The following is a 57,179-nucleotide window of genomic DNA, read 5'->3' on the forward strand; positions in this document are numbered from 1 at the left end:
GCGATCTTGAGCCAGCCGTTGGTCAGGGTGCCGGTGACCTGCGTGCCGCGGGCCTTGGAGCCGACGATGGAGTAGCCCAGGCCGGGGCCGGAGCGCACGTTGGCGGCGGTGGTCGCGGAGACGTAGCGGGTGACCTCGCCCGGCTCGTCCTGCCCGCCGTCGCCGGGCTGGGCGTTGGGGTCGGCGCCGCCGTTGTCACGGGTGAGGCCGGCCCGGACCGAGCAGACCGGCCAGGCGCCGGGGCCCTGGGTGTGCAGCACCCGGCGGGCGATCGCGATCTGCTCCGCCTTGGAGGCCTGGTGGGCGTACCCGGCATACTCCTGGCCGCCGAAGGACTTCCAGGTCGGGTGCCAGAACTGCAGGCCTCCGTAGAAGCCGTTGCCGGTGTTGATGTCCCAGTCGCCGCCGGACTCGCACTGGGCGACGCGGTCCCACACCTCCGGGGTGTAGGCCGCCTGGGCCGGCACGACAACCAGACCGGCTGCCGCGACGGCAAGCGTGGTGGCGCCGGCGAGCCGCTTGGTGAGGCGGCCGGTCACGGGGCCGCGGGCGTGCTTGGGGTGGTAGGTGGTCATGGCTCTCTCCTTCGCGCAGACGACCCGGCGCGGACACGCCATACTGCCGTCTGGCTCTCACGCCCGGGGCGGGGTGAGGTCGGGTCAGAAGTGTGCGCGGACGCGTCGGTGCGTCGGGGCAAGAGCGCGCAACAGGGGTCAGACTAACCAGTCCCTCCTATATCAGGCCAGTCGGCGACTGCCACACTGGGGTCGTGCGACCGCTGTCACGCTGCTGGACGACGGCTCAAGGTTGAGCGGAATAGACTCAACTTTGGTCAGGTTGACCACTGTGTAGCAGGAGGAAGACGCCGACCCGGCGCGATGAGGGACGTCCAGGAAGGGGACAGCACGACGATGGATCTGCAGTTGACGACCAAGGCCCAGGAGGCCCTGTCCACGGCTGTCCGTGAGGCGGCCACCGCGGGACACCCGCACGTGGAGCCGGCCCACCTGCTGCGCGCGCTCGCGCAGCAGACCGACACCACGACCGGTCCGCTGCTGGACGCGGTCGGCTCCTCGGCGGCCAGCGCCGTCCAGGCCGCCGACACCGTGCTGGTCGGGCTGCCCTCCGCCTCGGGTGCCACGGTCGGGACGCCGCAGGCCTCCCGCCAGCTGCACGGCATACTGACCGCTGCGCAGCAGGAGATGCAGGCGATGGGGGACACCTTCGTCTCCACCGACCACCTGCTCCTCGCGCTCGCCGGCGAGTCGCGGTTCGGGCTGGACGCCGCGGCGCTGCGCGAGCGCATCCCGGCCCTGCGCGGGGGCGCCAAGGTCGACAGCCAGGACCCGGAGGCGACCTACGACGCGCTCGAGAAGTACGGCACCGACCTGACCGGGCTGGCCCGCGACGGCAAGCTCGACCCGGTCATCGGTCGCGACAGCGAGATCCGCCGGGTCGTGCAGGTGCTGTCCCGGCGCACCAAGAACAACCCGGTGCTGATCGGTGAGCCCGGCGTCGGCAAGACCGCCGTCGTCGAGGGTCTCGCGCAGCGGATCGTGGCCGGTGACGTGCCCGAGTCACTGCGTGACAAGCGGCTGATCTCCCTGGACCTGGGGGCGATGGTGGCGGGCGCGAAGTACCGCGGCGAGTTCGAGGAGCGGCTCAAGGCCGTGCTCAACGAGATCACCGCCAGCGACGGCCGGATCGTCACCTTCATCGACGAGCTGCACACCGTCGTCGGCGCCGGTGCCGCCGAGGGCTCGATGGACGCCGGCAACATGCTCAAGCCGCTGCTGGCGCGCGGCGAGCTGCGGCTGGTCGGCGCGACCACGCTGGATGAGTACCGCGAGCACATCGAGAAGGACCCGGCGCTGGAGCGCCGCTTCCAGCAGGTGTATGTCGGGGAGCCCAGTGTCGAGGACACCATCGCCATCCTGCGTGGGCTGAAGGAGCGGTACGAGGCGCACCACAAGGTCGCCATCGCCGACTCGGCGCTGGTGGCTGCGGCGGCCCTGTCGGACCGCTACATCACCGGTCGTCAGCTGCCCGACAAGGCGATCGACCTCGTGGACGAGTCCGCGAGCCGGCTGCGGATGGAGATCGACTCCAGCCCGGTCGAGATCGACGAGCTGCAGCGCGCCGTCGACCGGCTGACGATGGAGGAGCTGCACCTGGACCGTGCCGCCGAGTCCGACGCGGGCGCTGCCGAGCGGCTGGCGCGGCTGCGGGACGACCTGGCCGACAAGAAGGACGAGCTGGCGGCCCTGACCGCCCGGTGGGAGTCGGAGAAGTCCGGTCTCAACCGGGTCGGTGAGCTCAAGGCGCGCCTGGACGACCTGCGCACGCAGGCCGACCGGCTGCAGCGCGAGGGGGACTACGAGGCGGCCTCGCGGCTGCTGTACGGCGAGATCCCCGCGGCGGAGCAGGAGCTCGGTCAGGCCCAGGAGGCCGAGGCCTCCGGCTCGACGGCCGGCGCCACGGGGGAGAACCCCATGGTCAAGGACGAGGTGGGTGCGGACGACATCGCCGACGTCATCTCGATGTGGACCGGCATCCCCGCCGGGCGCCTGCTTGAGGGGGAGACCGAGAAGCTGCTCCGGATGGAGGACGTCCTGGGGCAGCGGCTGATCGGACAGCACACCGCGGTCCGCGCGGTCTCCGACGCGGTGCGACGGTCCCGGGCCGGGGTCGCCGACCCCGACCGTCCGACCGGCTCGTTCCTGTTCCTCGGCCCGACCGGCGTCGGCAAGACCGAGCTGGCCAAGGCCCTGGCGGACTTCCTGTTCGACGACGAGCGCGCCATGGTGCGCATCGACATGAGCGAGTACTCCGAGCGCCACTCGGTGGCCCGCCTGGTCGGGGCGCCCCCGGGGTATGTGGGCTATGAGGAGGGCGGTCAGCTGACCGAGGCGGTGCGCCGCCGGCCCTACTCCGTCGTGCTGCTCGACGAGGTGGAGAAGGCTCACCCGGAGACCTTCGACATCCTGCTGCAGGTGCTGGACGACGGTCGGCTCACCGACGGCCAGGGCCGCACGGTCGACTTCCGCAACGTGCTGCTGGTGATGACCTCCAACCTGGGCAGCCAGTTCCTGGTCGACCCGACGACCGACCAGGACACCAAGCGCGAGCAGGTGATGGCCACCGTGCGCACCGCGTTCAAGCCGGAGTTCCTCAACCGCCTCGACGAGGTCGTGATCTTCGACCCGCTGAGCCGCGAGGAGCTGGCCACGATCGTCGGCCTCCAGGTGGAGCACCTGGCGCGGCGTCTGGCCGACCGTCGGATCACGCTCGAGGTGACCGACGCGGCCAGCGAGTGGCTGGCCGAGCGCGGCTACGACCCGGCCTACGGTGCCCGGCCCCTGCGCCGGCTCGTCCAGACCGAGATCGGCGACCGCCTGGCGCGTGGGCTGCTGGCCGGTGAGGTCGCCGACGGCAGCACCGTTACGGTCGACGTTGCCGAGGACGGCGAGGGCATCACCCTCACCTGACCGGGCGCGCCGGGCTGCCGCCTCCACGGTGACCGAGCGCGCCGGGCTCTGGCCGCCGGCGCTACCCAAGACGTCGGGCGGGCGCTGCTTCCGAACCCCGTGGGCCCGGACGGATCGGTGGGATGCAGCGTCGCGCGCCCGGACGGATCGGTGGGATGCAGCGCCGCGCGCCCGGTCGGTGGCGCAGGCGAGTGGCGGCATACTGTCGAAGACACATCCGCGAGCAGCACGGAGGGGACCGATGAGGATCAACCGGCACACGAGGCGGTCCACTCTGCCGATCGCGCTCGCGGCTGTGGCCGCACTCACGCTCTCCGCGTGCAGCGGCGACGGTGACGAGCCCGACGGGGACGAGGCCACCACGACCGAGGCCACCGCCGCCGACCGGCTCGCACAGGCGCACGCCACCCTCTCCGAGGCGGGCAGCGTGAGCCTCGAGCTCGAGGGCGTCGACCTGCCGGACAGCGCGATCATCATCAAGGCCGTCGGGGCCGGGACGATGGAGCCGCCGGCCTTCGACGGCACCATCACCGCCAAGGTCGCGGGGGTGCAGGCCGACGTGCCGACGATCGCGGTCGACGACCAGCTCTTCGTCAAACTCCCGTTCTCCCCGGGCTTCATCTCCACCACGCCCGAGGACCTCAACGTCCCCGACCCGGCACGGCTGTTCGACATCGACGACGGCCTGGCCGGGCTGCTCCTGCTCACCGACTCGGCGGAGTTCGGCGAGCAGACCCGCGTCGGCGCCGAGGTCACCCAGGAGATCACCGGCACCGTGCCCGGGCAGGCGGTCAAGGACCTGCTGGGCGTCGGCGACGAGACCGTCGACTTCACCGTCGAGTACGGCCTCATCGAGGAGAGCTGGGAGGTCCGCACGGTGCAGATCACCGGGCCGTTCTACCCGCCGGACGACGCGACCTACACCGTGACGCTCGACGAGTACGGCGAGCCGGTCACGGTCACCGCCCCCTGACGTGGGGGCGCAGTCGGGCACCGGCGCCGTGACCGGGGAGACCGGGCAGGCGCGGGGGGCCAGGTCGCTGCTGAGCGTCGCCTCCGTGGCGGTCGCCCTGGCCGCCGCCGACACGTATGTCGTGGTGCTGGCTCTGACCGACATGATGGCCGGGGCGGGGCTCGGGATCGAGTCCCTGCAGAAGGGCACCCCCATCATCTCCGGGTTCCTGCTCGGCTATATCGCGGTGCTGCCGCTGATCGGACGGCTGGCCGACCTCGTCCCGCGCCGCAAGATCCTGCTGGCCTGCCTGGCCGTCTTCGTCGTCGGCTCGCTCATCACCGGGATCGCGGTCGAGCTGCCGGTGATGATCGGCGGTCGCTTCCTGCAGGGCCTCGGGGGCGGCGGGCTCGTGCCCGCGACCCTGGCGATCGTGGCCGACCTGTGGCCGCCCGGCCGCCGCGGGACGCCGCTGGGGGTGGTCGGTGCGGTGCAGGAGCTCGGCTCTGTCCTGGGACCGCTGCTGGGTGCGGCGATCCTGCTGGTCAGCGACTGGCGCGGAATCTTCTGGCTGAACGCCGTGCTGGGTGTGGTGTTCTTCGTCGCCGTGTGGCTGATCCGCCCGGCCGGGCTGGAGGAGGACGCCGACGACCCGGACTACGAATCGCCCGGCACCCGGGGCACCGCCGAGCCCCAGCCGCGGCGCAACCGGCTGGTCACCGGCCTCGCCGTCGTGGTCGCCCTGGTGGCCGTCGCCGCGGGGTCGCTCGCACTCATCGCGCCGACCTCCCTGACCACCTCGGTCGCGTGGGGCGGGCCGTTCGTGCCGATCGGCGAGTCGACCTCCCGTGTGCTGACGCCCATCGGGCTGGTCGCGGTCGTGGCCCTGATGCTGCTCGCGCTGCTCAGCGCTGCTCGTTGGCTGCCCACCCTCGTGCGGGCCGACGTCCTCGGTGCGCTGTTCATCGCGGTCGCGCTGGGAGCGCTCGTGCTGACCTTCTCCTCGGCCGACCCCGCCAAGGAGGTGCTCGGTCCGTGGGGCCTGTGGCTGCTGCCGATCGGGGCTCTGGCTCTGGTGGCCTTCGCGGTCCGGCAGCGGACCGCTGCCAACCCGCTGATCGCCCGGGGGGTCGTGCACGGCCGGGTCATTCCGGCCCTCGTCGTCAGCCTGCTGGTCGGCACCGCGATCGTGGCCATCGTCGTCGACGTCCCGCTGCTGGCGCGGCTCACCGAGGGGACCACCGAGACCGAGGCCGCCTTCGTGCTGGTCCAGTTCCTCGTGGCCGTGCCCGTCGGGGCGGTGCTCGGCGGCCTGCTGCTCAAGGCGCTGGGCCCCGGCCTGGTCGCCGCCCCCGGCCTGGCGATGACGGCCGCGGTGCTGTGGGGGATGTCCGGCTGGACCCGCGGGGCCCTGGACGAGCCGGGTCTAGCCACGATGCTGCTGGTCGTGGCCGGCTTCGGCATCGGCCTGGCGATCGCCCCGGTCAACGACGCCGCCCTGGCCGAATCCAGCCACACCACTCACGGCACGGTGAGCTCCCTGGTCGTGGTGGCCCGGATGGTGGGCATGGTCGTGGGTCTCGCGCTGCTCACTGCCGTCGGCCTCCGCCGGTTCCAGGAGGCGGTCAACGCCCTGCCGGACCCGACGGACTCCGACGCCCTGCTCGACGCGGCGGTCGTCCAGGTGCAGACGGTCTTCGCCGGTGCCGCCCTCGCGACCCTCGCAGCCGCAGGCATCGCCCTGCTCCTCGGGCACCACCGGGTGCGGCACAGCACCGCAGCCGACCTGGACCCCGACGCGGCCGACCTGGACGTCGACATCCCGGACTCGCCGGACCGGGACGTGCCGGACTCGGACGCGCCCGACCCGGAGTCACTCAGCCAGCACAAGCCCTAACCGCAGGCCCCTCGACGCCGCCGGACGTCATACTGCCGCGGGGTGGCGGGCCGCTCCGCTAGCCCTGAGCGCGCACCCCGCCACAGGCCGACCGCGCCCAGGACAAGGCCGAGGGCGACCAACCACAGGGCGACGAGCTCGAGCGCACCGCCCGCGGGCACCTGGTCGAGGACCGCACCGACCAGGAAGACCGCGGGGGCGGCCAGCGAGGCGGTGCGCACTCGGACCAGGGCGATCAGCACGAGGAGCAGCGCGAGCGGGCCGAGGAGGGTGAACAGTCCGATCGGCACACCCCACGGACCGGGACCCTGGAAGCGCTCGACGACGAACTGCTGCATGGCGGCCGGGTCGAGCCCGGGCGCACCGGTCTCCAGGAGGATCAGGTGGAACGCGGCGAAGGCCCCGGCGCACGGGACGGCAACCATCAGGAGCACCCAGCCGATGCGCCCGGTGATGCTCGGCCACACGATGCGCCCGAGTCCCGCAGCGGCGAAGCACAGCAGGACCGCGGCGAGCAGTTGGGTGAGTCCGCCAGCGGCGAGTCGATCGCCACCGGCAGCGATCAGCGCCACGTCATCGGCCTGGTCGAGGTCGCCGATGAGTTGCTCGCCGGCGGCCAGGGCGATCCCCGCTCCGGCCAGCGTCACCGCCGTGACCCGGAGACCGGGCACGTGCGGCCTCGAGGGCGTCGGGGGCGCCAGGGCGGGACTGGTCTGGGTGTCGGTCATCGGAGATCTCCTCGGGTGTGTCGGTGCTGGAGGCCTTAGCGTGGAGGCATCGACCTCCGTGGCGGATCGACCGTGACATATCCGGCGCATCGTGCTGCGGGATGATCAACGGACTCCGCCAGGACGATGCCGCGGCCCGGAGATGAGCAGTAGGTTTCCTGCATGAGAGCCCCGGTGACGCTGCGGCAGCAGGTCGTGGACGCCGTGGTCGCGCTCGTCCTCACCGTGGTCGGGGTGGTGATGCTGGTCGCGCCGACCGAGGACGGCTACCGCGGCGGTCCGCTCTGGCTGAGCCTCGTCATCCAGCTGTTCACCACGCTGCCCCTGGCGGTCCGCCGCCGTTGGCCGACCGCGTCCGCCCTGGTCGCCATCGGCGCCCACACGCTGCCCAACCCGTGGATCGCGCACAGCCTCGGGTTCTGGGGGTCCGCGGTGCCGATCGCGATCCTGCTCTACACGGCCGGACGCCACGGGCACCCACGCCGGTCGTGGTGGGCCCTGCTGCTGGCGATGGTGTGCCTGCTGACCTCTTGCATCCACGTGCCAGAGTTCCGGGGGGCCGACGACGTGATCTTCGGTGTCGTGTGCTTCGGAGCAGCCTGGGGGGCCGGTCGGGTGATCGCCCGGCTGACGCACCAGCGGGAGGCGCTCGACGCGGCGCTGCTCGAGCTGGAGCAGCAGCGCGAGGCACACTCCCGGCAGGTCCTGCTCGAGGAACGCACCCGCATCGCCCGCGAGATGCACGACGTCGTGGCGCACGGCGTCAGCGTGATGGTCGTGCAGACCGGGGCGGCGCGGATGGACCTGGAGGACGACGTGGACTCGGCGCGCGACTCGCTCCTCGCCGTCGAGACCATCGGCCGTGAGGTGCTCACTGAACTGCGCCGCACGGTCTCGCTGCTGCGCAGCCCCAGCCAGCACGCCGACGGGACCGCCCCATCGCCAGGACTGGCACAGCTGCCCGACCTCGTGGAGTCCATGCGGGGCTCGGGCCTGACGGTCGACCTCCGCCTGGAGTCCCCGAGCGGGTCCGATCCCGGACGGGAGCTCGCCGTCTACCGGATCGTGCAGGAGGCACTGACCAACGCGCTGCGCCATGGCGGCGGCACCCGGGTCGAGGTGCACGTCAGCGCCGAGCCCCTGGCCGTCGAGGTGCGCGACCACGGGCCGGTGGCACCCACCGCACCCGGGGCCTCGGTGGGAGGCGGCCACGGCCTCATCGGTCTCCGGGAACGAGTGGCCATGTACGGCGGCAGCTTCCAGGCGGGCCAGGAGGCCACCGGCTTCGTCGTGCGGGCCGCGATCCCGACGGAGCCGGCGCGGTGAGCGTCGACCGGCCGATCCGCGTCCTGCTGGCGGACGACCAGGCGCTCGTCCGGGCCGGCTTCTCCTCGATCCTCTCCAGGCTGCCGGACATCGAGGTCACGGGGGAGGCCGGCGACGGCGCCGAGGCCGTCGACCTAGCGACGCGGCTGCGGCCGGACCTCGTGCTCATGGACATCCGGATGCCACGCATGGACGGACTCGCCGCCACCGAGCGCCTGATGGCATCCGCGCACCCGCCGAAGATCGTGGTACTCACCACCTTCGACGGCGACGAGTTCGTCTACGGCGCGCTCCGGGCCGGTGCCGTGGGCTTCCTGCTCAAGGACATCTCACCCGAGCAGCTCGTCGCGGCGGTCCGCAGCGCCGTGAGCGGGGACGCGATGCTGTCGCCGTCGGTGACCAGGCTCCTCATCGAGGCCTACGTCCAGAGCCCTGCTCCCGTGACCGGGGTGCCCGAGCAGCTCACGGACCTCACCGAGCGTGAGGTGGACGTGCTGCGCGAGGTGGCCCGAGGCCGGTCGAACGCGGAGATCGGCGCCACCCTGTTCCTCGCGGAGACGACGATCAAGACCCATCTCGCCCGCATCTACACCAAGCTGGCGGTCCGGGACCGGGTCCACGCGGTGGTCCTCGCCTACGAGTCCGGGCTGGTGCGCCCCGGCTCCTGACGGCCCGGTGGATAGCGGTCGCCGCACGAAGCCGTGCTTTCATGTGGCCCGTGGGTGAGCGCGTGCGCCGGCTGACCAGCGTCGCCGCGGTCCCCACCGCGCCCGACTCCTCGACCCCCGAGAGCCCATGACCTGGACACCCACGGCCGACTGGCCACGGCTGAGCCGTGCCACCGCCCACCTCGACACACCCCTGGCCGTGCTCGACCTCGGCGCCCTGCGGTCCAACGCCGACGACCTGGCCACCCGCGCCGCCGGCACCCCGATCCGGGTCGCCAGCAAGTCGGTGCGCTGCCGCCGCGTCCTCACCGAGGTGCTGGCCCGGCGGGAGTATGCCGGGGTGCTGGCCTACTCCCTCCCCGAGGCTCTGTGGCTGGTCCGGGAGGCCGTGACCGACGACGTCGTCGTCGCCTACCCGACCGTCGACCGGACCGCGCTGGCCGAGCTGGTGCACGACCCCGCGGCGGCCGCAGCCATCACGCTGATGGTGGACGACCCCGCCCAGCTCGACGTGGTCGACGCGGTCGCCTCCCCCGGTCGTCGGGAGTGCGTCCGGCTCTGCCTGGAGCTCGACGCCTCGCTGGCCCTGCCCGGGCTCTGGGTCGGCGTGCGCCGGTCTCCGCTGCGCACCGCGGACGACGCGCGCCGGGCCGCCGAGGTGATCGCCCGGCGACCCGGGTTCCGCCTCGTCGGGATGATGTCCTACGAGGCGCAGATCGCCGGGCTCGGCAACCAGTCCGTGGCGGGGAGCACGCCCGCCGCCAAGGCCCGGACCGCCGTGGTCCGCCGCCTGCAGGACAGGTCGTGGCGGGAGCTTCCCGAGCGTCGCGGGGCCGCTGTCGCCGCGGTCCGTGAGGTCGCTGCCCTCGAGTTCGTCAACGGAGGCGGGACCGGCTCGCTGGAGCGCACCACGACCGACTCCTCGATCACCGAGGTGGCCGCGGGCAGCGGGCTCTTCGGCCCGGGCCTCTTCGACGCCTACCAGGCCTTCCAGCCGGCGCCCGCAGCATCGTTCGCGCTCGACGTGGTGCGGGTCCCGGCCCCGGGCACGGTCACCGTGGGCGGTGCGGGCTGGGTCGCCTCCGGGCCGCCCGGGCCCGACCGGTTGCCGACGATCGCCTGGCCCGAGGGGCTGCACTACCTCGGGTCCGAGGCCGCCGGGGAGGTCCAGAGTCCACTCACCGGACCCGGCGCCGCCGGTCTCGGCGTGGGTGACCGGGTCTGGTTCCGGCACGCCAAGGCGGGGGAGCTGTGCGAGCGGGTCGACGTCCTGCACGTCGTCGACGGCGACCGCGTCGTGGACCGGTGGCCGACCTACCGCGGCGAGGCGAAGGCGTTCGGATGAGCTGGCGCAACTGGGGCCGCACCGAGTCGGCCCAGCCGGTCCGCGTGCTCCGCCCGGCCACCGAGGCGCACGTGGCCACGGCGATCGAGCAGGCCGCCGCCGACGGACTGCCCGTCAAGGCCGTCGGGTCCGGCCACAGCTTCTCCGGGATCGCGGTCGCCCCCGGCGTGCAGCTCGACCTGTCCGGACTCACCGGTCTCGTGGGTGTCGACCACGCCACCGATCGGGTCACGCTGCGCGCCGGCACCCCGCTCCACGCCGTTCCCGCGCTGCTTGCCCCGCACGGCCTGGCGATGCCCAACCTCGGCGACATCGACCAGCAGACGATCAGCGGTGCGGTCTCGACCGGCACGCACGGCACCGGCCTGACCTTCGGTGGCCTCGCGACACAGGTCGTCGGCGCGCGGTTCGTCGACGGCTGGGGCGAGGTGCATGTCGTGGACGCGAGCCACAAGTGGCTGCCGGCGGTCGCCCTCGGTCTGGGGGCACTCGGGGTCCTGACCGAGCTCACCCTGCAGTGCGTCCCCGCCTTCCAGCTGCAGGCGGTCGAGCGTCCGGAGCCGCTGGAGCAGGTCCTCGACAGCTGGGCGGAGCGGATCCGGGCCCACGACCACGTCGAGTTCTACTGGTTCCCGCACACCGCCACCGCGCTGACCAAGACCAACACCCGCCTGCCCCTCGGGGCGCCCACCCGCCCGCTGCCCGGCTGGCGCCGCAGGCTGGACGACGACCTGCTGGCCAACGGGCTCTTCGAGCTCACCTGCCGCGCCTGCTCCCGCCTCCCCGGGCTGACGCCGACCGTCAACCGGGCCGCGGAGCGGCTCACCGGCAACCGCACCTTCACCGACGTCGCCACCGCGGTCTTCACCACCCGCCGGTCGGTCCGCTTCCGGGAGATGGAGTATGCCGTGCCCGCCGGCATACTGCCCCAGGTCGCCCGGGAAGTGGGTGCCCTGATCGAACGACGCCGCTGGCGGGTCTCCTTCCCGCTGGAGTTCCGGGTGGCGGCCGCCGACGACCGGTGGCTGTCCACCGCCCACGAGCGGGACAGCGGGTATGTCGCGGTGCACCGCTACTGGCGGGACGCCGAGGACGACTACCTCACCGAGGTCGAGGCGCTGCTGCGGGACCACGACGGCCGTCCGCACTGGGGCAAGCTGCACACCCGGACCGCCGCGGACCTGGCCGGGGCGTACCCGCGGTTCGCCGACTTCCTGGTGTTGCGGGACGAGCTGGACCCCGACCGACGGTTCGCCAACCCCTACCTGGAGCGGGTGCTCGGTGCGTGAGGCCGTCCCGTCTCGCCCCTTGCGCCTGCGTGCGAAGATCGGGGCATGAGTCGTGAACTGCACCTGACCGGCGACCCCGAGGCGGACCGCCTGCTGTCCGAGAACCCGTTCGCGCTGCTGACCGGCATGCTGCTGGACCAGCAGATCCCGATGGAGGTGGCCTTCTCCGGGCCGCGCAAGCTCGAGGAGCGCCTCGGCGCGTGCGACCCCGGGCAGATCGCCGCCATGGACCCCGACGAGTTCATCGCCGTGTGCGCCACCCCGCCGGCTGTCCACCGCTTCCCGAAGTCGATGGGCCAGCGGGTCCATGACCTGGCCTCGGCGATCGTCCGTGAGTACCACGGGGACACCGGCTCGATCTGGGCGTTCGGCCACCCGGACGGGGCGACCATCCTGAAGCGGCTGAAGGCGCTGCCGGGCTTCGGCGACCAGAAGGCCAGGATCTTCCTGGCCCTGCTGGGCAAGCAGCGGGGGCTGTCCACCCCGGGCTGGCGCGAGGCTGCCGGTGACTACGGCAGGGAGGGCGTCCACATGTCGATCGCCGACGTGGTCGACGCCGACAGCCTGGCGCAGGTCCGCGCCTACAAGAAGGAGAAGAAGGCGGCCGCCAAGGCCGCCGCTACGCAGTAGGAACGGCTAACGGGTCGCTCGAGTTGGGGCGCAGCAACGGCCCCCACCGGTTGGGTGCCGGTGGGGGCCGTTGTGTTGTGGGGGATGGGTTGCGGGACTAGTCCTGACCGGTGGTTAGTCGGTGGAGGTCTGGTCCAGCAGTGCCTGGAGGGCGGCTTCGACCTCGGCGTTGACGGCGACCTCGCCACCGAAGATGGTGATGCCCTGCGGGGAGAGTCGCAGGATCTCCTCGGCGGTCGCGGCCGGCAGGTGGCCCTGCTTGGTCAGCAGCAGCGGTGCCTGCTGCGAACCGGTCAGGGAGGACCCGGCCAACGCGTCGGGGAAGTTGACGCCGGAGGCGATGTAGAGCACGTCGCCGTCGGTGCCGTACCCGGCCGTGAGCGCGGCCGCGGTCTGGTACCGGTCGGCCCCGTAGACCCGCTCGGTCGGGGCGATCGCGTTCAGCTCGGACAGCACGTCGTCGCTGACCGCGCCGGTGCCGCCGACGACCACGATGTTGCTCGCGCCCAGGTCGGTGATCACCGCGGCCGTGNCAGGATCTCTTCGGCGGTCGCGGCCGGCAGATGGCCCTGCTTGGTCAGCAGCAGCGGTGCCTGCTGCGAACCGGTCAGGGAGGACCCGGCCAACGCGTCGGGGAAGTTGACGCCGGAGGCGATGTAGAGCACGTCGCCGTCGGTGCCGTACCCGGCCGTCAACGCGGCCGCGGTCTGGTACCGGTCGGCCCCGTAGACCCGCTCGGTCGGGGCGATCGCGTTCAGCTCGGACAGCACGTCGTCGCTGACCGCGCCGGTGCCGCCGACGACCACGATGTTGCTCGCGCCCAGGTCGGTGATCACCGCGGCCGTGGCCTCCGGCAGGCTGCCCTGGCGGGTCAGGACCACCGGCACACCCTGGCTGCCGGCGGCCGAGGCCGCCGTCAGCGCGTCGGCCAGCGCCAGGCCGGTGCCCATGTCGCCCTGACCGGTGGCCACGAAGACCGTGTCGACCGCGGTGTACTCGGCCGCGATCAGCGCGGCGGTCTCATACCGGTTCTCACCGGCGATGCGGCGCACGTCGGCGCCGGTGGCGGCCAGGTCGGCCTCCACCTGCTCATCCACCGAGCCGGTGCCACCGACGATGATGATCTCGGCCGGGGCCAGGGCCGCCAACGCGTCCCAGGTGGCGTTGGGGATGCGGTCGGCCTTGACCAGCAGGATCGGCGCCGGGTCACCCTCGGGCGTGGTGTCGGGGATGAACTCCAACGCCCCGACCGCACCGGCCGCACCCGCAGCCAACGCATCGGCCCCGTCCGCAGACTCGGTCCCGTTAGCGATGTACACCGTGCCCACACCGTCAGGGAACTGCGCCGCGATCTCACCCGCGGTGGCGTACCGGTCGGTGCCGTAGACCCGCTGCACCGTCGCCGGCTCCACCGGGGCATCGGCCACGGTCAACGTCACCGGCACGTCCACCACCGGGTTCGCCGGGTCGTTGGACTCCACGCACAGGTTGGCGGTGTAGTCACCCTCGGCCAGGCCCGTGGAGTCCAGCCCCACGGTGACCGCCTGCGTCCCGTCCGGGGCGACGGTGCCGCTGGCCGGGTCCACGGTCAGCCACGGCACGTCCGTCGCCTCGCACGCCGACGGTGGCGGCGGGACGTCAGCCTCGTAGGAGAGGGTGTCGATGCCGATGTAGTTGGAGTTGTTCCCGAAGGGACCACCCTCGGGCACCCAGTAGTGGAACGCGATGCGGCCGGTGGTCTGGGCCTCCAGGCCCTCGATCGTCGCGGTGTACTCCGTCCACGCACCCGGATAACCCGTCGTGGTCAGGTCCGGGTTGACCGACACCAGCAGCGTGTCGAAGTCGCCCACACCCTCATAGCCGGTGCCCACGTCCGTGGAGTCACCGTTGGTGGACAAGCGCACCTCCAGCCGGTCCACGAAGTCGGCCGGGTTCGCGACGGTTCGTGTGTAGAACGACAGCTCCGCGCCGTTGACCAGGTCCAGCTCCGGGGTCATCAGCCAGTTGCTGATGTTGCCCGGACTTTCACCCGCGTTGTTGTAGTTCGCACCGACATATGCCTCCGGCGCCCCCTCGTGCGAGGGGAACACCTCGGCGGCGCTGCCCTGGAACCAGCTGGTCCCACCGACCGGCTCGCTGTTGTTCTGGATCGCCCAGCCGTCACCCGGGAGGTTGTTGATGTTGTCGAAGCCCTCGGTCAGCGTGGCCACCGTGGGCACCACGGCGGGCGCCACGACCGCAGGTGCGCTCGGTCCGCTCGCGCTCTCGCCGGAGGCGTGCGAACGGTCCGCGCCCTGGGGGAGCACCAGTCCTGCCGCGGCGCCAGCCTCCTCGGCGATCGTGAACTCCAGGTCCTCCGTGCCGGTGTTGCCGACGGTCAGGGTGTGCTCGGTCGTCGTGTCCGGCTCCTGGCTGCCCTCGATCGAGGTCGGGTCCACCGTGATGGCCGGGCCCGGCACCGGCGGGTCCTCGCCGAAGATTAGTTGGTAGGCGTCGAGACGACCCTCGCCCCAGACGTTGTTGTCCGCGGCGGTCCCGCCGCACTGCAGGTCCTCGGTGTCGATGGCCGTGCCGTCGAGCAGGGCCCTGGTGGCGTCCACGTCACCGAGCGCCGTCGCGTCCTCCGACCAGAGCAGGGCGACCGCCCCGGACACGTGCGGCGCGGCCATCGAGGTGCCGCTGATGGTGCCGTAGGTGTCACCCGGGAAGGAGGAGCGGACGTTGCCACCCGGGGCGGCGATGTTGGGCTTGATCTCGCCGTCCTGGCCGGGACCGCGCGAGGAGAAGCCGCTGATGGCGTGGAAGGCGTCATAGCTGCCGACGGAGTAGGTCAGGGTCCGGCTGCCCGGCGACCCGGAGGTCGCGCAACCCGGGCCCGAGTTGCCGTTGGAGAAGACACTGAAGATCCCGGCCGCGTGCCAGGCCTCGATGATGTCCTCCATGAACGGGTCGTTCGACGGGAACTCGGAGCCCCACGAGTTGTTGACCACGTTCGGCCGCATCGTCGGGTCGGGGTTGGCGCCGCCGACCTCGGTCGGGGCAAGCATCCACTCGCCCGCCGCGAACATCATCGCGTCGCTCAGGTCCGTGGAGGCGGCGATCCACTGAGCGCCGGGGGCGACTCCGATCTGGTTGCCGCCGCCGTCGTCGCCGACCATGGTGCCCATCGTGTGGGTGCCGTGGCCATCCCAGTCCCACGGGGCCGGCTCGTTGTCGGGGGTGCCGTCGAACCAGTTGTAGTCGTGGTCGGCGGTCGCGCCGTCCCATCCGCGGTACTGGTTGATCAGAGCCGGGTGGTCCCACTGCACGCCGCTGTCGATGTTGGCGACGACCATGCCCTCACCGGTGACACCCTGCCCCCAGGCGTCGTCGGCGTTGATGTCCCGCACTCCCCACTCGACGGCGTTGAGGCTGTTGCCCGGCTCGGCCGGTTGGGTCACCGGTGCGTCGTAGTCGAAGGACGCGTAGATGCCCTCGACGCCAGGAGCTCGGGCGAGGTCGTTGACGACGCTCTCGCCAGCGCCCTCCACGAGGATGGCGTTGGTCGCCCAGTAGCTCTCGAAGCTCAGACCGTCGGCGTCAAGCTCAGCCCGCACGTCGGCCTGCGCGGCGTCTGCGGTGCTGGTCAGGGCGTCATAGACCGCGACGCCCCGGGCGTCCCAGTCGGTGATGGTGGTGAACTGGCTCATGTCCGGCCGTGCGTCAAAACGCACCCAGAACGTGGCCGTACCGTCGTCGGCCAGCTCGGTCAGCACCTGGTGCTCGATGTGTGCCGGCTCGGCAGTCCGATCATCCGAATCCTGCGCGGTGGCCGTCGCGGCGGTCAAGCCGGAGACGACGAGCGCCGCGCTGGCGATGCCGGCCAGTGCTGGCCGCCCGCCGTATGCAGAACGCCTCATTGCGTAAACCCCTCAATCCCAACGTGGTTGAATGAATCATCGGCGCCCGCCGTCAGTGGGTGTGTCGGCCTGCAGCCAATGCACTTGACAACCTAGGCAACCTTGGCGAGCCGTGGTGAGAACCTGGACAAATCGTTACCTTTGCCTGCAGGGGGTGCGGTCCATGACGGACTCAGACCTGACCAGCTCGGCGGCTGTCGCCCGCCTGACCGCAGAGCATCCGGAGTGGTTCGACGACGGCCGTGGAGTGCCGGTCGAGCCCTCGCCGGACGCGACCCTGATCGGCACCGGCGAGTCGTATGCCGCGTGGCTGGTCGTCTCGCGCGAGGCCCAGGACCTGCGCGATCCGGCCGGTCCCCGTGCCCTCGTCGTCCGGGTGCCACACCGTCCCGAGGAGCTGCCGCGGCCCATGGCCGAGGAGTTCGCGGCCCTGCTCGCCGCGCCCGACGGGATCGGCCCCCGACCCATCCACCTGGCCACGGCTGGCGACCCCCGCGGGACCGGACCTGGCAGCACGCCGGAGGGCACGGCATACATGGTCGTGGAGCATGTGCGCGGCCAGGTGCGGCCGGCGTCGGCCTGGACCGACGACCTGCTGGCGGCCCACGCCCGACAGCTCGCGCGGCTGCACGCGGTGCGGTTCGGCGGCCACGGCGACGTCACCGCCACGGACAGACTCCAACCGACCCTGAGCATGACGGGGTCCGGTGAGGCCAACTGGCAGTGGTGGACCGAGCACCACCCGGAGCTGGCGTCGGCGGCGGACGTCGCCGGGCTGTGGCCGCGCGTGCAGCGGCTGTTCGCCGGGACCGAGCCGCACTTCGCGCGGCTCGAGGAGTTCGCGCTGGTCCACGGTGACCCGGCGGTGCCGAACATCCTGGTGTCGGGCGGGGTGCCGCGCTATGTCGACTGGGAGTGGGCCCACATCGGCGACCCCGCGCGGGACCTGGCGTTCAGCGGCGGGGCGGTGTGGCTGGACCCCTGGTATCTGCGGCTCGGTCCCGACCGGCTGGAGCGGTTCGTCGCGGCCTACTGCGCCGCCGCCGGGCCGGGCGCCGATCCCGCGGCCCTCACCGCACGGTCCCGGGCGTGGCTGGTCAACGAGGTGTTCTTCGTGGCGCTGCACTTCCGCCGCCAGGCCGCGCGTGGCGAGGGGCGGGAGTATGCCGAGCGCGCCGCCACGCTGATCGCCCGCCTGAGCGCGGTGCTGGAGTAGGCGTCCAAAGTTTGCGATCCCAGTGGCCCTTCAAACCATCAAGACCGCACGCAGTCAGCGTCCGGTGGGGTTACTGCGTGGGATTGTGTCCACCCCAGGGACCAAAACCTCCCCGAGAATGGGTCAGGCCAGGTCGATGACGACGGGCGCGTGGTCGGAGGCGCCCTTGCCCTTGCGCTCCTCGCGGTCGATGAACGCGTGCGTGACCCGCTCCGCCAGCGCCGGTGAGCCGAGCGCGAAGTCGATGCGCATCCCGCGCCGTTTGGGGAAGGCCAGCCGGGTGTAGTCCCAGTAGGTGTAGACGCCGGGGCCCGGCGTGTGCTCGCGGGTCAGGTCAGTCAGCCCCGCGTCGAGGACGGCCCGGAACGCGGCCCGCTCAGGCTCCGAGACGTGGGTCTTGTTCTCGTAGTAGGCCATCGACCAGACGTCCTCGTCCAGCGGCGCGATGTTCCAGTCGCCCATCAGGACCAGCGCCTCCTCGGGTGCGGCGGCGAGCCGGCCCGCGGTGTACTCCGCCAGCCGTCCCAGCCAGTCCAGCTTGTAGGCCATGTGCGGGTCCTCCAGCGTCCGCCCGTTGGGGACGTAGAGCGAGACGACCCGGACGCCCTGGCACACGGCGGACAGCGCCCGCGCCTCGGGGTCCACGGGGTCGCCCCACCCCGGCATCCCGTCGAAGCCCGCCTCCACGTCCGCCAGACCGACCCGGGAGGCGATCGCCACACCGTTCCACTGGCTGTGCCCGACGTGCGCCACCTCGTAGCCCGCTGACTCGAGCAGCAGGTAGGGGAACTGGTCGTCCCGGCACTTGGTCTCCTGGATCGCGAGCACGTCGACGTCGTGCCGCTCCAGGAAGGCCATCACCCGGTCGATCCGGGCGCGGATGCTGTTGACGTTCCAGGTCGCGAGGCGCATCCGCCCAGCCTAGGAGGCGCGTTCGCGGGCCGTGCGGCGGCGCTGGGCCAGCAGCCCGGAGACGCGCCGGACCGCGCCGCGCGGGACCACCTTCAGTCCGGTGGTGACCGCCTTGTAGGTGAGTGACGGCACCGAGACGGCTCGTCCCGCATCGAGGTCCCGCAGCGCCCCGGTCACGACCTGGTCGGCAGTGAGCCACAGCGGATCGGGCAGCGCGGACATGTTCATCAGGGCGCGGTCGTGGAACTCGGTGTGCACGAATCCGGGGCACACGGCCGTCGCCGTGACCCCGGTCCCCTGCAGCTCGACGGACAGGGCCTCGGTGAAGACGGTCACCCAGGACTTGATCGCCGAGTAGGTGCCCATCACCGCGAACGACGCCACGGAGGAGACGTTGAGTATGCCGCCACGCCCGCGGGTGCGCATGGCGCCGGCGGCCGCGTGGCTGAGGACGAGGACGGCGCGCACCATCACGTCCACGGCCCGCTCCTCGTCGGCCAGGTCTCCCCGGCTGAAGCTGCGCCTCAGGCCGAAGCCGGCGTTGTTGACCAGCAGGTCCACCGGGCGCTCGGCGTCCCGCAGCCGCTCGGCCACCCGCTCGGTCTGGTCCCGGTCGGCCAGGTCGGCGGGCAGGACCTCGGCCGTGACGGCATACTCCCGCCGCAGTTCCTCCGCGAGCTCCTCGAGGCGACCCTGGTCGCGGGCGACCAGCACCAGGTCGTGCCCCCGGCGGGCCAGCTCGGTGGCGAAGGCGCGGCCGAGGCCGGCCGAGGCGCCTGTGACGAGTGCGGTTCCCATGTGCGCAACCTTAGGTGAGGTGCGCGCCCCGGTAGGCTGCGATCCCGTGACCGACGCGCGCGCCAGACTCCTTGACCTGATCCGCACCCTCGCCATCGTCCACGGGAGGGTGACGCTGAGCTCGGGGCGGGAGGCGGACTACTACGTGGACCTGCGCCGCATCACCCTCCACGGGGAGGCCGCCCCGCTGGTGGGACAGGTGATGAACGACCTGGTCGCGGATCTGGAGTTCGACGCCGTCGGGGGTCTCACCATGGGTGCCGACCCCGTCGCGACCGCGATGCTGCACGCCCGGGCTGCGTCGGGTGGACGGCTCGACGCGTTCGTCGTGCGCAAGGAGGGCAAGGCGCACGGCCTGCAGCAGCGCATCGAGGGTCCCTCGATCGCCGGTCGGCGCGTGCTCGTCGTCGAGGACACCTCGACGACGGGTGGCTCTCCCGTGACGGCCGTCGAGGCCTGCCGGGACGCCGGTGCCGAGGTCGTCGCCGTGGCCGTGATCGCCGACCGGGCCAGCGGCGCCGAGGAGGTCATCCGGGAGCAGGGGCTGGACTACCGGGCGGCCTTCTCGATGGCCGACCTGGGCCTGGCCTGAGCCTCCGGGCACGTGACAAGATGACCAGCCCTGTGTAGAACCGTCGCACTCCTCGCGCGGGGTGCGACGTCGACCTCAACCGCCGATGTGCGCGAGCCAACTAACGACACCAGCCACACCCGCCACTCGGGTCACAGCCACGCGAGCACGTGCCCGAGAACTACCCCGCCGAGCGGCGGAGAGCGAGTATTTTCCGGACACGTGCCAGCCTGGTTGGGGCGCAAGCGGATCACCGGACATGCCGCGGATAGGTGCTCATCCGTAGTGGTAGCGGCAGGCTGCGACTCGGATTTCGGCGCCGGCGATCTTGTACACGAGTCGGTGCTCGTCGGTGATGCGGCGAGACCAGTAGCCTGCAAAGTCGTGTTTCAGTGCCTCAGGCTTGCCGATGCCCTCGTTACCGTTGTGCTTGATGTCCTTCAGGAGCAAGTTGATGCGTTTGAGCACCTTGCGGTCCTGCCCCTGCCACCAAAGGTAGTCCTCCCAGGCGTTCTCGTCCCAGACCAGCAGCACTCGGTCAGTCCGTCTCGACCAGCTCGTGCGATTGCCCCCGGCCAGCCTCTAGCCGCTGCATGGCGTCCAACAGCCGCCGGGCGTTGGCGGGTGAGCGCATGAGGTAGGCCGTCTCACGTAGCGACTCGTAGTCCGCCAGGGAGACGATGACGACTGGCTCGTGGCCGACGCGCGTGATGACGACCTCTTCACGGTCGTTGGTGACGCCGTCCAGCACTTCTGCGTAACGTGCTCGTGACTCGGTGTAGCTCATAGTCTTCATACATACCCTCCTGTACAGAGAACTGTACGCCTGTCAGCGTGGGATGCCAAGAGGGTCCATGTCCGCCGCCGCAGGCAACGCACGCATCTGCCGCAGGTCGTGACTTGCTAACCGCGGGTGCTCTCCCGCCACGTCGTGGCTGTTTCCTCGTCGTAGTAGCGGCTGAACCCACAACCCCAGGCGATCGGTGAGTCCAACGGTGCACCTCCCCAGCGCGGCTCACCGCTCACGAGCAGCCGTGTGCCGACCTGGAAGGGTAGATCTGCCTCGGCCGTCCCTTCGGCGACGCCCTGGAGGTCCACCGTGACCTCATCTGCGTCACCACCCGCGAACCATTCGCGCACCTCGAACGTGATACCGGGCAGGTCGAGGTCACCCGAATCGGCCCGGTCCGAAACTGACGGACCCATCGCGATGACGACCCCATCGAAAGCGAAGTCACGATCCTGCAGCGACTCGGGCGAGTACGACTCAACACAGGAGACCGCGCCGCCATCTGGCAAGGGGCCACCTGCCTCGCCCGAGCCGCCCTCGCTACTGCCAGGAGAAACAGTCGCTTCGTTCGCGGGTTGATCGCCTGCAGAGCTGTCCGAGTTGATGGCGCAGGCCGTCAGGATGAGGCCAAGACCGACAAGCGTCCCCGCCAGTGCGTGAGTGTGCATCATGTGCTCCAGGTTGACGACGGCTCTGGATGAGACGCCGGACACATCACCAGAGTTCCACAGTTCCGCGCATCCGGTTATGCCGCCGAGCGGTCACATTTTTCAAGGCCCTCGCATCGGATGCGCAGGGCCCTTGGCGTCCGGCCCGACTCGAACGCCTCGCACATCGGGTTTCCTTGGCCGCCAACCAAGGCTCGAGCCAGCAGTAGGCTGCCAGCATGTTGCCTGTATCTGGCATCGACCACGTCGTCATCGGCGTCTCCGACTGGACTATCTCTGCACGGTTTTATCAAGAGGTCGTCGGCGCGGAGGTCATCAACGTAGGCGCTGGACGGCTCGCGTTCCGAGTTGGCTCGACGCAACTGAACGTCCATGGTCCAGGAGTTGACCTCCGCTCCAACGTCGCGCGAGTTCCGGTCACGCCAGGAAATAGCGACCTCTGCTTCGCCTGGCTCGGAGGGATTGAGGAGGCGATCACCCATCTCGAAACCCACCGCGTTCCTGTGGAGACAGGACCAGTGACACGGGTAGGTGCTCGAGGTACTGGTACGAGCGTGTACTTCCGTGACCCTGACGGCAGCCTGCTGGAGTTCATCACCTACGACGCGCCTAGCTGATAGGACATGTGGTGGGCCTCGCTTCGGTGAGGACACCGATCATGGCGATGATCTCGGGCCCCCCGACACCGCACTGCGCCCCGCCTCCGAGGGAGACGGGGCGCAGACTCTCGGCCGCGACGTGGGTCAGCGCTGCTTGCGATCCCAGTGCGCGAAGCCGGCGGCCTTGGCGGCCTCCTCGGTCTCGAACCACACCTCGGCCCTGGCCGCCTCGTAGGACGGTGACTCGGGCGTGTGGAAGAGCATCGACCCGGCGTTGCCCTTGATGGACCAGCCGGCGGGGCCGGACCCGTCCTCGGCGGGCTCGGCCGAGCCGGCACCGAACGGTCCCTGGGCGTAGTTCCCGGCGGCGGCACCGGCGTGGGCCTCGTCGTAGCCGTAGTCACCCGCGTCCGCCGCGGGTGCGGCGACCTCGGCCTCGGCGTAGCCCGTCTCCGCAGGTGCGGCCGGCTCGACGTAGGTCGTCTCGGTCGTCTCGGTGTACTCCACCTCGGTGACCGGCTCGGCGAAACCGGACTCCGTGGCGGCGGCGTCCTCCGTGCCGAAGTCGGCGGCCGTCTGGACCGGCTCACCCTGACCCCAGGACGCGTCGTCGGAGGCGGCTCCGGCGGTGGTGGCGGCTCCAGCGGTGGCGTCTCCAGCAGTGTCGGCGGGGGTCTCATCGCGGTCAGCCCAGGCTTCGGCGCCACCCCCGCCGGCCACGGCCCCGGCGACCGCGGCGGCGGCCGTGTCGCTGTCGGACGGCGCTGTGGTGTCGGTGTAGCCGGTGTCGGCCGCGGGCTGCTCGTACGTGTCAGCCGCCGGAGCCTCGTAGACCGTGTCGGCCTCGGCGGTCTCGCCGGTCGCCGTGTCGGTGTAGGTCGCGTCCTGCCCGTAGTCGCTGGCGTCAACCGGAGCTTCGCTCGCCCGTGTGTCGGCGGGAGTCTCCTGGTCCTGGGCGGCCCAGGCCGCGGCACCGCCACCTGCGGCGGCTGCCCCAGCACCGGCCGCGGCATTGTCGGGGAGCACCGCCGTGTCGCCGGATCCGGGCTCGGTGGTCGACTCCTCGTAGACCGCGTCCGTCGTTGAGGTGTCGCCGGTCGCCGTGTCGGTGTAAGTCGCGTCCTGGTCGTAGGTCGCGTCCTGGTCGTAGGTGGTGTCCTGGGGCTGCGCGTCGTGGGTGGTGTCCTGCGGCTGCACGTCGTAGGTGGTGTCCTGCGGCTGCACGTCGTAGGTGGTGTCCTGGGGCTGCGCGTCGTAGGTGGTGTCCTGGGGCTGCGCGTCGTACGTGGTGGCCTGGTCGTAGGCCTCCGCCGGGTAACCACCCTGATCGGTCGCCGCCTCGGTCGGCGCGGGCTCGGCATAGGGATCGGGAGCGGCGTCGGCAGCCTGGTCGTAGGGACCGCTGGCGTAGGACTGTGCGTCGGACTGGTCAGCCACGGGGGTGGCCTCGAATCGGTCACCGGCGGCCTGCCCTGGCGGAGCCGCGCCCGCGCCCGGTTCTGTCAGGCCGGCGTCCCCGGTGTCCGAGCTGTCCACGGCCCCGCCCGGGCGACGCAGCAGCAGCCAGACCGCTGCGGCAATCACCAGCAGCAGGAGTATCAGCCACACCCATTTCCATTCCATGGTCACACCGTCCTCGCCGATCGAGGCCTGCGACGACGGGTGCCGCCGCTGTGGCCCAAGCACCCGGCCGAAGCCGCTCTGGTGCCCTTGCGTGTCAACCGTAGTGTGATTGTGCGTTCGGCTCCACGCGTGAACGCCTGCGACACTTGCGGTCGGACTCTGGGACACACGATCACCGAGACACACGAGCACCGACACACACGATCACCACTGAGGAGACAGATGAGCGACGAGGCGGAGCTCACGGGCGTCGCGGGCTGGGCCGTCGATCTGATGGAGACCCTCGGGGGCCCCGGCGCCGGCCTGGCGATCGCTGCGGAGAACCTCTTCCCGCCGATCCCGAGTGAGGTCATCCTGCCGCTGGCCGGGTTCACCGCGAGCCGGGGCTCGTTCACCATCGCCGAGGCGATCTTCTGGACGACCGCCGGCTCGGTGGTCGGCGCCTTCGTCCTCTACACCCTCGGGGTGCTGCTCGGGCGCGACCGGCTCCGGGTGATCTGGGGCTGGCTGCCCCTGGTCAAGATGAGCGACCTGGACAAGACCGAGGCCTGGTTCGCCCGGCACGGCAAGAAGACCGTCCTGTTCGGGCGGTTCATCCCCATCTTCCGGAGCCTGATCTCGATCCCCGCGGGCATCGAGCGGATGCCGCCGCTCATCTTCGGCGTGCTCACCCTGGCCGGCAGCCTGGTGTGGAACACGATCTTCGTGATGGCCGGCTACCTGCTCGGGGAGAACTGGCACCGCGTCGAGCCGTATGCCGACTGGTTCCAGAAGGTCGTCATCGTCGCGGTCCTCGTGTTCATCTGCTGGTGGGTGGTCACCCGGGTGCGCCAGCTGCGCCGCGAGAAGAACGCGGGTGTCTGAGCCGACCGGGGTGGGCGTCGGCCCGTGGGAGGGGGACTGGCCCGTCAGCGCCGACGGCGATCTCCCCGACCACCTGGACCCGGACCTGCTGCGCGAGGGCGACCGCCGCAACGTCGTGGACGCCTACCGCTACTGGCGGCACGAGGCGATCGTGGCCGAGCTGGACACCCGGCGGCACGGCTTCCACGTGGCGGTGGAGAACTGGGGGCACGACTTCAACATCGGCTCGGTGATCCGCACCGCGAACGCCTTCAACGCCGCAGCCTTCCACATCGTCGGCAGGCGGCGCTGGAACCGCCGCGGGGCCATGGTCACCGACCGCTACCAGCACGAGCACCACCATCCGGACATCCGGCACCTCCTCGAGTGGGCGGCCGCGCAGGACGACGGGCGCGGCATCCCGGTGCTGGGCCTGGACAACGTGCACGGGGCGGTGCCCCTGGAGACCTATGCCCTGCCGGAGCGGTGCGTCCTGCTGTTCGGGCAGGAGGGCCCGGGCCTGAGCTCGGAGGCCGTCGCCGGGTGTGACGCACTGCTGGAGATCCGGCAGTTCGGATCCACCCGCTCCATGAATGCTGGTGCGGCAGCGGCGATCACGATGCACGCCTGGGTCCGCCGGCACGTCTTCGACCAGCACCCCTGAGGCAGGCGTGATGCGCCCTGGTGCACGGCCCACGAGGACCCTGCTCCACGGCATACTCCGTGTGGAACGATGGGCAGCAGGACGCTCACCGCAGCTCATCGAGGAGAACCGCTATGCCCATCGCGACCCCCGAGGTCTACGCCGACATGATCGACCGGGCGCAGGCTGAGAACTTCGCCTACCCGGCCATCAACGTCACCTCCAGCCAGACGCTCAACGCCGCCATCAAGGGTTTCGCCGACGCCGGCAGCGACGGCATCATCCAGGTCTCGACCGGTGGGGCCGAGTACTTCTCCGGCCAGGCCGTCAAGGACATGGTGACCGGGTCGCTCGCGTTCAGCGCCTTCGCGCACGAGGTGGCCAAGAAGTATGACGTGAACATCGCGCTGCACACCGACCACTGCCCCAAGGACAAGCTCGACGGCTTCGTGCGGCCGCTGCTCGAGGCGTCGGTCGAGCGGGTGAAGCAGGGCGGGCTGCCCTACTTCCAGTCGCACATGTGGGACGGCTCCGCGACGCCGCTGGAGGAGAACCTGCAGATCGCGCAGGAGCTGCTCGAGCTGTGCACCCAGGCCCGCATCATCCTCGAGGTCGAGATCGGCGTCGTCGGGGGCGAGGAGGACGGCGTCGCCAACGAGATCAACGACCAGCTCTACACCACCCCGGACGACGCGATCGCCACGATCAAGGCGCTGGGTCCCCGCGAGGAGGGCCGCTACCTGACGGCCCTGACGTTCGGCAACGTGCACGGCGTCTACAAGCCCGGTGGGGTCAAGCTGCGCCCGGAGATCCTCAAGGCCGCGCAGGCGGCTGCCGCCAAGGAGCTCGGCCTGGAGGAGGGGGCGCTGCCCTTCGACCTGGTCTTCCACGGTGGCTCCGGCTCCAGCGCGCAGGAGATCTCCGACGCGGTCGACTACGGCGTGGTGAAGATGAACGTCGACACGGACACGCAGTACGCCTTCACCCGGCCGGTCGCCGGCTTCATGATGCGGAACTACGACGGCGTGCTCAAGGTCGACGGCGAGGTCGGCAACAAGAAGATGTATGACCCGCGCACCTGGGGCAAGGAGGCCGAGGCCAGCATGACGGCCCGGGTCGTCGAGGCCTGCGAGAACCTGCGCTCGGCGGGGACCTCCCGATGACTCTCGGCAGCGGAGCCGTGATGGGCGACGGCAACCTGATGGGCATCCCGGAGACGCTCCTGCCCGAGGACGGTGCCGCGGCCCGCCTCGAGCAGGGCATCGACCCGCGCGAGGTGGCGACCGGCCAGCCGACCTCGAGCCTGGCCTGGGCCGTGCTGGCCGAGGACGCGCTGTCCGAGGGCGACGACATCGAGGCCTACGCGTTCGCGCGCACCGGCTACCACCGTGGGCTCGACGCGCTGCGCCGGTCCGGGTGGAAGGGCCAGGGGCCGATCCCGTGGAGCCACGAGCCCAACCGGGGCTTCCTCCGCGCGCTCGCTGCGCTGTCCCAGGCGGCCGGCCGGATCGGTGAGACCGACGAGGAGCGCCGCTGCGCGGACTTCCTGCGCGACTCGTCCGCAGAAGGCGCCCGGGAGCTCGGCCTCTAACCAATTTTGATAGTGGTTTTGCTGGTCCCCCACGTCTTTTCGTAGTGGTTTTGCAGGCGCCTCACGCATTTTCTAGCGGTTTTGTCGCCTCCACGGGGCGCTGGGTCTCGGGCCGGACGGCACGCGCGAGCTGGCGCGCTTGGTGCTGGCTCCAGTGCGACGTACGAGCGCGGCACTCCAGTGCGCACCCCGGGATATGGAGGCGGCCGGAGGCCCCGTCCGAAGACGGCGGCCCCGGCCGCTTCCCCCCTGTGAGTCAGGTCTCGCGTCCCCGTGCGGTGCGACCCAACGGGATAGATCTTGCCCCACAGAATCCTCGAAACCTGACATTTGCCTGCCACTGGCCTTAACCTGCCATGCATGAACCCTCAACGTTCTGCCCTCGACTTGGACGACGAGGCGCAGGTGCTCTACCGCCATCTCCTGCGTCGTGCTCCTGCCACGATCGAGGAGCACGCGGCCGAGCTGGGGTGGACGAGGACCAAGGCCGCCCGGCGGTTGGCGGAGCTTGAGGCCATGCGGCTCATCCACCTGGCCGAGGGCGCGATCATCCAGCCGGAGGATCCCAGGATGGCCCTCGGGAGGCTCCTCGACTCGGAGGAGGCAGCCCTCACGACCCGGCGTCAGCAGCTCATCGACGTGCGGCACTCCCTCGAGACCTACGAGTCCGACTTCCGCCGGGGACAGCTGCTGTCCGGGCCGAGGGTCCCCCCGTGGGAGCGAGTGCCCGCCTCCGAGGTCCCCGCGGCCATCGAGCGACTCGCGCGCAGCTCGCAGGGGCCGGTGTGCCAGGTCGCCTCCACGCTGGGGCGCGGCCCGGGCCATCTCAAGGCGGTGAAGGAGCTGCGCGCCGAGATCCTGGCCAGCGGACGGGTGCAGCAGTCGGTCTTCCCGCTGTCCGTGCTCGAGGACGCGCACTGGCGAGAGTTCGCCGAGGCCAGGAGTGCGGCCGGGGAGCAGCAGCGCTATCTCGAGGACGTGCCGCTGGACTTCATCATCTTTGGCGACCAGGGCGTCCTCGTGGCCGACGAGGAAGAGCCGCACTTCCAGGCTCCCGACATGCTGCTCGTGCGGTCGGAGAACGTGCGCTCCATGTTCGTCGCGCTCTTCGCCGAGCTCTGGCGCCGGGCGGACCCGGTGCACGACGGGTCGGCCGCCGCGGCGGACGTCCGGGTGCTCGAACTCCTCGGCCTCGGCTTCAAGGACGAGGCCATCGCCCGGCACGTCGGCCTAGGACTGCGCACCGTGCGCCGCCGCATCGCCTCGCTGATGGAGGAGCACGGCGTCGACACGCGCTTCCAGCTCGGCGTCGCGGTGTGCCGCCGCGGGCTGCTGGACGAGGAGGGCGCCCGCTGCGGTGAGGCGCGACACTAGGGGCGCAGCGTACGTGCCGCCCTCTACGGGAGGACCTCCGGCCCGGCCACCGCCGGGTCGGCCCACGCGTCGAGGATCACGTGGTCGGCGAAGTGGTGCAGGGTCGCTCCGTGCGCCAGCAGCTGGCGCCACAGCTCAGCGTCGTCGGCGGCGGCGCCCGCACACGCCTCGGGCACCTCGGGCAGGGCGGCCCTCAGCACCGACTGGTTGTGCTCGCTCGGGCTCAGCCAGGCGGGTCCGGTCAGCGGCTCGGCACAGCCGACGTCCACCGTGATGGCGCCGTCCTCCCAGCCGATGGTCGTGCTGTGCCCGGGCCGGGGGTCACGGGCGTCGGAAACCCCGATGTCGTAGGCAGCTTCCTGGCCCGGCACCTCGACCAGTCCGGCCGCGAGATCCTCGACCTCGACCGGTCGGACCATCTCGGCGTTCGGGGGTGCCTCGCCCTGTGGGGCCAGCGCCATGCCGACCGGCTCCAACTGGATGCCGTCGCCCAGCCGGGTGCTGATCACCAGGATGTCGCCGTCGACGGCCAGATACGGCTCCCCGGTCAGCATCGCCGCCCAGTCCTCGGGGTATCGCGGGGAGACGCACGCGGCGCCAGGATCCGGGTTGTCGACGATCTCTGGCTCACCTGTTTGAGTCAGCACCCCGTCCTGAAGCCAGCCCCGGACCCGGACGTCGATGCCGCAGTCGCGGATGCGCCAGGTGGTGCCGTCGAAGGAGAGGCCGCGGTCTCCGATCGGATCCGCGCCCGCGTCCGGCGGGTCGGACTCTGTGGTCACGGGCAGCCAGCGCCTGCCCGTGGCCGCCTCCTCGGTCAGCGGGGTCAGCTCCCCGGTCGGCGCCCACTCGCCCTCGGACATCACCACCACGGTCGGCGTGCCAAGGACCAGGGGTATGTCGTCCCGATAGGTCGGCGTCTGGCCACCGGTCCCGTCGTCGGTCGGGTCCGCGGACTCCACGGGCGGGTCGCTGGTCGGAGCCGTGTCGTCGACCGGTGGCGGCGTGTCTGTGAGCATCGACTCGGGGATGGTGCCGCTGATGACCATGGTGTCATCGGTGAAGGCCACGGTCGGGTTGCTGCGCAGCAGAGCGAGGACGGCGGGAGAGGGCTCGGCGCTCGGCAGCGGTGCGTCACTGTCCGCCGCGCAGGCCACGAACGGTGCCGGCTCACCCACGAGGAGCACCCCGTCGGAGCGCAGCGACGACTCCAGCTGCAGGGGGCAGGTGCCCGGATAGCCGAGGGCCTCGACGTCGCCGCCCTGTGCTGCGGCAGACGCCCCCGGACGGTCCTCCAGGCCGATCTCGCTGATGCTCTGCAGGGCTGTGGCGTCGCCGGTCCCGCTGGTCAGCAGCTGGACGTCCCGGCCGAGCGTGAGCGGGGTGACCCCGGTTTCGGATGGCACGTCGGCCCACGCGAAGCCGGTCTCGTCGACCGGCCCGAGCGACATTGCCACGTAGACCCGGGGCTCGTCAGTGGTGCCGTCCAGGCCGCTGATGATGAGCGTCCCGCCGTCCATGCTCACCAGCGGCTGCCGGGTGATGATGGCGCTCCAGTGCGGCATGGCAGGGTCGGGCTCGACACAGTCTGGCCCGTCCGCCTGGGACATCTCCCACTCGTCGGCCGAGAGCCGCCCGTCCACCGTGACGGTGCCGGAGGACCGGATGGTCTGGCAGTTGGCGATGGTGAGAATCACCTGCTCGTCCTCCACGACGAGGAGCTCCCCGTGCGGGCCGTCCCACGTGCCCTGCAGGTCCTCCAGCGTCGCGGGCCGGGACGATCCGCTCAGCTGCTCGGCGTGCTCGGCGTAGATGGACTCGAACCGCGCGAAGTACGGCTCGCCGCGACCGGCGTCGTCCACCTCGACCGTCGGTCCAGGAACTGTGTCGGACGTCCCGTCAGCCGGCGGTGGCGGACCGGCCTCGCCGCCCGCCAATCCCTGCGCCCAGACGATCCCGAGGATGCTGGCTGCGGCGGCTGCGGCACCCACGCCCCCGAACCACGCCCGGCCGCGGGTGCGCTGACGCCGTCCGGCCGACCACAACTGCTCGGCACTGAGGTGCGCGCCAGGGCGGGTGCCCCGAGCACCGGACCCCTGGGGGTCGTCATCGTCCAGCCCGAGGTCCAGCAGGTCACGGATCTCGTCGTCGCTCATGGTGTCTCCTCCGATCCCACGAGGGCCTCGGCCGCCTCCGGGAGCAGCTCCCGGAGCCGCTTCAGCGCGGCGTGCGCCTGGCTCTTGACCGTGCCGTTGCTGACCTCGAGGGTCTGCGCGATCTGGGTCTCGGACAGGTCGTCGTAGTAGCGCAGGACCAGCACCGCGCGTTGCTTGTCGGTGAGCTCGGCCAGCGCCCGGCGCACGTCCAGGCCGGTCACCGCCCGGGCCGGATCGATCGGCTCCGTGCCGCCCAACGGCCGGGCCGACTCGGCGACCTCCCCGACCGGGACCTCGCGCCCGGTGCGGCGCCACCGCGAGACGTTGTCGTGGAACATGATCCGGCGCACGTAGGCGTCAGGGCTGCCCTCGCCCACGCGCTCCCACCGCGCCGCCAGCTTGATCAGCGCGTCCTGCAGGAGGTCCTGGGCCGTGTGCGGGTCACCGGTGATCAGCGTCGCCGAGCGCAGCAGGGCGCCGCGCCGTGCGTTGACGTAGGCGACGAAGGGCGCACCGGGATCGCTCATGACCACCTCCTACCCCACCAACGCTCCCGGGACCGGCAATGGTTGGCGCCTGTCGGCATACTGCCCGATCACGGTGACAGATAACCTGACCCTGGACATTTCCCAACAGCGAGGTGGGCAGTATGCCGGCAGTGGTCCTGGTTGGAGCCCAGTGGGGCGATGAGGGCAAGGGCAAGGCGACCGACCTGCTCGGCAGCAGCGTCGACTACGTCGTGAAGTTCAACGGCGGCAACAACGCCGGCCACACGGTGGTCATCGGCGACCAGAAGTATGCGCTGCACCTGCTGCCCTCCGGCATCCTCAGCCCCGGGGTCGTGCCCGTCATCGCCAACGGCGTGGTCATCGACATCAGTGTGCTCATCGAGGAGCTGGACGGGCTCGAGGCGCGCGGGGTGGACACCTCGCGGCTGCGGATCAGTGCGAACGCCCACGTCATCCCGCCCTACAACCGGACGCTGGACAAGGTGACCGAGCGCTTCCTGGGCAGCCGCAAGCTCGGCACGACCGGCCGCGGCATCGGCCCGACCTACGCCGACAAGATGAACCGCGTCGGCATCCGGGTCCAGGATCTGTATGACGAGTCCATCCTCCGCCAGAAGGTCACCGCCGCGCTGGACACCAAGAACCAGCTGCTGGTCAAGATCTACAACCGGCGCGCGGTCGAGGTGGAGGAGGTGATGGAGGAGCTGCTGCGGCACGCGGAGCGGATCCGGCCGATGGTGTGCGACACCGCGCTGGAGCTCAACGAGGCGCTGGACGCCGGCAAGACCGTGCTCTTCGAGGCGGGCCAGGCGACGCTGCTGGACGTCGACCACGGGACCTATCCGTTCGTGACCTCCTCCAACGCGACCTCTGGGGGTGCGTGCACCGGGTCGGGGGTCGCGCCGACCCGCATCGACAGCGTGATCGGCATCCTCAAGGCCTACACGAGCCGGGTCGGGGAGGGGCCGTTCCCGACCGAGCTGCACGACGACATGGGCGAGTTCCTGCGCAAGACGGGCGCGGAGTACGGCACGACCACCGGGCGTCCGCGCCGTTGTGGCTGGGTGGACGCCGTGATGGGGCGGTATGCGCAGCGGATCAACGGCGTCACCGACTTCGTCATCACCAAGCTGGACATCCTCACCGGTCTGGAGAAGGTGCCGGTGTGCGTGGCCTATGACGTGCAGGGTGTGCGGCACGACTCGATGCCGGTCAACCAGTCCGACTTCCACCACGCCACGCCGATCTATGAGGAGCTGCCCGGCTGGTGGGAGGACATCAGCCAGTGCCGCACCTTCGAGGAGCTGCCCGAGAACGCGCAGAACTACGTGCTGCGGCTGGAGGAGCTGATCGGGGCCAGGGTCTCGGCCATCGGCGTGGGCCCCGGGCGTGAGGAGACGATCCAGCGCTTCGACCTGCTGGCGCGTGAGCGCTAGGAGCCGGCCGATCAGCTGCCTCCGGTAAACGCTTGACCTTGGACCTGGGTCCAAGGTCTACCGTCGGTGACATGGACATCACGACGGCGCCGCGCCTGCGCGTCGGCCAGCTCGCCAGGCAGGCCGGGGTGACGACGGACACCATCCGCTTCTACGAGCGCGAGGGGCTGCTGCCGGAGCCGGCACGGACTCCGTCCGGCTACCGCGACTATGGCCCCGAGGCCACGGACCGGCTCGCGTTCATCCAGGGCTGCCAGCGACTCGGCCTGCGTCTGTCGGACATCCGGCAGTTGCTCGGGATCCGGGACACCGGCGTGTGCCCGTGCGGCCACGCCGAGGAGCACCTACGCCGCCGGATCGCGGAGGTCGACGCCGAGCTCGAGCGGCTCAGCACGCTGCGCTCCGAGATGGCGGCCATGGCCCAGGCATTGCCCAGCGCCGACTGCCCCGCACCACCGGGCGCCACCTGGTGCCCGCCCGACTGCGAAGGAGGTGACTGCACATGACTGACCCCACTTGCACCATGACCTGCGACTGCACGCAGTGCCCCGAGTGCCACGACTGCGCCGACTGCAGCTGCTGCTGAGGGCTCCGCCGGGGCGGCCCGGACGGCTGCCCCGGCAGCGCGCAGCTGCCGCGACTGCGGTGGTGACTGTCGGTAAGGGGGTCTAGCGTGCCGAAGATGGAGACACCAGCAGATCCGGCCGCAGACCGGCCGGTCTTCCCCGAGGGCTACGGGATCCCCGAGACGGCGGAAGGCCAGCTCTCCTGGTCCGACGTCGAGCCGCGGCTGGTCGCCGCCAAGCACTACTGGGTCAACAGCGTCCGCCCCGACGGGACGCCGCACTCGGTGCCGCGCTGGGGAGTCTGGCTCGACGGCCGGTTCTGGTACGACGGTGCCCCGACCACACGGCATACCCGCAACGTGGAGAAAAACCCCGCCGTGACCCTCACGCTGGAGAGCGGGACCGAGGTCGTCATTATCGAGGGTGAGTCAGTCGCGACCCGGGCCGACGCGGACGGGCTCGGTGCCCGCCTGGCCGCGGCCTTCAGCAAGTACGAGGACAGCGGCTACGCGCCCGGTCCGGACTCGTGGTCCGGCGAGGACGGCGGCGGTCTGCGGGTCATCACCCCACGACGCGCGATGGCCTGGTTCGACTTCCCGAAGGACGCGACCCGCTTCAGGTTCTGATCAGCCTGGGGTTCTACCCGGCGGGACCAGGCCCGACTCGATGGCGAAGACCACGAGCTGGGCCCGGTCGCGGGCGTGCAGCTTGACCATCGCGCGGGACACGTGGGTGCGGACGGTGTCCGGGCTGATGACGAGCAGCTCGGCGATCTCCTGGTTGGACCGGCCGGTGCCGACCCAGGCCACGAGCTCCCGCTCCCGGTCCGTGAGGTGGTGCAGCTCGGGGTGCACGCGGGTGGCGCGCGAGGTGGCACCGAAGTGCTCGATCACGCGCCGGGTCACCGAGGGCGCCAGGAGCGAGCCGCCGTCGGCCACCACCCGGATCGCCTCGAGCAGGGCGGTCGGCTCGGCGTCCTTGAGCAGGAACCCGCTGGCGCCGAGCCGGAGGGCCTCGAAGACGTACTCGTCCAGCTCGAAGGTGGTCAGCACGACCACAGGCACGTCGCTCAGGTCGGGGTCGCCGGCCACCTCCTGGAGCAGGCCGAGGCCGTCGAGCACCGGCATCCGGATGTCGCACAGCACGACGTCGGGCCGGGTGCGGCGGATCAGCGCGACGCCGGCCCGACCGTCCTCGGCCTCACCGACGACCTCCATGCCGTCCTCGGAGCCGATCAGGGTGGTGAGCCCGACGCGCACCAGCGCCTGGTCGTCGATGAGCGCGACCCGGATCATGGCGCGCTCGGTCTCCCCGCCAGCGTCACTCACGAGGCTCCGGTCGGCAGCTCGGCGACCACCTCGAAGCCGCCGCCGGCGGCTGGCCCCGCGCGCAGGCTCCCGCCGTGCCGTGCCGCCCGCTCGCGCATCCCGGTCAGCCCCATCCCCTCATGGTGCCCGGTCGCGCCGACGCCGTCATCCCGCACGACGAGCCGCACCAGGTCCTCAGTCAGGGCCAGCATCACCTCGGCATGCCGCGCGCGGGAGTGGCGCAGCATGTTGGTCAGCGCCTCCTGCGCGATGGCGTAGACCGCGGCACCCAGGTCCGCGGGCAGGTGCTCGACCGACCCGCTGACCTGCAGGTCGACCGCGATCCCGGCGGTGCGGATCCGCTCCGCCAGCCGGGGCAGGTCCTCGAGGCCGGAGCCGGGCCGGCGGGGCGCCACCTCGCCCGTGAGTCGGGAGACCTCCGTGCGCAGCGAGGCCAGGGACTCCCGGCTGGTGTCCCTGATCGCCTCCAACGCGGCACGCACCGCCGCCGAGTCGCGGTCCAGCACGTGCAGCGCGACACCGGACTGCATCGCGATCACGGCCAGCCCGTGGCCCACGCCGTCGTGGAGCTCCTGCGCGGTCCGCAGCTGCTCCTCGGTGGCGGCGTGGTGGACGCGCTCCTGTGCGGCCTGCCGGCGACTCCGGACCAGACCGGCCACCAGCCCCGCCGCCACCGCGGCCCCGCAGACCCCGGCGGACTGCCACACGACGCGGGCGGTGCTGCCGTCGACCTCGTGGAGAACCTCGCGGAGGACCAGCCCGACGACCACTGCCACCAGGGCGACCGCGATGCTGCGGGCCCACACCCGCAACGGAGCGTGCCAGCCGGCGACGAACGAGCTCATCATGAGCACCAGGAAGACCGGCCCGTCGTGGAAGCCCAACCCCAGGTAGGTCGCCACCAGGAGCCCGGTCGCGACCAGCGTGCTCCCCGGGCGGACCCGTCCCAGCAGCTGGATCAGGGCGGCGGCGGCCACGATGAGGACGGCCGGCAGCAGGTCGCCGGTGAGCAGGTCGCCGAAGTCGCCGTCCCCGAAGGGCGGGCCCTCGGCGAACGGCGGGCCGTCCGGACCGAACCGCCCGCGACCCCACCCGCCGTCCGCGCCGGAGGAGAAGACGGTGCCGACCACCGCGAACACGGTGAGCGGCAGCACCCACAGCAGGTCCTTCATCCGCATGCGACGGCTCCCTTCCGGCACCTGGCGACCCGGAGCGGGACGCCTCCAGCGACTCTAGGGCGGCCACTCACCGGCGCGCGTCCGCTCAGGTGAGCACACGGCATACGCGATCCTGCGTATGTCGATCACTCACCTCCGCGGACGACTTCACCCCGGCCGCGGCGCGAGTGTGGAGGGCATGAACGAACTGGTTGTGCAGACGGCCGGCCTCACCAAGAGGTACGGCTCACGGCTCGCCGTCGACCGGGTGGATCTGACGGTGCGACGGGGCGAGGTGTATGGCTTCCTCGGCCCCAACGGTGCAGGGAAGACGACGACCCTGCGCATGCTGCTCGGGCTGGTCCGGCCGACGAGCGGCACCGCGACCGTGCTCGGAATGGCGGCGGGGTCGCCCGCGGTGACGGAGCGGGTGGGAGCGCTCGTGGAGGGGCCGGGGTTCATGCCCTACCTGTCCGGGCGCGACAACCTCGTGGTGCTGGCGCGCTACCGGAGGCTGCCCGTGTCGGTGGTCGACGAGGCGCTGGAGCGGGTCGAGCTGAGCGGGCGGGGCGGGGACGCGTTCCGGTCCTACTCCCTCGGTATGAAGCAGCGCCTCGGGGTGGCCGCCGCGCTGATGGGCGACCCGGAGCTGATCGTCCTCGACGAGCCGACCAACGGGCTCGACCCGGCCGGGATGGCCGCGATGCGGGCGCTGGTCGTCGACCTGGCCCGGTCCGGGCAGACGGTGCTGCTCTCCTCCCACCTGCTGGCAGAGGTGCAGGAGATCTGTCACCGGGTGGGGGTCATCGCCGACGGGCGGCTGCTGCGCGAGTCGACGGTGACCGACCTGCTGGGCACCCCGCGCGTGCAGGTCCGGGCCGAGCCGGTCGAGGAGGCGCTCGCCATCGCGATGCGGCTGGCCGGCGACGACGGCGTGCAGGTGGACGGCGCCGAGCTCCTGGTCTCGCTCCCCGAGGAGCGGTCGGCCGAGCTCGTTCGTGCCCTGGTGGGGGCCGGCGTCGACGTGCACTCGGTGCACCCCAGCGACCGGTCCCTGGAGGACGTGTTCTTCGAGATGACCGCGGTCGGTGGCGGCCGCCCGATGAGTGAGGAGAAGGTGTCATGACGACGATCGTGGCGAGTGCCCGCGCGGACCTGCTGCGGGTGCGGAAGTGGTCGGCGACCTGGGTGATCGGGGCCGCCTGGCTGGTGCTGATGGTGCTCTTCGGCTATGTCTTCAACTACGTGGCCTATCGCTCCGGGAGCGGGAGCTTCGCGACCGAGGGCGTGGTGGGCGAGGCGCTGCTGCGCTCGGTCCTACCGGCCAACGTGCCGCAGACCATCACGGCCGGGACGCCGATGTTCGGCGGCGCGCTGATGATGGTGCTGGGTGCGATGGTCGCTGCCAGCGGGTATGGCTGGGGCAGCTGGAAGACGATCCTGACCCAGGGTCCGTCGCGGTTCGCGGTCGCCGTGGGGTCGCTGCTCTCGCTGACCGCCGTCGTGGCCGTCACCGTGCTGGCCTCCGTGGTCATGGCGCTCGGGATCTCGACGTCCCTGGCCCTCGTGGAGGGGGTCGACGTGGTCCTGCCGTCCGCGGCCGACCTCGGTCAGGGCGTCGGCATCGCGTTCCTGGTGCTCCTGATGTGGGCGCTGTTCGGCTACCTGCTCGGCACCCTCCTGCGCGGCCCGGCACTGGCCGTGGGTCTGGGGCTGGTGTGGTCGCTGGTCGTGGAGAACCTTCTGCGCGGCGTCGGCAGCCTACTCGGCTGGGTGGAAACCCTGACCACCGTGCTGCCCGGCACCGCCGCGGGATCCCTGGTCGGCTCCCTCGGCGCGAGCGGCGGTCCGGAGGGTGCGCCCGGGGTCCTGACCGCCCTGTCCGGCACCCACGCGCTGGTCACCGTCCTGGCGTATGTCGTGCTGCTGCCCCTCCTCGCTGTGCTCGTCATCCGCCGCCGCGACCTCGCCTGACTCTGAGGATTTCCGTTACCGACTCACCCACGAGGCACACCGGGTGGGGTCGGGGGAGTGCGGGGTCGCCTCTGGTTGGGTGGGGACATGGAGATCATCGACGCGGCCGAGGTGCAGCGGGTGCTGGACCCGGCGGCCCTGGTGGAGGCACTGCGGGAGGCCTTTGCCGGGCCGGAGCGGGCCGTGGTGCCGGAGCGGGAGCACTACCCGATCGACGAGTCGCTGGAGGCCACGCTGCTGGTGATGCCGGCCTGGCAGGTCGGGGGCTTCCTCGGGGTCAAGGTCGTCGGTCACTTCCCGCAGAACAGGAGCCGGGGACTGCCCGGGCTCTACGGGTCCTACCTGCTCTCCAGCGCCACGACGGGGGAGCCGGTCGCGGTGCTGGACGGGACCGAGCTGACCCGCTGGCGCACCGCGGCCGCCAGCGCCCTGGCCGCGGGCTACCTGGCCCCAGCGACGGTCGGTGAGCACCTGCTGATCGGAGCCGGCAACGTCGCCTCGGCCGTGCCAGCCTGCTACGCCGCGGTCCGGGAGGTCGGCCTCACCCGGGTGTGGAGCCGCACGCCGGAGGGTGCCGCTCGCCTCGTCGAGCGGCTGCGCGCGGACGGCCGGGCCGCCGAGGTCGCGACCGACCTGGCCGAGGCCGTCCAGCGCGCCGACGTCATCACCGCCGCCACGTCCGCGACCAGTCCGCTGGTGCACGCCGCGCACGTCCGGCCCGGCACCCACGTGGACCTCATCGGCGCCTTCACCCCGGCGATGGTCGAGGCCGACGAGGCCCTGGTCACCTCGGCCAGCCTGTTCGTCGACGTGCCCGAGGCGCTGCGCGAGGCCGGTGACCTGACCGGCCCGCTGGCACGCGGCATACTGCAGGAGTCGGACGTCCGGGGCACCCTGGCAGACCTCTGCGCGGGGCAGCGGCGGGGCCGCGGGGCACCCGAGGAGGTGACGGTCTTCAAGTCGGTCGGGACGGCCCTGGAGGACCTCGTCGCCGCCGGTCTCGTCTGGCGGGCGCGGACGGGCGCGGCCGCCGACCTACAGTGAGGTCCCATGGGTGAGCACAACAGTGGGTGAGCAGAGCATCGGCGAGCGGTTCCACAACCTAGGTTCGAAGCAGTCGCCGCTACATGTGGTGACAAGACATAAATCGTGGGCCGTGCATGGTCTGACGGCACATGGACTGCGGTTGGGTGCGGCACGGAGGATGCGGCCTGAGAGGTGCGCACGTCCCACGAGCAGGAGGGGCGCCGCGAGCCGTGACACGAGGAGCGAGGGATGACGATGAGGTCGGTACTGGTCACCGGGGCTGCCAGCGGGATCGGCGAGGCGATCGCGCGGCGCAGCGCCCGTGACGGCCACCGGGTGGTGGTCGCCGACGTCGACAAGCAGGGTGCCGACCGGGTCGCCGCGGAGATCGGCGGTGAGGCGTGGCACGTCGACCTGGCGGACACGGGCTCACTGGAAGGGCTGCGGCTGGAGTGCGACGTGCTGGTCAACAACGCCGGCATCCAACGGGTGGCCCCGGTCCACGAGCTGGATCCCGACGACTTCCGGCTGATCCACCGGCTCATGCTGGAGGCGCCCTTCCTGCTGGTCCGGGCCGCCCTGCCGCACATGTACGCCCAGGGCTGGGGGCGGGTCATCAACGTCTCCTCGGCGCACGGCCTGCGGGCCTCCGCGTTCAAGGTCGCCTACGTCTCGGCCAAGCACGGCCTGGAGGGCCTCTCGAAGGTGACCGCCCTGGAGGGTGCGCCGCACAGGGTGACCTCCAACTGCATCAACCCCGCCTACGTCCGGACCCCCCTGGTGGAGAAGCAGATCGCCGACCAGGCCGCCACGCACGCGATCCCCGAGGACGAGGTGATCGAGAAGATCATGCTCACCCGGTCGGCGATCAAGCGGATGTGCGAGCCCGACGAGGTGGCGGCGCTCGCCGCCTTCCTGATCTCCGACGACGCGGGCATGGTCACCGGAACGTCCCACACGATGGACGGCGGCTGGACCGCCCAGTAGATCGAGCGGACAGAGCTGCCCTCACGCGACGCAGAACTCGTTGCCCTCAGGATCCAGCATGACGACATGGCCGAGGACCTGCTGACCCGCCTCGTCGGCATACAGTTCCTCCCGGACCTTCGTGGCCCCCGCCCCCATCAGCTCACGCACCTTGTCCCTGATCAGGCCTGCGCGAGCCACCCAGTCCCACGGCGGCTCGCCGGCCACCCGGATGTCGATGTGCACCCGGTTCTTGGCGGACTTCCCCTCCGGCACCCGGAGCCAGCCGATGGCCGGGCCGTTGCCGTCGGGATCGATGATCGAGGCGCCGTCCGGGTCGTCATAGCCCGGCTCGGCGACATACCCGAGCGCCGTGGCCCAGAAGTCCGCCAGGAGCTGGGGGTCGTGCGCGTCGCAGCCCAGGGTCCAGTGCATGCTCATGCTCGGATGCTCGCACCAGACCCGGACGATGAGCGTCCTGAACTGACGGCGGTGTCGCCCTCACGGGCCGTGACCCTGATCCTTCGAGCAGGCAGCGAGGGATCACCTCGGCCCCGGTGGCGTGACGACGGACCCGGCTGCGGACCGTCGCGGCCGGCGTTAGCGTGAAGGCATGAGCGACTTTCGCGTGCGACCGAAGCTTGTCGTCGACGGGGCGGACCGGGCGATCGAGTTCTATCAGGAGGTGCTGGGGGCGACCCTGGTGAGCCGCTACGCGATGGGCGACGCCGTCGTCTTCGCGCAGTTGGAGCTGCCCAGCGGTGACGTGCTGCAGCTCAAGGACCCCGACGATGTCGACAGGGGCCCGACCGAGGGCGGCGCCGGGGTGGTGATGGACATCGTGTGCGACGACCCTGACGCGCTCGTCGCCCGTGCCGTCGAGTTGGGTTCGGAGGTGCTCTTCCCGGTGGACGACCAGCCCTATGGGTCGCGGCAGGGGCGCATCCGTGACCCGTTCGGGCACCAGTGGATCGCCGGCACGGAGCTCACCAAGACCGACGAGGAGGTCCAGGCTGCGCTCGACGAGTGGGCCGACGCGGGCGCGACGTAAGCCGCGTCCCCCACCTTGACCGGGCGCGTCGTGTTGCGGCCCTGGGGGACCCGGCGCGCCGCGCGCTCCTCCTGGCGCTCGGAGAAGTTCGGGGCCGTGCTGTGTGGAAAAAGTTCCAGTGTGTGGCTTTTGGCCCCCCTGGGGGACCAAAAGCCACACACGGGCACAAAGTCCACACTCGGGACCACGGCCACACGTCGACGGGACTTAGGGCGCCCAGCGCCCGGTCACCCCTCGGGACCGCACACCGCGCGCCTGAGAGGTGGATGCTCGCCGCACCACGGCGCGCTCGGTGAGGCACGGTTCGTAACACCCTGCGCCGCCGGACGTCTTCGAGCGCCCTCGCGTTCATCGAGCCGACTGCAGCCAGCCCGAGGATCACGGAGGCGCTCGAAGAAGCGTGGTGGGGCCCCGAGGATCACGAAGGCGCCCGAAGAATGCTGGTGTGGCCGCCGGCCGCAACACGACGCGCACGATGGGGCTGCCGGGTGCGACCGATGCGCTCCGTGGGGTGGATGCTCGCTGCGCGGCGTGCTTGGTCGGTCAGTCGACCCAGACCCGGGCGTTGCGGAACATCCGCAACCACGGGCTCGGTTCGTCCAGCGGGCCCGGCGTCCACGACAGCTGGGCGTTGCGCTGCACCCGCTCGGGGTGCGGCATCATCGCGGTGAACCGGCCATCGGGTGTCGTGACGGCGGTCAGCCCGCCGGCGGAGCCGTTGGGGTTGGCGGGATAGACCTCGGTGGGCCGGCCGTGGTTGTCGACGTAACGCGCGGCGGCCAGCACCGCCTGCTCGTCCCCGCGGGCCGAGAAGTCCGCGCGGCCCTCTCCGTGGGCGACGGCGATCGGGATGCGTGAGCCCGCCATGTCGCGGAAGAAGACCGACGGGCTGTCGAGCACCTCCAGCAGACTCAGGCGCGCCTCATACTGCTCGCTGCGGTTGCGGGTGAAGCGCGGCCACGCCTCGGCGCCCGGGATGAGATCGGCCAGCGCGGCGAACATCTGGCAGCCGTTGCAGATGCCCAGCGCGAAGGTGTCCGGCCGGGCGAAGAAGGTGCCGAACGACTCGGTGAGCCGCTCGTTGAACAGCACGGAGCGGGCCCAGCCCTCCCCGGCCCCCAGGGTGTCGCCGTAGGAGAAGCCGCCGCACGCCACGAGGCCCGCCACGTCGGAGAGGTCGAAGCGGCCCGACTGCAGGTCCGTCATGTGCACGTCGAAGGTGTCGAAGCCGGCACGGTCGAAGGCGAAGGCCGTCTCGACATGGGAGTTCACGCCCTGCTCGCGCAGGATCGCCACGGCCGGCCGCGCCCCGCGGTTGAGGTACGGCGCGGTGACGTCCTCCGCCGGGTCGAAGCTGGTCTCCAGGTGCAGTCCCGGGTCGTCGTCGGCCCCGAAGGCGGCGTGCTCCTCGTTGGCGCACTCCGGGTTGTCCCGCAGCGTGTTGATGCGCCACGAGACCTCGTCCCAGGCCTGCGCCAGCTCGCGCACCGGCTCGTCCAGCGCGAGGCCGTCCCCACGCACGCGCACCCGGCGCTCGGTGGTGGCGCGCCCCAGGTCGTGGGTCAGATCACCCAGCCCGTGCGCGGCCAGCTCGGCGCGGGCGGCCTCGACGCGGTCGGCCGGCACCCCGAGCACCACCCCGAGCTCCTCGGTGAACAGCGCCGCCACGGCGTCACCGTCCTCGACCGGGAGCGCGACGTCCACGCCGACGGCACCGGCAAAGGCCATCTCGCACAGCGTCGCCCACAGACCACCGTCGGAGCGGTCGTGGTAGGCGGTCAGCAGCCCCTGCTCGCGCAGCGCGGTGAGCGCACATCCCAGTGCGACCAGCCGGGACGGGTCGTCCAGGTCGGGCACCTCACCGCCGAACTCACCGAGCACCTGCGCCAGCATCGAGCCGCCCAGCCGGTTGCGGCCGGCACCCAGGTCGACCAGCAGCAGCGCGGTGTCCGGCACCAGCTGCGGCGTGAGCGTGCCGGTGACGTCGGGCAGCGAGGCGAACGCCGAGACCACCAGCGAGACCGGCGAGATGACCTGCTTGGCCGAGCCGTCCTCACCGGTCCAGGTGCTGCGCATCGACATCGAGTCCTTGCCCACCGGCACCGAGATGCCCAGCGCCGGGCACAGCTCCATCGCGACCGCGTGGACCGTGTCATAGAGCGCGGCGTCCTCACCCGGGGTCCCCGCCGAGGCCATCCAGTTGCACGACAGCTTCACGCCGCTGAGCGTGACGGGCGCGGCCAGCAGGTTGGTCAGCGCCTCACCGACCGCCATCCGCCCGGACGCGGGAGCGTCGACGGCGGCGAGCGGGGTGCGCTCGCCACTGGCCATCGCCTGTCCCGAAAGACCCACCAGGTCCGAGAGGGTCACCGCCACGTCGGCGACCGGCACCTGCCACGGGCCGACCATCTGGTCCCGGTGGCTCAGGCCCCCGACGGTGCGGTCGCCGATGGTGACCAGGAACCGCTTGGAGGCCACCGTGGGATGCCGCAGGACGGAGTATGCCGTCTGGCGCAGCACCGCGGGATCGTCCAGTCTGGTGCGGTCCAGGTCGTGCGAGGACCGGGTGAACCGCTGCACGTCACGGGTCATCTTCGGGGGTTTGCCGAGCAGGACCTCCATCGGCATGTCCACCGCCTGAGTGGTGGCGTCGCCGTCGTCGCCCAGGGTCAGCTGGCCGTCGTCCCGGGCCACACCGACGACGGCATAGGGGCACCGCTCCCGCTCGCAGAGCGCCGCGAAGGCCTCGAGCGACTCGGGGGCGATCGCCAGGACGTAGCGCTCCTGGCTCTCGTTGGACCAGATCTCCTTGGGGGCCAGGCCGGACTCCTCCAGCGGCACCGCGGACAGGTCGAAGCCCGCACCGAGGCCGGCGTCGTCGACGAGCTCGGGGAAGGCGTTGCTCAGCCCGCCGGCGCCCACGTCGTGGATCGCCAGGATCGGGTTGTCGCGGCCGAGCGCGGCGCAGTGGTTGATGACCTCCTGGGCGCGACGCTCCATCTCGGGGTTGCCCCGCTGCACCGAGTCGAAGTCCAGCTCCGCGGCGTTGGCGCCGGAAGCCATCGAGCTGGCGGCGCCGCCGCCCATGCCGATGCGCATCCCCGGACCGCCGATCTGCACGAGCAGGGTGCCGTCCGTGAAGCGGACCTTCTCGGTCTGGTCGGCGCTGATCTGGCCGAGGCCGCCGGCGCTCATGATCGGCTTGTGATAGCCGCGGCGCACGCCGTCGACGGTCTGCTCGTAGACCCGGAAGAACCCGCCGAGGGCCGGTCGGCCGAACTCGTTGTTGAACGCGGCCGCGCCGATCGGCCCCTCGATCATGATGTCGAGCGGCGAGGCGAGGTGGTCGGGTGTGCCGTAGGGGTCGGCCTCCCACGGCTCGTCGGTCCCGGGCAGGTGCAGGTTGGAGACGACGAAGCCGGTCAGCCCGGCCTTGGGCGCCGAGCCCCGCCCGGTCGCGCCCTCGTCGCGGATCTCGCCGCCGGCGCCGGTGGCCGCACCCGCGAAGGGGGAGATCGCGGTCGGGTGGTTGTGCGTCTCGACCTTCATCAGGACGTGGACGTCCTCCTCGCGGGCGGTGTAGCGGCTCGGGCCGCTCGCCCCCGCCTCGGGCAGCCACCGGGTGACCCGGCCGCCGACCATCACCGAGGCGTTGTCCTTGTAGGCTACGACGGTGCCCTGGCCGGCGACCTCCTCGGTGTGCCGGATCATGCCGAACAGGCTGCGCGTCTGGGCCTGCCCGTCGATGACGAAGTCCGCGTTGAAGATCTTGTGCCGGCAGTGCTCGGAGTTGGCCTGGGCAAACATCGTGAGCTCGACGTCGGTGGGGTTGCGGCCGAGGCCGGTGAAGGCCTCGACGAGGTAGTCGATCTCGTCCTCGGCCAGCGCCAGCCCCCAGGCGCGGTCCGCCTCCACCAGGGCCTCGCGCCCACTGCCGAGCACATCGACGTGCTCCATCGGTGCTGCCGCCCGCTCGGTGAACAGCTCGGCCGCCAGGTCAGGGGTGGGCAGCGCGGTCTCGGTCATCCGGTCGTGGAGCAGCGCCGCGGCCGCGGCCCACTCCTCCTCGCTGAGCGGGTCCGGTCCGTCCAGCGCCAGGGTGTAGCTGACCGCCCGCTCCACCCGGTGAATCGCCAGGCCGCAGTTGCGCACGATGTCGGTGGCCTTGCTGGCCCATGGCGAGATGGTGCCCAGCCGCGGGGTGACGACCACGACGGCACGGCCCGACGCGGGGTCGCTGTCCTCCTGCGGGGCCGGCTCGCCGTAGGTGAGCAGCGACTCGAGCCTGTCGCTGGCGGCCTGGTCGAGGGCCTGGTCCGTGGCGACCCAGTGGGTGAAGACCGCGGTCACCTCGGTCACCCGCGGCACCGCCGCCTGCAGCCGCCGCAGCAGCGCGCGGGCCCGGAAGTCGGAGAGGGCGGCACCGCCGGGGAACGTGGTCAACGCGTGGTCGGGCGCGGCCATGGGCAGGGTCTCCTCGGGTTACTGCTGGGCGGGGGATGACTGCTGGGCGGCCACGGTGAAGGTCGCCCCCGTGAGCGTCTCGTAGGCCTCGACGTAGCGGGCCCGGGTCAGGGCGACGACCTCGTCCGGCAGTGCCGGCGGCGGCTGCCCGCCCGCGCGGTCCCACCCGCTGTCGGCCGACAGCAGCCAGTCGCGCAGGACCTGCTTGTCGTAGGAGGTCTGCGGGCGCCCCGGCTCCCACTCGGAGGCCCGCCAGAACCGGCTGCTGTCGGGCGTGAGCACCTCGTCGGCTAGCACGATCTGCAGGTCGTCGGGGTCGACCGTGGCCCAGTCCACGTCCTCGTCGTCCGGGACGCCGAGGGAGACCGGATCCACGCCATACTCCACCTTGGTGTCGGCGATCAGGATGCCGCGCTCGCTGGCGATCTCGTTGCCACGGGCCAGTATGCCGAGGGTCAGGTCACGCACGCGGGCCGCCAGGGCGGCGCCCAGCTCGTCCTCGACGTCCTCGAACGTCATCGGCTCGTCGTGCTGACCGGGGGGCGCCTTGGTGGTCGGGGTGAAGACCGGCTCCGGGAGCCGGGACCCGTCCTCCAGGCCCTCGGGGAGGGGGACGCCGCTGACGTGGCCCGTGGCGAGGTACTCGCTGAGGCCGCCCCCGGTGAGGTAGGCGCGGGCGATGCACTCGACGGGCAGCATCCGCAGCCGGCGCACCATGACGGCGCGGCCGGCCACCCGGTCCGGCACCGTGGTGTCGATGACGTGGTGCGGGACCAGGTCCGCGAGCTGGTCGAACCACCAGAGGGAGAGCTGGGTGAGCACCGCGCCCTTGTCCGGGATCGGGGTGTCGATGACGTGGTCGAAGGCGGAGATCCGGTCAGAGGCCACCAGGAGGAGTCGCGACTGGTCCACCAGGCCGGTGTCGGGCGAGATGGGCGCGAAGAGCTCGCGGACCTTGCCGGAGTAGACCGGCAGGTAGCCCGGCAGCTCTCCCGGGAGGCCCGCGGTGCTGTCCTGCTCGGTCACGAGGGCACCGTGCCTGCTGCGTGTGTCGTGCCGACGTCTGCTGCGCGTGACGTGCCGACGCCGCCTGCGCGTGTCATGCCAGCACCTTCCCGTCCGGTCCGGGCTCGATCGGGAGCGGGATGCGGATGTCGCCCTGCTCGGCGGCCCGGGCGATGTCCCCGCGGAACTGGGCGCCCTCGCAGTGGAGGCTGTGGACACCGGCGTAGGCGCGGGCCCGCGCCCGCGCCAGGTCGGGTCCGGTGCCGACCACCGACAGGACCCGGCCGCCGGAGGCGATCACGCCCTCCGGGGTGTCCCGCGTGCCGGCGTGGAGGACCTGCACGTGATCCAGCGCCCCGCATTCCTCGAGTCCCGCGATGGCGGCACCGGTCACCGGAGCCTGCGGGTAGCCCTCGCACGCGAGGACCACGGCGACCGCGGCGTCGTCGTGCCAGCTCAGGTCGGGCAGCTCGGCCAGCCGACCGTTGGCGGCAGCGTCGAGCAGCTGACCCAGCGGGGTGCGCAGCCGGGCCAGCACGACCTGGGTCTCGGGGTCTCCGAAGCGGGCGTTGAACTCCACGACCCGCAGGCCGCGGGAGGTGAGGGCCAGCCCGACGTAGAGGACGCCGGCGAACGGCGTGCCCCGGCGGCGCATCTCGTCGACCGTCGGGCGGGCGATCCGGTCCAGCACCTGCTCGACGAGGTCGTCGGGTGCCCATGGCAGCGGGCTGTAGGCCCCCATCCCGCCGGTGTTGGGGCCGGTGTCGTTGTCGCCGATGCGCTTGAAGTCCTGGGCGGGGACCAGGGCCCGCACCTCGGTGCCGTCGCTGAGGCAGAACAGCGAGATCTCGGGCCCGTCGAGGAACTCCTCGACCACGACGCGCCCGTCCTCCTTGGCCAGGCAGGCCAGCCCGTGCGCGAGGGCCTCGTCGCGGTCCTGCGTCACCACGACACCCTTGCCGGCGGCCAGCCCGTCGTCCTTGACGACGTAGGGGGCGCCGGTGGAGTCCAGGGCGCTGACGATCTCGTCCTCGGTGGTGCAGATGTGGGCGAAGGCGGTCGGCACGCCGGCGGCGGCCATGACCTCCTTGGCGAAGGCCTTGCTGCCCTCCAGCTGCGCGGCCGCCGCGCTCGGGCCGAAGCAGGCGATCCCCCGCGCCCGGATCGCGTCGGCGACGCCGGCGACCAGCGGGGCCTCCGGGCCGATGACGACGAGGTCGGCACCGACCTGCTCGGCCAGCGCGGACATCGCGGCTGGGTCGGTGACGGGGCCGCAGTCGGGCAGACACTGCGCGACGAGGTCGATGCCGGGGTTGCCCGGTGCGGCCAGGACGGCATCGACGGTCGGGTCGGCAGCCAGTGCGCGGACGATGGCGTGCTCGCGCGCGCCGGAGCCTATGACGAGAACCCTCACGGTAAGACACTAAGCCAGGCACGGTCGAGATGGTGTCTCGGGGCCGGGTGATGCCTCCGCTCCATCGCACGCCGCCGCAACCAGACAGCTGCCACCCCCGGCGCTGCGCTACGCGGCGCCCGGGCACGTCCCGGCCCGCCGCGCGTGTGGGATTTGTTCCAGTGTGTGGCTTTTGAGCCCTATGGGGGACCAAATCCCACACGCGGGCACTTTTCCCACACGGGAGTGGACCCGAGACGTGCACCCGTGGCGTGCAGTTCGCCCGCGACCTGAGGCGCAGCGCGTGTGGGGTTTGTTCCAGTGCGTGGCTTTTGAGCCCTCTGGGGGACCAAATCCCACGCGCTGGCTCTTTTCCCACACGGGAGTGGACCCGATGTGCGGACCCACGGTCGGGGTGCGGGTGGCTTGGGGGTGGGACGGCGCACCTGCGAGGGACCTACGGAGGCCCTCTCGTCCCCCGTGCCAGCCGTCGGGGTGATGGTGGTCGGGGTGATGGAGGTCCAGGTGGACGTGATGGAGGCACGGCATGCGTGCGACTGATGGGGGCGCGTGGTCCCACCTGGGAGGCAGGGGGGGTCATCTCCCAGGTGGGCCACGCTGTGAGGCAGGGTCTGGTTGCTTCGGGGGGGAATAACAACCGACACTCACGATCCCCACTCCGGCTAGGCCGGTTCGCTAACTGTGGCACGTCCACTGACAGATGTCACGCCCAGCGATGACGGTTTATAGTCAATGGCGGTAATCCGACACCCCGGTTTCCCTGACTGCGGGGGTTCCGGCCCGGCCCCCTGACTGCGAGAGAACGATGGATCGACTCGATGACCTCACCGACCCGCAGTTCGAGGACTTCCTCTCCTCGCTCTACCTGACCATGCTCCGACTCGGGCGACCCACCCGCGGGGCCCTGGTCGAGTCGGGGCTGCATCCCGACGACGTCACCCGGGCCGCGATGTTCCTGGAGGGGCGGGGGCTGATCACGCGGCACAGTGAGGGCGTGTGGGACATCGTCCCGCCCGAGACCGCCATGCCCCGGCGGGCGGCGGAGCTGGAGGCGCGGGCCAGGTCCACCCGCAGCACCGCCAACGAGCTCGGGGCGCTCTGGCGGGCATCGCGCAACGACCCGGGGGAGCCCCACTACGCCGGCGTCGACATGCTGCGCTCTGTCGACCAGGTGGTCCTGGCGACATACTCCCTGACAGCCACGGCCGAGCACCACATCCGGGCGTTCATGGACGCCTCGCCGGCGGCGTTGCGGCTGCTGCTCGAGCAGGATCGACCGATCTCACGACCGAAGGTGCCCTCCTCAGCCATCAGCCTGGTGGTGGACGTCGCGCTCTTTGCGCACGACGGCCTGCTGGGCCGGTTGGAGGCGCTGGCCGGCTCCGGTCAGCGCATCGCGGTGGGTGACGGGCTCCCGTTCAGCGGGCTCGTGGTGGACGACAGCGCCGCCCTGGTGGACCTGTCCCGCCACGACGCGCGCGCCGACGGGTCCTTCGTGACGCGCCGTCCCGCACCGGTCGCGGCCCTGGGGGCGCTCTTCCAGTCGGCCTTCGACCTGTCCACCCCGCTGGGGTCCACGTCCGCGCGCACTGTGGACGGCACGGACCAGCCACCGCTGCTGGAACGGGACCGGCGCGTCCTGAGTCTGCTCGCGACCGGCGCGACGGACCAGCAGATCGCGCGGAGCCTGTCGGTCTCGACCCGCACCGTCGAGAGGCGGGTGGCGATCCTGATGCGCGGACTGGGCGCGGCCACCCGCTTCCAGGCGGGCGTGCAGGCGGCCCGTCGGGACTGGATCTGAGACGGGCCGGGGGACGCCCCACGCTGTAGATGCCGATCTCAGGCGGGGTGCAGCTGCTGACCGACCATGAGCCGTCGCCCCGACCCCGCGGCTGATGGAGTATGCCGACCGGTCCAGCCGGCGGGCACCATGATCCGGCGCCGGGACCGGTAGGCTAGTCCGACCCGTTGACGGAGCAACGCCCGTGACCGATGCCGTCGGGTGGAGGGGATGGAACCCAGGTGAGTGAAGCGGCCGAGGACGTCGTCGCACGTGAGATCGCCATCGAGCAGGAACACGTCGACCGGGTCTACACCGAGCTGGCCAAGGCCGTGGACCGCGCGCAGCTCGTGCACGCCGAGGGGATGTCGCGCGGCCAGACCGACCGTCGCGGCACCGGCGACCCCCGCGAGGAGGAGCTCGCCGGCCTGTTCGAGCGCGACGCGCTGGTCTACTCAGCCTCCCGCCGCACGGCGTCCCTGCAGAACCAGCACGAGGGCCTGGTCTTCGGGCGGCTCGACCTGGACCACGCGGCCGAGGGCGCACCGCAGGACCGGGAGGTCCGTTACATCGGCCGGCTCGGGGTGCGTGACGACGACTACGAGCCGCTGGTCATCGACTGGCGCGCACCGGCCGCGGCCCCGTTCTACCGCGCCACCCCCGTGGACCCGCAGGGGGTCCTGCGCCGCCGCGTGCTGCGCTGCCAGGGTGAGCTCGTCATCGGGGTCGAGGACGACCTCATGGTCGCCGAGGCGCCCGAGGACCTGGTCGTGGTCGGCGACGGCGCCCTCATCGCCGCGCTGACGCGCTCCCGCGGTCAGCGCATGCGAGACATCGTCGCGACGATCCAGCAGCACCAGGACGAGGCGATCCGGGCCACCGCCCGGGGGGTCACCGAGATCACCGGGGGACCGGGCACCGGCAAGACGGTGGTGGCGCTGCACCGCGCGGCCTACCTGCTCTACTCCGACCGACGCCGCTTCGAGTCCGGCGGAGTCCTCGTCGTCGGGCCGTCCGCGGCCTACACCGCCTACATCGAGCGGGTGCTGCCCGGCCTCGGCGAGGACTCGGTCGTGCTGCGCTCGGTCGGTGACCTGGTGGGCGGCATCACGGCCACCCGGATCGACCCGCCCGAGGCCGCCGCACTCAAGGGGAGCCTGCGGATCCGTCAGGTGCTCACCCGCCTGGTCCGCGAGCCGATCCCGGGGACGCCGGAGCTGTTCCGTGCCTTCGTGGCCGGACACGCCGTCCGCCTGGAGAAGCCCGCCCTCAACCGGGTCCGCAGGGCAGTGCTGCGGCACCACCAGCGCAACAACTCCTATGACATCGCGCTGCGCGAGCTCGGCGAGGCAGCGTGGGCCCAGGTCCGGGAGGGGGACCGCGAGGAGTTCCTCGACAAGTTCAGCGACTCCACCGACGTCGAGACCTTCCTGCGGGAGTGGTGGCGCCCGGTCGACCCCCGCGAGGTGCTGCTCTGGCTCACCGACACCGACCTGGCCCACCGCCTCGCGGGAGACGTCCTCGGTGCCGGGAGCTCCGACATACTCTCCGCGTCCCTGCAGACAGCCCTGGAGACCGGCACGTGGTCGGTGGCCGACGTGGCCCTGATCGACGAGCTGGCCTCCCGCCTCGGCCCCATGGTCGACCTGCCGTCCGAGGAGCGCGGGTTCTACGAGATCGAGGAGCTGGACGACGCCTCGCAGTACGGCATGTCGGCCCTGCGGGTCGGCCTGGACCGGGACACCTCGGTCGCTCCGGGCCAGGAGTCCGGGGGTGCCGGGACGCGTGTGTCCAGCGACCCACGGGACCGCCTGATGGCCGGCCGCGTGACCCCCGCCGACGAGTATGCCCACGTGCTGGTCGACGAGGCGCAGGACCTGTCGCCCATGCAGTGGCGGATGCTGGGGCGGCGGGGCCGCTGGGCCTCCTGGACGGTCGTCGGCGACGCCGCGCAGAGCTCGTGGCCGGACCCGCAGGAGTCGCTCGCCGCCCGCGAGGAGGCCTTCGGCAGCTCGGTGCGGCGCGGGTTCCACATGGACACCAACTACCGCAACGCGCGGGAGATCTTCGAGTATGCCGAGCGTCTGATCCGCCAGCACGTCCCCGATGCGGACATCCCGCAGGCGGTGCGCGAGACCGGGATCGAGCCGGTCGAGGTTGCTGTGCCCGCCGAGGGGTCGGCGGTGTCGGAGGCGGTCGAACGGGCCGTCGAGGACCTGGCCGACCAGGTCGGTGGCTCGATCGCCGTCATCGCGCCGCAGCGCTGGTGGGGGGACCTGACCGGCGTGACGAGCCGCTACGACGGCCGGGTGGTGCTCATCGACCCGCTGTCGTCCAAGGGGCTGGAGTGGGACGCCACGGTGGTGGTCGACCCGGAGGCGATCATCGAGGAGTCCCCGGGCGGGCCGCGGGTGCTGTATGTCGTGCTGACCCGGGCTGCGCACCGGATGACCGTGCTGCAGGTGGGGTGATCCACAGGCTGTGGGTGAGGGCGGTCGGCGTCGGGGGCGGCGACTAGGGTCTTCTTCGTGAGCACCGCGCTGTACCGCCGCTACCGACCCGAGACCTTCGCCGACGTCATCGGGCAGGAGCACGTGACCGGGCCGCTGATGCAGGCGCTGCGCTCCGGCCGGGTCAACCACGCCTACCTGTTCAGCGGGCCACGGGGGTGCGGCAAGACCACCAGCGCGCGCATCCTGGCGCGCTGCCTCAACTGCGAGCAGGGCCCGACGCCCGACCCGTGCGGGGAGTGCGAGTCGTGCGTGGCGCTGGCCCGCGGGGGCCCCGGGTCGGTCGACGTCATCGAGATCGACGCGGCGAGCCACGGCGGCGTGGACGACGCGCGCGACCTGCGCGAGCGGGCGGCGTTCGGGCCGGCGCAGTCGCGCTACAAGGTCTACATCATCGACGAGGCACACATGGTGACCTCGCACGGCTTCAACGCGCTGCTCAAGGTGGTCGAGGAGCCGCCGGAGCACGTGAAGTTCATCTTCGCGACGACCGAGCCGGACAAGGTGCTCTCCACCATCCGGTCACGGACCCACCACTACCCCTTCCACCTCGTGCCGCCGCAGCGGCTGGCCGGCTACCTCGAGGAGCTGTGCGCCGCGGAGGGCGTGACCCTGGAGCCAGGGGTGCTGTCCTTCGTGACGCGCGCCGGAGGCGGGTCGGTCCGTGACTCCCTGTCCGTCCTCGACCAGCTGATCTCCGGCGCCGACGACCGGGGCCTGACCTATGACGGGGCCGCGGCGCTGCTCGGGTTCACCGACGTCGAGCTGCTCGACTCCGTCGTGGATGCGGTCGCTGCCCAGGACGCGGCCGCGGTGTTCCGCCAGGTCGACCGGGTCATGGAGTCCGGCCACGACCCGCGCCGCTTCGTGGAGGACCTGCTCGAGCGCTACCGCGACCTCATCGTCGTCTCCGCCGTCGGCGACCGCGCGGGCGGGCTGCTCCGCGGCATGCCGGAGGACCAGGTCGAGCGGCTGCGCCAGCAGGCGTCGGTCTACGGCCCGAGCACCCTGACCCGGTGCGCCGACGTCGTCTCGCGGGGGCTCTCGGAGATGACCGGTGCGGTGTCCTACCGACTCCACCTTGAGTTGATCTGCGCCCGCCTGCTGCTGCCGTCGGCCGCCGGCGAGGAGGGGTATGCCGCGCGCCTGGACCGCATCGAGCGTCGGCTTGCCGCGGGCCCGGCCGCAGCCGAATCCGCCCCTGCGGCGCACCGCCCGGCTGCCGCGGCGTCGGCGCCTCCGGCTCAGGAGGCGCCTCCTGCTCAGCAGGTGCCTCCGGAAGCGGCTCCCGCTGCCCGGTCCCAGGACGGGCCTCCGGCAGGTGATCCCGGCGCACCCGCCCGGCCCGCGCCCTCGCCGCGGCAGGGTCGCCCGACCCAGCAGCCTCCTCCCACCCAGGAGGAGCCGCGCAGCGCCGGGGCTCCCGCTCCGGCGCCGCGGGAGCAGGCCGCGCCGACCGGAGGGCCGCAGGAGGTCCGGCGCGAGCAGCCGGTCGCCGAGCAGCCGGTCCCGGCGGAGGAGACGCAGCCACCGGAGCCGGCTGGTGCCCCCGGGTCGCTGGACACCGACGCCGTGCGCCGCTCCTGGCCCGAGATCCTCGACAAGGTCAAGGAGATCCGGCGGGTCACCTGGACGCTGGTCTCCGTCAACAGCACGGTGCTGGACTTCGACGGTCGGCGGGTGCTGCTCGGCCTGAGCAGCGAGGGCCTGGCGTCCACCTTCAACCAGGGGGTGCACGCCGAGGTCGTGCGGCAGGCCCTCATCGACGCGATCGGACTCGATGCCCGCGTCGAGGGCGGGGTGGCTCCCGGAGGCGGTGGGCCCGGCGGATCCGCCCCGCCGCCCTCGCGCGGTCCCGGCCCCGGCGTGAGTGCGCCGCCCCGCACGGGCGCTCCGCCCACCTCGACCACGCCGGACGAGCCGAGTGCGGCCGAGCAGCTCGGGGCCGTTGGCGGCCCCCGCGGTGGCAGCCAGAGCGGTCGGAACGCACCGGCGGGTGCGCCTCCAGCGCAGGAGTGGGCAGAGAGCGCTCGCGAGGCCCCGCCCACCTGGGCGACCGAGACAGTCCCGGACAACGCCGCGCCGCGGCCGACCCCGGCGGCGGAGACCGCCGACCCGCATCCGACGCCCGCACGGGGGAGCGCGGAGCCACACGCGAAACCTGACCCGGGTGCCGCTGGGCAGAGCACCACCGCCGCCGGGCCGAGCCCGGGTCCCGCCGGGCCGAGCCCCACGCCCGCCGAGCCGAGCCCCACGCCCGGCCAGCCGAGCCCCACTCCCGCCGAGTCACGTTCCACGCCGGCTCCCGCGTCCGCCCCGAAGCCGGCCCCCCAGCCGGGTGGTGACGTCCCCCGCGACGACGACGAGGACCTGGAGAGCTCCGGGGCCGTGGGACTGCCGGTGATCGAGAGCGTCCTCGGCGGTACCGTGATCGCTGTCGAGGACGACCCGACGCACTGACCGGTTCGAGCGCCCGCTGGAGGCCACATGCTCTATCGCGCACTTCGCGTTGTGGTGCGGCCGACCGCGCTCGCGATCTACCGACCCGAGGTGATCGGCACCGAGAACGTGCCCTCCGACGGCGCGGTCATCCTGGCGAGCAACCACCTGTCGTTCGCCGACAGCCTGGTCATCCCGTTGACCGCTCCGCGGCAGGTGTCCTTCCTGGCCAAGGACGACTACTGGACCGGCAAGGGCGTCAAGGGGCTGATCAGCCGGAACTTCTTCACCGCGATCGGCAGCATCCCCGTCAACCGCGAAGACACCCGCGCGGCGCAGCTGTCCCTCGACCTGGCGCTGACACACCTGCAGGAGGGGGGCGCGTTCGGGATCTATCCCGAGGGCACCCGTTCCCGGGACGGGCGCCTCTACCGCGGCCGCACCGGCGTCGCCTGGCTGGCGCTGACCGCCGGGTGCCCCGTGGTGCCGGTGGCCCTCACCGGCACGGACAAGCTGCAGCCCGTCGGCTCGCGGATCCCCAGGGTCGTCAGGTTCCGCGTGGAGTTCGGCGAGCCGATCGACTTCACGGGGCGGTTCGAGGGCGTCCCGGCAGGACGTGCCCGCCGGGAGGCGACCGACGAGATCATGGCGGCGATCCACGCGATGTCCGGCCAGGAGCTCGCCGGGAAGTACAACGAGCGCGCCCCCGAGCAGCCCACCGCATGACCGGAGCACCCGACCGCATGACCGGAGCGCCCGACCGCATCACCGGAGCGCCCGGCCGCAAGACCGCCGCGCCCCAACACCCAGTGGTGCTGTTCGACTTCGACGGCACCCTGGCCGACACCATCCCGCTGATCGTCGCGTCGTTCCAGCACACCGTCAGCCACCACCTCGGCGTGGAGGTCGGCGAGCAGGAGGCCCGCTCCTGGATCGGCCGCACGCTGATCGACACCTTCTCCGAGCGTTATCCCGGGCAGGCCGAGGCCATGGTCCAGACCTACCGGGACTGGAACCTGGCCCACCACGACGAGCTGATCCGTGCCGTGGACGGCATCCCCGAGGTCCTCGACGGACTCGAGGCAGCCGGATCCCGCATCGCCGTGGTCTCCTCCAAGTTCGGCGCAACCGTGCGCCGTGGCCTGGCCGCCGTAGGGCTGGACCACGACTTCGCGGCCGTCATCGGCCTGGAGGCCACGGACCGTCACAAGCCGCACCCGGACCCGCTGCTCCACGCCGCGGCGACGCTGGGCGTCGAGCCGACCGACTGCGCCTACGTGGGCGAAGCCGTCGTGGACATCCTGGCCGCGCGGGCCGCCGGGATGCGCGCCGTCGGGGTCACCTGGGGTGCCGGCGCACCGGGTGACCTGACGGCTGCCCGGCCCTCGGCCGTGGCCGACACGGCAGGTGAGCTGCTCGGCATACTCACCTGAGGATGGTGACGCACGGAAGGTGACGTGCTCGGCATACTCACCGACGGGTGCGCCTGGCGGGATTCCCAGCCGGAGCGCCTAGAGTCAGGTCACTGTGTATGAAGGTGTGGTCCAGGACCTGATCGACGAGCTCGGCCGGCTTCCCGGCATCGGGCCCAAGAGCGCGCAACGGATCGCGTTCCACCTGCTGGCGGCCGACCCCGACGACGTCACCCGGCTCGTCGCGGCGCTGACCGAGGTGAAGGACAAGGTGCGCTTCTGTGAGCTCTGCGGCAACGTCGCCGAGTCCGAGCGCTGCCGCATCTGCGCCGACCCGCGCCGCGACCAGACGTTGATCTGCGTGGTCGAGGAGCCCAAGGACGTGGTCGCCATCGAGCGCACCCGCGAGTTCCGCGGGCTCTATCACGTGCTCGGGGGAGCCCTCAGCCCGATGGACGGGATCGGCCCGGGTGACCTGCGGATCCGCGAGCTGATGACGCGCCTGACCGACGGCACGGTCACCGAGGTGATCATCGCCACCGACCCCAACCTGGAGGGCGAGGCGACCGCCGCGTTCCTGGCCCGGACGCTGGTGACCCTGGGGCTGCGGGTCAGCCGGCTCGCCTCCGGTCTGCCGGTGGGCGGGGACCTGGAGTATGCCGACGAAGTCACCCTGGGCAGGGCGTTCGAAGGGCGTAGGCTGATCGAGGCGTGACCCGCTGACAGCGCATCCGGGGAGGCGTGATGAGTGAGTCGATGGATCGACAGCTGACCGAGCTCGCGGCGGAGACCGCACGGGAGGCCAGCACCTTCCTCATCACGCTGCGCGAGCTCGCCTCCGGAGGTCAGCCCGACACCGCCCTGCCGCTGCTCCTGCTGGCCAGCACCCAGCTGCACGCGGTAGGCGCCCGGTTGGGGGCGATGGTCGACGTGGTGCCCCGCGAGCAGTTCGAGGCCGACACCGGTCCCGATGCCAACCTCGAGGGGGTCCGCAACGGCCTGCACGACCTGCTCGCCGGGGTGGATGAGTATGTCGAGGTCGAGGACCCCGTCCTGTCGGGCGAGGTGGTCCGCGGCCTGGTCTCCGACGACCTGACGCAGGTGGCCTCGGACCTGGCCCACGGGCTGCACCACTACGAGGCCGGTCGCTGCCAGGAGGCCCTCTGGTGGTGGCAGTTCAGCTATCTGTCGACCTGGGGGGAGCGGCTCGCCGCCGCCATCCGGGTCCTGCACAGCCTGCTGGCGCACGTCCGACTCGACGCGGACGAGGAGACCGTCATGGAGGCCGAGATGGCGGCGCTGCACGCCGAGCCGGAGCCCGAGCCCGACCCGGCCTGACCCCCTCCGCGAGCGAGCCCCGTGGGAACGGCAGTGCTGTGCCGCCCCGCTTCACGCTCGGATGCACTCACTGGCCCCAGCTGTCCTCTACCGGTCGCATCTGGCCACCTCTTCGAGCGCCCTCGCGTTCATCGAGCCGACTGCAGTCGGCGTGAAGAACACCGGGGATGAGAGCGGTGCTCTTGCATTTGCTCTTGAGTGGCGTCATACTCAAATGAGAGAGCAGTGCTCACGAAATAGAGGACATGATGGGCAAGCACGTCATCTTCGGTGCCGGACCGGTGGGGAGCGCGCTCGCGCGGCTCCTGGTGGATCGCGGTGAGAGCGTGCGGGTCGTGACCCGCAGCGGGTCGGGGCTCGCCGGGACCGAGCCGGTCGCCGCCGATGCTTCCGACGCCGACCGCGTGCTCGCGGTCACCGAGGGGGCCGAGGTGATCTACAACTGCGTGAACCCGGCCTATCACCGCTGGGCCACGGACTGGCCGCCGATCGCCAGCGCGCTGCTCGGCGCGGCGGAGCGGCACGGGGCGGTGCTCGCGACGACGAGCAATCTCTATGGGTATGGCGAGGTGTCCGCACCGATGACCGAGGCCACCCCGCTCGCGGCCACCGGGACCAAGGGCCGGGTGCGCGCGGCGATGTGGGCCGAGGCCGTGGCCGCGCACGAGGCGGGCCGGGTGCGTGCCTTCGAGGTGCGGGGCAGCGACTACCTCGGCGGCAGCTCGCTGCTCGGCATGATGACGCCACGGCTCGCGAAGCGGGCGACCGCGTGGTCACCGGCGCCGCTGGACGTTCTGC

50 protein-coding genes (1 of these 50 running past the window's edge) are annotated in these 57,179 nt (G+C 71.8%); 32 read left to right on the forward strand and 18 right to left on the reverse strand.

What is annotated here, in order from left to right; translation table 11 throughout:
* Positions 1-575: transglycosylase family protein (locus MWU75_RS12680; RefSeq protein WP_247091234.1), on the reverse strand; the 575-nt coding region annotated here is incomplete at its 3' end.
* Between the two features lie 336 nt (positions 576-911).
* On the opposite strand from MWU75_RS12680, the gene clpB reads away from it, so the two are divergent.
* The 3 genes from clpB (at position 912) to MWU75_RS12695 (ending at position 6,337) form a co-directional block, all read left to right on the forward strand.
* Positions 912-3,488, forward strand: coding sequence for an ATP-dependent chaperone ClpB (gene clpB, locus MWU75_RS12685; protein WP_247091236.1), 2,577 nt, complete (start codon positions 912-914; stop codon positions 3,486-3,488).
* Positions 3,489-3,729: 241 nt separating this feature from the next.
* Positions 3,730-4,461 (forward strand): LppX_LprAFG lipoprotein, encoded by a 732-nt coding sequence (locus tag MWU75_RS12690; RefSeq protein ID WP_247091242.1) that lies wholly within the window; start codon positions 3,730-3,732, stop codon positions 4,459-4,461.
* Positions 4,462-4,489: 28 nt separating this feature from the next.
* Positions 4,490-6,337, forward strand: a complete 1,848-nt coding sequence (locus MWU75_RS12695; protein ID WP_247091244.1) for an MFS transporter — start codon at positions 4,490-4,492, stop codon at positions 6,335-6,337.
* Here MWU75_RS12695 and MWU75_RS12700 read toward each other — a convergent pair.
* On the reverse strand, positions 6,334-7,065 hold the full coding sequence (locus tag MWU75_RS12700) for a hypothetical protein (protein WP_247091246.1): 732 nt from the start codon (positions 7,063-7,065) through the stop codon (positions 6,334-6,336). The two genes, MWU75_RS12695 and MWU75_RS12700, sit on opposite strands and share 4 nt — an antisense overlap.
* Before the next feature lie 162 nt (positions 7,066-7,227).
* On the opposite strand from MWU75_RS12700, the gene MWU75_RS12705 reads away from it, so the two are divergent.
* The 5 genes from MWU75_RS12705 to MWU75_RS12725 all read left to right on the forward strand — a co-directional run bounded on the left by MWU75_RS12705 (position 7,228) and on the right by MWU75_RS12725 (position 12,323).
* Positions 7,228-8,391 (forward strand): histidine kinase, encoded by a 1,164-nt coding sequence (locus MWU75_RS12705; RefSeq protein WP_247091247.1) that lies wholly within the window; start codon positions 7,228-7,230, stop codon positions 8,389-8,391.
* Positions 8,388-9,059: a response regulator transcription factor gene (locus MWU75_RS12710; RefSeq protein ID WP_247091249.1), complete on the forward strand. Its 672-nt coding sequence runs from the start codon at positions 8,388-8,390 to the stop codon at positions 9,057-9,059. The genes MWU75_RS12705 and MWU75_RS12710 overlap by 4 nt, the downstream gene beginning before the upstream one ends.
* Positions 9,060-9,186: 127 nt before the next feature.
* The gene (locus MWU75_RS12715; protein WP_247091251.1) at positions 9,187-10,404 is read left to right on the forward strand and encodes an amino acid deaminase/aldolase; all 1,218 of its coding nucleotides are present in this window, start codon (positions 9,187-9,189) and stop codon (positions 10,402-10,404) included.
* Positions 10,401-11,693, forward strand: coding sequence for a D-arabinono-1,4-lactone oxidase (locus MWU75_RS12720; RefSeq protein WP_247091253.1), 1,293 nt, complete (start codon positions 10,401-10,403; stop codon positions 11,691-11,693). The genes MWU75_RS12715 and MWU75_RS12720 overlap by 4 nt, the downstream gene beginning before the upstream one ends.
* Before the next feature lie 45 nt (positions 11,694-11,738).
* Positions 11,739-12,323: an HhH-GPD-type base excision DNA repair protein gene (locus tag MWU75_RS12725; protein WP_247091255.1), complete on the forward strand. Its 585-nt coding sequence runs from the start codon at positions 11,739-11,741 to the stop codon at positions 12,321-12,323.
* Positions 12,324-12,437: 114 nt separating this feature from the next.
* Here MWU75_RS12725 and MWU75_RS12730 read toward each other — a convergent pair whose 3' ends face one another.
* Positions 12,438-12,845: a cell wall-binding repeat-containing protein gene (locus tag MWU75_RS12730; protein ID WP_247091262.1), complete on the reverse strand. Its 408-nt coding sequence runs from the start codon at positions 12,843-12,845 to the stop codon at positions 12,438-12,440.
* Entirely contained in the window at positions 12,842-16,222 is a 3,381-nt protein-coding gene (locus MWU75_RS12735; RefSeq protein WP_247091264.1) for a choice-of-anchor J domain-containing protein, read from the reverse strand. Before MWU75_RS12735 ends, MWU75_RS12730 begins: the two co-directional genes overlap by 4 nt.
* Before the next feature lie 163 nt (positions 16,223-16,385).
* Here MWU75_RS12735 and MWU75_RS12740 point away from each other — a divergent pair, with 163 nt between their 5' ends.
* Positions 16,386-17,438, forward strand: a complete 1,053-nt coding sequence (locus tag MWU75_RS12740) for a phosphotransferase (RefSeq protein WP_247091266.1) — start codon at positions 16,386-16,388, stop codon at positions 17,436-17,438.
* Positions 17,439-17,561: 123 nt separating this feature from the next.
* Here MWU75_RS12740 and MWU75_RS12745 read toward each other — a convergent pair whose 3' ends face one another.
* Both MWU75_RS12745 and MWU75_RS12750 read right to left on the reverse strand, forming a co-directional pair.
* Positions 17,562-18,350: an exodeoxyribonuclease III gene (locus MWU75_RS12745; RefSeq protein ID WP_247091268.1), complete on the reverse strand. Its 789-nt coding sequence runs from the start codon at positions 18,348-18,350 to the stop codon at positions 17,562-17,564.
* Between the two features lie 9 nt (positions 18,351-18,359).
* Positions 18,360-19,148, reverse strand: a complete 789-nt coding sequence (locus tag MWU75_RS12750) for an SDR family NAD(P)-dependent oxidoreductase (RefSeq protein ID WP_247091271.1) — start codon at positions 19,146-19,148, stop codon at positions 18,360-18,362.
* Here MWU75_RS12750 and pyrE point away from each other — a divergent pair.
* Positions 19,147-19,740, forward strand: a complete 594-nt coding sequence (pyrE, locus tag MWU75_RS12755) for an orotate phosphoribosyltransferase (RefSeq protein ID WP_247091273.1) — start codon at positions 19,147-19,149, stop codon at positions 19,738-19,740. The two genes, MWU75_RS12750 and pyrE, sit on opposite strands and share 2 nt — an antisense overlap.
* Before the next feature lie 255 nt (positions 19,741-19,995).
* On the opposite strand, the gene MWU75_RS12760 is transcribed toward pyrE, so the two are convergent.
* From MWU75_RS12760 to MWU75_RS12770, 3 genes are all read right to left on the reverse strand, one after another.
* Positions 19,996-20,253 carry a Txe/YoeB family addiction module toxin gene (locus MWU75_RS12760; protein WP_247091275.1) on the reverse strand — a complete coding sequence of 86 codons (258 nt, stop codon included), beginning with the start codon at positions 20,251-20,253 and terminating at the stop codon, positions 19,996-19,998.
* A gap of 4 nt (positions 20,254-20,257) precedes the next feature.
* Positions 20,258-20,515 carry a type II toxin-antitoxin system prevent-host-death family antitoxin gene (locus MWU75_RS12765; RefSeq protein ID WP_247091277.1) on the reverse strand — a complete coding sequence of 86 codons (258 nt, stop codon included), beginning with the start codon at positions 20,513-20,515 and terminating at the stop codon, positions 20,258-20,260.
* A gap of 107 nt (positions 20,516-20,622) precedes the next feature.
* Positions 20,623-21,222 carry a hypothetical protein gene (locus tag MWU75_RS12770; protein WP_247091279.1) on the reverse strand — a complete coding sequence of 200 codons (600 nt, stop codon included), beginning with the start codon at positions 21,220-21,222 and terminating at the stop codon, positions 20,623-20,625.
* Between the two features lie 173 nt (positions 21,223-21,395).
* On the opposite strand from MWU75_RS12770, the gene MWU75_RS12775 reads away from it, so the two are divergent.
* Positions 21,396-21,794 carry a VOC family protein gene (locus MWU75_RS12775; protein ID WP_247091281.1) on the forward strand — a complete coding sequence of 133 codons (399 nt, stop codon included), beginning with the start codon at positions 21,396-21,398 and terminating at the stop codon, positions 21,792-21,794.
* A 126-nt stretch (positions 21,795-21,920) separates the two neighbouring features.
* Here MWU75_RS12775 and MWU75_RS12780 read toward each other — a convergent pair whose 3' ends face one another.
* Entirely contained in the window at positions 21,921-23,384 is a 1,464-nt protein-coding gene (locus MWU75_RS12780) for a hypothetical protein (RefSeq protein ID WP_247091283.1), read from the reverse strand.
* 237 nt (positions 23,385-23,621) lie between these two features.
* Between MWU75_RS12780 and MWU75_RS12785 the strand changes: the two genes are divergently transcribed.
* From MWU75_RS12785 to MWU75_RS12805, 5 genes are all read left to right on the forward strand, one after another.
* The gene (locus MWU75_RS12785; RefSeq protein ID WP_247091285.1) at positions 23,622-24,263 is read left to right on the forward strand and encodes a DedA family protein; all 642 of its coding nucleotides are present in this window, start codon (positions 23,622-23,624) and stop codon (positions 24,261-24,263) included.
* Positions 24,256-24,906: a TrmH family RNA methyltransferase gene (locus tag MWU75_RS12790; RefSeq protein ID WP_247091287.1), complete on the forward strand. Its 651-nt coding sequence runs from the start codon at positions 24,256-24,258 to the stop codon at positions 24,904-24,906. The genes MWU75_RS12785 and MWU75_RS12790 overlap by 8 nt, the downstream gene beginning before the upstream one ends.
* Positions 24,907-25,019: 113 nt before the next feature.
* On the forward strand, positions 25,020-26,048 hold the full coding sequence (gene fbaA / locus MWU75_RS12795; protein WP_247091289.1) for a class II fructose-bisphosphate aldolase: 1,029 nt from the start codon (positions 25,020-25,022) through the stop codon (positions 26,046-26,048).
* 20 nt (positions 26,049-26,068) lie between these two features.
* Positions 26,069-26,476, forward strand: coding sequence for a DUF3151 domain-containing protein (locus MWU75_RS12800; RefSeq protein WP_247091573.1), 408 nt, complete (start codon positions 26,069-26,071; stop codon positions 26,474-26,476).
* A gap of 360 nt (positions 26,477-26,836) precedes the next feature.
* Complete coding sequence (locus MWU75_RS12805; RefSeq protein WP_247091291.1) at positions 26,837-27,850, forward strand: hypothetical protein; 1,014 nt, start codon at positions 26,837-26,839, stop codon at positions 27,848-27,850.
* 23 nt (positions 27,851-27,873) lie between these two features.
* On the opposite strand, the gene MWU75_RS12810 is transcribed toward MWU75_RS12805, so the two are convergent.
* Positions 27,874-30,006, reverse strand: a complete 2,133-nt coding sequence (locus MWU75_RS12810) for a hypothetical protein (protein ID WP_247091293.1) — start codon at positions 30,004-30,006, stop codon at positions 27,874-27,876.
* A complete protein-coding gene (locus MWU75_RS12815; RefSeq protein WP_247091294.1) occupies positions 30,003-30,533 on the reverse strand; it encodes a SigE family RNA polymerase sigma factor in 531 nt (176 codons plus the stop codon). Before MWU75_RS12815 ends, MWU75_RS12810 begins: the two co-directional genes overlap by 4 nt.
* Positions 30,534-30,655: 122 nt before the next feature.
* On the opposite strand from MWU75_RS12815, the gene MWU75_RS12820 reads away from it, so the two are divergent.
* The 3 genes from MWU75_RS12820 to MWU75_RS12830 all read left to right on the forward strand — a co-directional run bounded on the left by MWU75_RS12820 (position 30,656) and on the right by MWU75_RS12830 (position 33,143).
* Positions 30,656-31,951 (forward strand): adenylosuccinate synthase, encoded by a 1,296-nt coding sequence (locus MWU75_RS12820; RefSeq protein ID WP_247091296.1) that lies wholly within the window; start codon positions 30,656-30,658, stop codon positions 31,949-31,951.
* 71 nt (positions 31,952-32,022) lie between these two features.
* Positions 32,023-32,457 carry a heavy metal-responsive transcriptional regulator gene (locus tag MWU75_RS12825; protein WP_247091298.1) on the forward strand — a complete coding sequence of 145 codons (435 nt, stop codon included), beginning with the start codon at positions 32,023-32,025 and terminating at the stop codon, positions 32,455-32,457.
* A 176-nt stretch (positions 32,458-32,633) separates the two neighbouring features.
* Complete coding sequence (locus MWU75_RS12830) at positions 32,634-33,143, forward strand: pyridoxamine 5'-phosphate oxidase family protein (protein WP_247091300.1); 510 nt, start codon at positions 32,634-32,636, stop codon at positions 33,141-33,143.
* Here MWU75_RS12830 and MWU75_RS12835 read toward each other — a convergent pair whose 3' ends face one another.
* Both MWU75_RS12835 and MWU75_RS12840 read right to left on the reverse strand, forming a co-directional pair.
* Positions 33,144-33,845 carry a response regulator transcription factor gene (locus MWU75_RS12835; protein WP_348647767.1) on the reverse strand — a complete coding sequence of 234 codons (702 nt, stop codon included), beginning with the start codon at positions 33,843-33,845 and terminating at the stop codon, positions 33,144-33,146. It lies immediately after the preceding gene.
* Positions 33,842-35,023: a sensor histidine kinase gene (locus tag MWU75_RS12840; RefSeq protein ID WP_247091302.1), complete on the reverse strand. Its 1,182-nt coding sequence runs from the start codon at positions 35,021-35,023 to the stop codon at positions 33,842-33,844. Before MWU75_RS12840 ends, MWU75_RS12835 begins: the two co-directional genes overlap by 4 nt.
* 178 nt (positions 35,024-35,201) lie before the next feature.
* Between MWU75_RS12840 and MWU75_RS12845 the strand changes: the two genes are divergently transcribed.
* From MWU75_RS12845 to MWU75_RS12860, 4 genes are all read left to right on the forward strand, one after another.
* The gene (locus MWU75_RS12845; RefSeq protein WP_247091304.1) at positions 35,202-36,128 is read left to right on the forward strand and encodes an ATP-binding cassette domain-containing protein; all 927 of its coding nucleotides are present in this window, start codon (positions 35,202-35,204) and stop codon (positions 36,126-36,128) included.
* Positions 36,125-36,976: an ABC transporter permease subunit gene (locus tag MWU75_RS12850; protein ID WP_247091306.1), complete on the forward strand. Its 852-nt coding sequence runs from the start codon at positions 36,125-36,127 to the stop codon at positions 36,974-36,976. The genes MWU75_RS12845 and MWU75_RS12850 overlap by 4 nt, the downstream gene beginning before the upstream one ends.
* 87 nt (positions 36,977-37,063) lie before the next feature.
* Positions 37,064-38,020 carry an ornithine cyclodeaminase family protein gene (locus MWU75_RS12855; protein WP_247091308.1) on the forward strand — a complete coding sequence of 319 codons (957 nt, stop codon included), beginning with the start codon at positions 37,064-37,066 and terminating at the stop codon, positions 38,018-38,020.
* A gap of 231 nt (positions 38,021-38,251) precedes the next feature.
* Positions 38,252-38,989, forward strand: a complete 738-nt coding sequence (locus MWU75_RS12860; protein WP_247091310.1) for a 3-hydroxybutyrate dehydrogenase — start codon at positions 38,252-38,254, stop codon at positions 38,987-38,989.
* A 21-nt stretch (positions 38,990-39,010) separates the two neighbouring features.
* On the opposite strand, the gene MWU75_RS12865 is transcribed toward MWU75_RS12860, so the two are convergent.
* The gene (locus MWU75_RS12865; RefSeq protein ID WP_247091312.1) at positions 39,011-39,409 is read right to left on the reverse strand and encodes a VOC family protein; all 399 of its coding nucleotides are present in this window, start codon (positions 39,407-39,409) and stop codon (positions 39,011-39,013) included.
* Between the two features lie 172 nt (positions 39,410-39,581).
* Here MWU75_RS12865 and MWU75_RS12870 point away from each other — a divergent pair, with 172 nt between their 5' ends.
* Entirely contained in the window at positions 39,582-40,019 is a 438-nt protein-coding gene (locus MWU75_RS12870) for a VOC family protein (protein ID WP_247091314.1), read from the forward strand.
* A 543-nt stretch (positions 40,020-40,562) separates the two neighbouring features.
* Here MWU75_RS12870 and purL read toward each other — a convergent pair.
* From purL to purD, 3 genes are all read right to left on the reverse strand, one after another.
* Complete coding sequence (gene purL / locus MWU75_RS12875; RefSeq protein ID WP_247091316.1) at positions 40,563-44,483, reverse strand: phosphoribosylformylglycinamidine synthase; 3,921 nt, start codon at positions 44,481-44,483, stop codon at positions 40,563-40,565.
* Positions 44,484-44,501: 18 nt separating this feature from the next.
* Positions 44,502-45,509 carry a phosphoribosylaminoimidazolesuccinocarboxamide synthase gene (locus tag MWU75_RS12880; RefSeq protein WP_247091318.1) on the reverse strand — a complete coding sequence of 336 codons (1,008 nt, stop codon included), beginning with the start codon at positions 45,507-45,509 and terminating at the stop codon, positions 44,502-44,504.
* A 73-nt stretch (positions 45,510-45,582) separates the two neighbouring features.
* The gene (gene purD / locus MWU75_RS12885; RefSeq protein ID WP_247091320.1) at positions 45,583-46,902 is read right to left on the reverse strand and encodes a phosphoribosylamine--glycine ligase; all 1,320 of its coding nucleotides are present in this window, start codon (positions 46,900-46,902) and stop codon (positions 45,583-45,585) included.
* Positions 46,903-47,707: 805 nt separating this feature from the next.
* On the opposite strand from purD, the gene MWU75_RS12890 reads away from it, so the two are divergent.
* The 8 genes from MWU75_RS12890 to MWU75_RS12925 form a co-directional block, all read left to right on the forward strand.
* Positions 47,708-48,703: a helix-turn-helix transcriptional regulator gene (locus MWU75_RS12890; protein ID WP_247091322.1), complete on the forward strand. Its 996-nt coding sequence runs from the start codon at positions 47,708-47,710 to the stop codon at positions 48,701-48,703.
* Positions 48,704-48,924: 221 nt separating this feature from the next.
* The gene (locus MWU75_RS12895) at positions 48,925-51,153 is read left to right on the forward strand and encodes a UvrD-helicase domain-containing protein (RefSeq protein ID WP_247091323.1); all 2,229 of its coding nucleotides are present in this window, start codon (positions 48,925-48,927) and stop codon (positions 51,151-51,153) included.
* A gap of 57 nt (positions 51,154-51,210) precedes the next feature.
* Positions 51,211-53,652, forward strand: coding sequence for a DNA polymerase III subunit gamma and tau (locus MWU75_RS12900; RefSeq protein ID WP_247091325.1), 2,442 nt, complete (start codon positions 51,211-51,213; stop codon positions 53,650-53,652).
* A 27-nt stretch (positions 53,653-53,679) separates the two neighbouring features.
* Positions 53,680-54,357, forward strand: coding sequence for a lysophospholipid acyltransferase family protein (locus MWU75_RS12905; protein ID WP_247091327.1), 678 nt, complete (start codon positions 53,680-53,682; stop codon positions 54,355-54,357).
* Positions 54,354-55,064, forward strand: coding sequence for an HAD-IA family hydrolase (locus MWU75_RS12910; protein WP_247091329.1), 711 nt, complete (start codon positions 54,354-54,356; stop codon positions 55,062-55,064). Before MWU75_RS12905 ends, MWU75_RS12910 begins: the two co-directional genes overlap by 4 nt.
* 94 nt (positions 55,065-55,158) lie before the next feature.
* Positions 55,159-55,758 (forward strand): recombination mediator RecR, encoded by a 600-nt coding sequence (gene recR, locus MWU75_RS12915; RefSeq protein ID WP_247091330.1) that lies wholly within the window; start codon positions 55,159-55,161, stop codon positions 55,756-55,758.
* Between the two features lie 41 nt (positions 55,759-55,799).
* Positions 55,800-56,381: a DUF5063 domain-containing protein gene (locus tag MWU75_RS12920; RefSeq protein ID WP_247091332.1), complete on the forward strand. Its 582-nt coding sequence runs from the start codon at positions 55,800-55,802 to the stop codon at positions 56,379-56,381.
* Between the two features lie 248 nt (positions 56,382-56,629).
* Positions 56,630-57,179 carry the 5' portion of an NAD-dependent epimerase/dehydratase family protein gene (locus MWU75_RS12925; protein WP_247091334.1) on the forward strand. It continues 383 nt past the right edge of the window, so only the first 550 of its 933 coding nucleotides appear in the window; it begins with the start codon at positions 56,630-56,632; its stop codon lies off the right edge, out of view.

The organism is Ornithinimicrobium sp. F0845 (assembly GCF_023015765.1).
In the GTDB taxonomy this organism is placed as follows: domain Bacteria; phylum Actinomycetota; class Actinomycetes; order Actinomycetales; family Dermatophilaceae; genus Ornithinicoccus.

Excerpts from the sequence above, each read along its gene's own strand:
- MWU75_RS12825 (WP_247091298.1), top strand. The coding sequence starts at position 32,023 with ATGGACATCACGACGGCGCCGCGCCTGCGCGTCGGCCAGCTCGCCAGG.
- MWU75_RS12725 (WP_247091255.1), top strand. The coding sequence starts at position 11,739 with ATGAGTCGTGAACTGCACCTGACCGGCGACCCCGAGGCGGACCGCCTG.
- MWU75_RS12830 (WP_247091300.1), top strand. The coding sequence starts at position 32,634 with ATGGAGACACCAGCAGATCCGGCCGCAGACCGGCCGGTCTTCCCCGAG.
- purL (WP_247091316.1), bottom strand. The coding sequence starts at position 44,483 with ATGGCCGCGCCCGACCACGCGTTGACCACGTTCCCCGGCGGTGCCGCC.
- MWU75_RS12870 (WP_247091314.1), top strand. The coding sequence starts at position 39,582 with ATGAGCGACTTTCGCGTGCGACCGAAGCTTGTCGTCGACGGGGCGGAC.
- MWU75_RS12740 (WP_247091266.1), top strand. The coding sequence starts at position 16,386 with ATGACGGACTCAGACCTGACCAGCTCGGCGGCTGTCGCCCGCCTGACC.
- MWU75_RS12910 (WP_247091329.1), top strand. The coding sequence starts at position 54,354 with ATGACCGGAGCACCCGACCGCATGACCGGAGCGCCCGACCGCATCACC.
- MWU75_RS12785 (WP_247091285.1), top strand. The coding sequence starts at position 23,622 with ATGAGCGACGAGGCGGAGCTCACGGGCGTCGCGGGCTGGGCCGTCGAT.
- MWU75_RS12820 (WP_247091296.1), top strand. The coding sequence starts at position 30,656 with ATGCCGGCAGTGGTCCTGGTTGGAGCCCAGTGGGGCGATGAGGGCAAG.
- MWU75_RS12860 (WP_247091310.1), top strand. The coding sequence starts at position 38,252 with ATGACGATGAGGTCGGTACTGGTCACCGGGGCTGCCAGCGGGATCGGC.
- MWU75_RS12700 (WP_247091246.1), bottom strand. The coding sequence starts at position 7,065 with ATGACCGACACCCAGACCAGTCCCGCCCTGGCGCCCCCGACGCCCTCG.
- MWU75_RS12840 (WP_247091302.1), bottom strand. The coding sequence starts at position 35,023 with ATGCGGATGAAGGACCTGCTGTGGGTGCTGCCGCTCACCGTGTTCGCG.
- MWU75_RS12805 (WP_247091291.1), top strand. The coding sequence starts at position 26,837 with ATGAACCCTCAACGTTCTGCCCTCGACTTGGACGACGAGGCGCAGGTG.
- MWU75_RS12815 (WP_247091294.1), bottom strand. The coding sequence starts at position 30,533 with ATGAGCGATCCCGGTGCGCCCTTCGTCGCCTACGTCAACGCACGGCGC.
- pyrE (WP_247091273.1), top strand. The coding sequence starts at position 19,147 with ATGTGCGCAACCTTAGGTGAGGTGCGCGCCCCGGTAGGCTGCGATCCC.
- fbaA (WP_247091289.1), top strand. The coding sequence starts at position 25,020 with ATGCCCATCGCGACCCCCGAGGTCTACGCCGACATGATCGACCGGGCG.
- MWU75_RS12690 (WP_247091242.1), top strand. The coding sequence starts at position 3,730 with ATGAGGATCAACCGGCACACGAGGCGGTCCACTCTGCCGATCGCGCTC.
- MWU75_RS12715 (WP_247091251.1), top strand. The coding sequence starts at position 9,187 with ATGACCTGGACACCCACGGCCGACTGGCCACGGCTGAGCCGTGCCACC.
- MWU75_RS12845 (WP_247091304.1), top strand. The coding sequence starts at position 35,202 with ATGAACGAACTGGTTGTGCAGACGGCCGGCCTCACCAAGAGGTACGGC.
- MWU75_RS12890 (WP_247091322.1), top strand. The coding sequence starts at position 47,708 with ATGGATCGACTCGATGACCTCACCGACCCGCAGTTCGAGGACTTCCTC.
- MWU75_RS12810 (WP_247091293.1), bottom strand. The coding sequence starts at position 30,006 with ATGAGCGACGACGAGATCCGTGACCTGCTGGACCTCGGGCTGGACGAT.
- MWU75_RS12750 (WP_247091271.1), bottom strand. The coding sequence starts at position 19,148 with ATGGGAACCGCACTCGTCACAGGCGCCTCGGCCGGCCTCGGCCGCGCC.
- MWU75_RS12720 (WP_247091253.1), top strand. The coding sequence starts at position 10,401 with ATGAGCTGGCGCAACTGGGGCCGCACCGAGTCGGCCCAGCCGGTCCGC.
- MWU75_RS12865 (WP_247091312.1), bottom strand. The coding sequence starts at position 39,409 with ATGAGCATGCACTGGACCCTGGGCTGCGACGCGCACGACCCCCAGCTC.
- MWU75_RS12855 (WP_247091308.1), top strand. The coding sequence starts at position 37,064 with ATGGAGATCATCGACGCGGCCGAGGTGCAGCGGGTGCTGGACCCGGCG.
- MWU75_RS12905 (WP_247091327.1), top strand. The coding sequence starts at position 53,680 with ATGCTCTATCGCGCACTTCGCGTTGTGGTGCGGCCGACCGCGCTCGCG.
- MWU75_RS12800 (WP_247091573.1), top strand. The coding sequence starts at position 26,069 with ATGGGCGACGGCAACCTGATGGGCATCCCGGAGACGCTCCTGCCCGAG.
- MWU75_RS12705 (WP_247091247.1), top strand. The coding sequence starts at position 7,228 with ATGAGAGCCCCGGTGACGCTGCGGCAGCAGGTCGTGGACGCCGTGGTC.
- MWU75_RS12775 (WP_247091281.1), top strand. The coding sequence starts at position 21,396 with ATGTTGCCTGTATCTGGCATCGACCACGTCGTCATCGGCGTCTCCGAC.
- MWU75_RS12920 (WP_247091332.1), top strand. The coding sequence starts at position 55,800 with ATGGATCGACAGCTGACCGAGCTCGCGGCGGAGACCGCACGGGAGGCC.
- clpB (WP_247091236.1), top strand. The coding sequence starts at position 912 with ATGGATCTGCAGTTGACGACCAAGGCCCAGGAGGCCCTGTCCACGGCT.
- MWU75_RS12850 (WP_247091306.1), top strand. The coding sequence starts at position 36,125 with ATGACGACGATCGTGGCGAGTGCCCGCGCGGACCTGCTGCGGGTGCGG.
- MWU75_RS12765 (WP_247091277.1), bottom strand. The coding sequence starts at position 20,515 with ATGAAGACTATGAGCTACACCGAGTCACGAGCACGTTACGCAGAAGTG.
- MWU75_RS12745 (WP_247091268.1), bottom strand. The coding sequence starts at position 18,350 with ATGCGCCTCGCGACCTGGAACGTCAACAGCATCCGCGCCCGGATCGAC.